53 protein-coding genes and 1 tRNA gene (2 of these 54 cut by a window edge) are annotated in these 56,911 nt (G+C 66.1%); 37 read left to right on the forward strand and 17 right to left on the reverse strand.

The genetic code is table 11. From position 1 onward, the window contains the following. A protein-coding gene (locus DL238_RS08010) for an amidohydrolase (RefSeq protein WP_115492835.1) crosses the window boundary here: on the reverse strand, positions 1-1,237 show its 5' portion. It extends 431 nt beyond the left edge of the window; 1,237 of the gene's 1,668 nt are visible here — the first part of the coding sequence; its start codon is at positions 1,235-1,237; its stop codon lies off the left edge, out of view. Between the two features lie 178 nt (positions 1,238-1,415). Between DL238_RS08010 and DL238_RS08015 the strand changes: the two genes are divergently transcribed. The 7 genes from DL238_RS08015 (at position 1,416) to DL238_RS08045 (ending at position 12,389) form a co-directional block, all read left to right on the forward strand. Continuing rightward, positions 1,416-2,654, forward strand: a complete 1,239-nt coding sequence (locus tag DL238_RS08015) for a threonine ammonia-lyase (RefSeq protein WP_115491776.1) — start codon at positions 1,416-1,418, stop codon at positions 2,652-2,654. A gap of 156 nt (positions 2,655-2,810) precedes the next feature. Beyond that, positions 2,811-3,638, forward strand: a complete 828-nt coding sequence (locus tag DL238_RS08020) for an arginyltransferase (protein ID WP_115491777.1) — start codon at positions 2,811-2,813, stop codon at positions 3,636-3,638. Then, entirely contained in the window at positions 3,610-5,817 is a 2,208-nt protein-coding gene (locus DL238_RS08025) for an autotransporter assembly complex protein TamA (protein ID WP_234031013.1), read from the forward strand. The genes DL238_RS08020 and DL238_RS08025 overlap by 29 nt, the downstream gene beginning before the upstream one ends. Next, entirely contained in the window at positions 5,817-10,022 is a 4,206-nt protein-coding gene (locus DL238_RS08030) for a translocation/assembly module TamB domain-containing protein (protein ID WP_234031014.1), read from the forward strand. Before DL238_RS08025 ends, DL238_RS08030 begins: the two co-directional genes overlap by 1 nt. A 156-nt stretch (positions 10,023-10,178) precedes the next feature. Next, positions 10,179-11,432, forward strand: coding sequence for a glycosyltransferase (locus tag DL238_RS08035; protein ID WP_115491778.1), 1,254 nt, complete (start codon positions 10,179-10,181; stop codon positions 11,430-11,432). Positions 11,433-11,535: 103 nt separating this feature from the next. After that, on the forward strand, positions 11,536-11,748 hold the full coding sequence (locus DL238_RS08040) for a helix-turn-helix transcriptional regulator (protein ID WP_115491779.1): 213 nt from the start codon (positions 11,536-11,538) through the stop codon (positions 11,746-11,748). Continuing rightward, positions 11,745-12,389 carry a hypothetical protein gene (locus DL238_RS08045; RefSeq protein WP_115491780.1) on the forward strand — a complete coding sequence of 215 codons (645 nt, stop codon included), beginning with the start codon at positions 11,745-11,747 and terminating at the stop codon, positions 12,387-12,389. Before DL238_RS08040 ends, DL238_RS08045 begins: the two co-directional genes overlap by 4 nt. A gap of 75 nt (positions 12,390-12,464) precedes the next feature. On the opposite strand, the gene glnA is transcribed toward DL238_RS08045, so the two are convergent. The 5 genes from glnA to DL238_RS08070 form a co-directional block, all read right to left on the reverse strand. Continuing rightward, positions 12,465-13,874, reverse strand: coding sequence for a type I glutamate--ammonia ligase (glnA, locus tag DL238_RS08050; protein ID WP_115491781.1), 1,410 nt, complete (start codon positions 13,872-13,874; stop codon positions 12,465-12,467). Between the two features lie 54 nt (positions 13,875-13,928). Further along, positions 13,929-14,267 (reverse strand): P-II family nitrogen regulator, encoded by a 339-nt coding sequence (locus DL238_RS08055; RefSeq protein ID WP_115491782.1) that lies wholly within the window; start codon positions 14,265-14,267, stop codon positions 13,929-13,931. Positions 14,268-14,400: 133 nt separating this feature from the next. After that, the gene (argC, locus tag DL238_RS08060; RefSeq protein WP_115491783.1) at positions 14,401-15,333 is read right to left on the reverse strand and encodes an N-acetyl-gamma-glutamyl-phosphate reductase; all 933 of its coding nucleotides are present in this window, start codon (positions 15,331-15,333) and stop codon (positions 14,401-14,403) included. Positions 15,334-15,346: 13 nt separating this feature from the next. After that, a complete protein-coding gene (locus DL238_RS08065; protein ID WP_115491784.1) occupies positions 15,347-15,685 on the reverse strand; it encodes a hypothetical protein in 339 nt (112 codons plus the stop codon). 99 nt (positions 15,686-15,784) lie between these two features. Then, positions 15,785-17,206, reverse strand: a complete 1,422-nt coding sequence (locus DL238_RS08070; protein ID WP_115491785.1) for a leucyl aminopeptidase family protein — start codon at positions 17,204-17,206, stop codon at positions 15,785-15,787. A 71-nt stretch (positions 17,207-17,277) separates the two neighbouring features. On the opposite strand from DL238_RS08070, the gene DL238_RS08075 reads away from it, so the two are divergent. Then, positions 17,278-18,102 (forward strand): DUF4163 domain-containing protein, encoded by an 825-nt coding sequence (locus DL238_RS08075; protein ID WP_115491786.1) that lies wholly within the window; start codon positions 17,278-17,280, stop codon positions 18,100-18,102. Between the two features lie 38 nt (positions 18,103-18,140). Continuing rightward, on the forward strand, positions 18,141-18,974 hold the full coding sequence (gene map / locus DL238_RS08080) for a type I methionyl aminopeptidase (protein ID WP_115491787.1): 834 nt from the start codon (positions 18,141-18,143) through the stop codon (positions 18,972-18,974). A 99-nt stretch (positions 18,975-19,073) separates the two neighbouring features. On the opposite strand, the gene DL238_RS08085 is transcribed toward map, so the two are convergent. Beyond that, the gene (locus DL238_RS08085) at positions 19,074-19,730 is read right to left on the reverse strand and encodes a heme exporter protein CcmB (RefSeq protein WP_115491788.1); all 657 of its coding nucleotides are present in this window, start codon (positions 19,728-19,730) and stop codon (positions 19,074-19,076) included. Then, entirely contained in the window at positions 19,727-20,305 is a 579-nt protein-coding gene (gene ccmA / locus DL238_RS08090) for a heme ABC exporter ATP-binding protein CcmA (protein ID WP_115491789.1), read from the reverse strand. Before ccmA ends, DL238_RS08085 begins: the two co-directional genes overlap by 4 nt. Positions 20,306-20,370: 65 nt before the next feature. Here ccmA and DL238_RS08095 point away from each other — a divergent pair, with 65 nt between their 5' ends. Then, a complete protein-coding gene (locus DL238_RS08095) occupies positions 20,371-20,658 on the forward strand; it encodes a 4a-hydroxytetrahydrobiopterin dehydratase (protein WP_115491790.1) in 288 nt (95 codons plus the stop codon). Between the two features lie 50 nt (positions 20,659-20,708). Here the strand turns inward: DL238_RS08095 and DL238_RS08100 are convergent, their stop codons facing one another. The 4 genes from DL238_RS08100 to DL238_RS08115 all read right to left on the reverse strand — a co-directional run bounded on the left by DL238_RS08100 (position 20,709) and on the right by DL238_RS08115 (position 25,175). Next, positions 20,709-21,512 carry an SDR family oxidoreductase gene (locus DL238_RS08100; RefSeq protein WP_115491791.1) on the reverse strand — a complete coding sequence of 268 codons (804 nt, stop codon included), beginning with the start codon at positions 21,510-21,512 and terminating at the stop codon, positions 20,709-20,711. A gap of 97 nt (positions 21,513-21,609) precedes the next feature. Beyond that, complete coding sequence (locus DL238_RS08105; RefSeq protein WP_234031015.1) at positions 21,610-23,574, reverse strand: S9 family peptidase; 1,965 nt, start codon at positions 23,572-23,574, stop codon at positions 21,610-21,612. A gap of 317 nt (positions 23,575-23,891) precedes the next feature. Continuing rightward, positions 23,892-24,437, reverse strand: a complete 546-nt coding sequence (locus tag DL238_RS08110) for a hypothetical protein (RefSeq protein ID WP_147291000.1) — start codon at positions 24,435-24,437, stop codon at positions 23,892-23,894. 120 nt (positions 24,438-24,557) lie between these two features. Further along, positions 24,558-25,175, reverse strand: a complete 618-nt coding sequence (locus tag DL238_RS08115) for a DNA-3-methyladenine glycosylase family protein (RefSeq protein WP_115491794.1) — start codon at positions 25,173-25,175, stop codon at positions 24,558-24,560. A 96-nt stretch (positions 25,176-25,271) separates the two neighbouring features. On the opposite strand from DL238_RS08115, the gene DL238_RS08120 reads away from it, so the two are divergent. The 27 genes from DL238_RS08120 to DL238_RS08255 all read left to right on the forward strand — a co-directional run bounded on the left by DL238_RS08120 (position 25,272) and on the right by DL238_RS08255 (position 53,681). After that, positions 25,272-25,589 carry a 2Fe-2S iron-sulfur cluster-binding protein gene (locus DL238_RS08120; protein WP_115491795.1) on the forward strand — a complete coding sequence of 106 codons (318 nt, stop codon included), beginning with the start codon at positions 25,272-25,274 and terminating at the stop codon, positions 25,587-25,589. 84 nt (positions 25,590-25,673) lie between these two features. Next, complete coding sequence (locus tag DL238_RS08125) at positions 25,674-26,684, forward strand: cysteine synthase A (RefSeq protein WP_115491796.1); 1,011 nt, start codon at positions 25,674-25,676, stop codon at positions 26,682-26,684. Between the two features lie 32 nt (positions 26,685-26,716). Next, complete coding sequence (locus DL238_RS08130) at positions 26,717-27,058, forward strand: hypothetical protein (protein ID WP_115491797.1); 342 nt, start codon at positions 26,717-26,719, stop codon at positions 27,056-27,058. A gap of 28 nt (positions 27,059-27,086) precedes the next feature. Then, positions 27,087-27,887, forward strand: coding sequence for a DUF4350 domain-containing protein (locus DL238_RS08135; RefSeq protein WP_115491798.1), 801 nt, complete (start codon positions 27,087-27,089; stop codon positions 27,885-27,887). A gap of 314 nt (positions 27,888-28,201) precedes the next feature. Continuing rightward, positions 28,202-28,699 carry a division/cell wall cluster transcriptional repressor MraZ gene (locus tag DL238_RS08140; protein WP_115491799.1) on the forward strand — a complete coding sequence of 166 codons (498 nt, stop codon included), beginning with the start codon at positions 28,202-28,204 and terminating at the stop codon, positions 28,697-28,699. Further along, positions 28,696-29,649 carry a 16S rRNA (cytosine(1402)-N(4))-methyltransferase RsmH gene (rsmH, locus tag DL238_RS08145; protein ID WP_115491800.1) on the forward strand — a complete coding sequence of 318 codons (954 nt, stop codon included), beginning with the start codon at positions 28,696-28,698 and terminating at the stop codon, positions 29,647-29,649. The genes DL238_RS08140 and rsmH overlap by 4 nt, the downstream gene beginning before the upstream one ends. Continuing rightward, the gene (locus DL238_RS08150) at positions 29,642-30,112 is read left to right on the forward strand and encodes a hypothetical protein (protein WP_115491801.1); all 471 of its coding nucleotides are present in this window, start codon (positions 29,642-29,644) and stop codon (positions 30,110-30,112) included. The genes rsmH and DL238_RS08150 overlap by 8 nt, the downstream gene beginning before the upstream one ends. Continuing rightward, on the forward strand, positions 30,112-31,866 hold the full coding sequence (locus DL238_RS08155) for a peptidoglycan D,D-transpeptidase FtsI family protein (RefSeq protein ID WP_115491802.1): 1,755 nt from the start codon (positions 30,112-30,114) through the stop codon (positions 31,864-31,866). Before DL238_RS08150 ends, DL238_RS08155 begins: the two co-directional genes overlap by 1 nt. Then, positions 31,863-33,344 (forward strand): UDP-N-acetylmuramoyl-L-alanyl-D-glutamate--2,6-diaminopimelate ligase, encoded by a 1,482-nt coding sequence (locus tag DL238_RS08160; RefSeq protein ID WP_115491803.1) that lies wholly within the window; start codon positions 31,863-31,865, stop codon positions 33,342-33,344. Before DL238_RS08155 ends, DL238_RS08160 begins: the two co-directional genes overlap by 4 nt. Further along, on the forward strand, positions 33,341-34,810 hold the full coding sequence (locus tag DL238_RS08165; protein WP_115491804.1) for a UDP-N-acetylmuramoyl-tripeptide--D-alanyl-D-alanine ligase: 1,470 nt from the start codon (positions 33,341-33,343) through the stop codon (positions 34,808-34,810). Before DL238_RS08160 ends, DL238_RS08165 begins: the two co-directional genes overlap by 4 nt. Positions 34,811-34,852: 42 nt before the next feature. Then, a complete protein-coding gene (gene mraY / locus DL238_RS08170; RefSeq protein WP_115491805.1) occupies positions 34,853-35,923 on the forward strand; it encodes a phospho-N-acetylmuramoyl-pentapeptide-transferase in 1,071 nt (356 codons plus the stop codon). Beyond that, positions 35,920-37,227, forward strand: a complete 1,308-nt coding sequence (gene murD / locus DL238_RS08175) for a UDP-N-acetylmuramoyl-L-alanine--D-glutamate ligase (protein WP_115491806.1) — start codon at positions 35,920-35,922, stop codon at positions 37,225-37,227. Before mraY ends, murD begins: the two co-directional genes overlap by 4 nt. Next, positions 37,228-38,466, forward strand: coding sequence for an FtsW/RodA/SpoVE family cell cycle protein (locus DL238_RS08180; protein ID WP_115491807.1), 1,239 nt, complete (start codon positions 37,228-37,230; stop codon positions 38,464-38,466). Then, positions 38,463-39,671, forward strand: coding sequence for an undecaprenyldiphospho-muramoylpentapeptide beta-N-acetylglucosaminyltransferase (gene murG / locus DL238_RS08185; protein ID WP_115491808.1), 1,209 nt, complete (start codon positions 38,463-38,465; stop codon positions 39,669-39,671). Before DL238_RS08180 ends, murG begins: the two co-directional genes overlap by 4 nt. Continuing rightward, the gene (gene murC / locus DL238_RS08190; protein ID WP_115491809.1) at positions 39,668-41,125 is read left to right on the forward strand and encodes a UDP-N-acetylmuramate--L-alanine ligase; all 1,458 of its coding nucleotides are present in this window, start codon (positions 39,668-39,670) and stop codon (positions 41,123-41,125) included. Before murG ends, murC begins: the two co-directional genes overlap by 4 nt. A 29-nt stretch (positions 41,126-41,154) precedes the next feature. Further along, positions 41,155-42,033 (forward strand): UDP-N-acetylmuramate dehydrogenase, encoded by an 879-nt coding sequence (gene murB / locus DL238_RS08195; protein ID WP_181883938.1) that lies wholly within the window; start codon positions 41,155-41,157, stop codon positions 42,031-42,033. Next, the gene (locus DL238_RS08200) at positions 42,030-43,010 is read left to right on the forward strand and encodes a D-alanine--D-alanine ligase (RefSeq protein WP_115491811.1); all 981 of its coding nucleotides are present in this window, start codon (positions 42,030-42,032) and stop codon (positions 43,008-43,010) included. Before murB ends, DL238_RS08200 begins: the two co-directional genes overlap by 4 nt. Further along, the gene (locus DL238_RS08205) at positions 42,988-43,899 is read left to right on the forward strand and encodes a cell division protein FtsQ/DivIB (protein ID WP_115491812.1); all 912 of its coding nucleotides are present in this window, start codon (positions 42,988-42,990) and stop codon (positions 43,897-43,899) included. The genes DL238_RS08200 and DL238_RS08205 overlap by 23 nt, the downstream gene beginning before the upstream one ends. Next, entirely contained in the window at positions 43,899-45,149 is a 1,251-nt protein-coding gene (gene ftsA, locus DL238_RS08210) for a cell division protein FtsA (RefSeq protein WP_115491813.1), read from the forward strand. The genes DL238_RS08205 and ftsA overlap by 1 nt, the downstream gene beginning before the upstream one ends. A gap of 132 nt (positions 45,150-45,281) precedes the next feature. Further along, positions 45,282-46,997, forward strand: coding sequence for a cell division protein FtsZ (gene ftsZ, locus DL238_RS08215; protein WP_115491814.1), 1,716 nt, complete (start codon positions 45,282-45,284; stop codon positions 46,995-46,997). A 72-nt stretch (positions 46,998-47,069) separates the two neighbouring features. Continuing rightward, on the forward strand, positions 47,070-48,755 hold the full coding sequence (locus DL238_RS08220) for a tetratricopeptide repeat protein (RefSeq protein WP_234031016.1): 1,686 nt from the start codon (positions 47,070-47,072) through the stop codon (positions 48,753-48,755). 167 nt (positions 48,756-48,922) lie between these two features. Beyond that, a complete protein-coding gene (locus DL238_RS08225; protein ID WP_115491816.1) occupies positions 48,923-49,429 on the forward strand; it encodes a type III secretion system chaperone family protein in 507 nt (168 codons plus the stop codon). A gap of 140 nt (positions 49,430-49,569) precedes the next feature. Then, positions 49,570-50,310: a Bax inhibitor-1/YccA family protein gene (locus DL238_RS08230; protein WP_115491817.1), complete on the forward strand. Its 741-nt coding sequence runs from the start codon at positions 49,570-49,572 to the stop codon at positions 50,308-50,310. Between the two features lie 169 nt (positions 50,311-50,479). Continuing rightward, positions 50,480-51,445 carry a hypothetical protein gene (locus DL238_RS08240; RefSeq protein ID WP_181883866.1) on the forward strand — a complete coding sequence of 322 codons (966 nt, stop codon included), beginning with the start codon at positions 50,480-50,482 and terminating at the stop codon, positions 51,443-51,445. Between the two features lie 121 nt (positions 51,446-51,566). After that, positions 51,567-51,642, forward strand: a tRNA-Ala gene (locus DL238_RS08245). A gap of 16 nt (positions 51,643-51,658) precedes the next feature. Further along, positions 51,659-52,747, forward strand: a complete 1,089-nt coding sequence (gene obgE, locus DL238_RS08250; RefSeq protein ID WP_115491819.1) for a GTPase ObgE — start codon at positions 51,659-51,661, stop codon at positions 52,745-52,747. A 25-nt stretch (positions 52,748-52,772) separates the two neighbouring features. Continuing rightward, positions 52,773-53,681: an NAD-dependent epimerase/dehydratase family protein gene (locus tag DL238_RS08255; RefSeq protein ID WP_115491820.1), complete on the forward strand. Its 909-nt coding sequence runs from the start codon at positions 52,773-52,775 to the stop codon at positions 53,679-53,681. 26 nt (positions 53,682-53,707) lie between these two features. Here the strand turns inward: DL238_RS08255 and DL238_RS08260 are convergent, their stop codons facing one another. The 5 genes in view from DL238_RS08260 to cobA are tightly spaced (at most 1 nt apart) and all read right to left on the reverse strand, a layout consistent with a single transcriptional unit that may run on beyond the window. Beyond that, positions 53,708-54,457, reverse strand: a complete 750-nt coding sequence (locus DL238_RS08260) for a phosphoadenylyl-sulfate reductase (protein WP_115491821.1) — start codon at positions 54,455-54,457, stop codon at positions 53,708-53,710. A gap of 1 nt (position 54,458) precedes the next feature. Further along, positions 54,459-54,890: a DUF934 domain-containing protein gene (locus DL238_RS08265; protein ID WP_115491822.1), complete on the reverse strand. Its 432-nt coding sequence runs from the start codon at positions 54,888-54,890 to the stop codon at positions 54,459-54,461. Further along, positions 54,883-56,511 carry a nitrite/sulfite reductase gene (locus tag DL238_RS08270; RefSeq protein WP_115491823.1) on the reverse strand — a complete coding sequence of 543 codons (1,629 nt, stop codon included), beginning with the start codon at positions 56,509-56,511 and terminating at the stop codon, positions 54,883-54,885. Before DL238_RS08270 ends, DL238_RS08265 begins: the two co-directional genes overlap by 8 nt. Then, positions 56,511-56,810, reverse strand: coding sequence for a DUF2849 domain-containing protein (locus DL238_RS08275; RefSeq protein WP_115491824.1), 300 nt, complete (start codon positions 56,808-56,810; stop codon positions 56,511-56,513). Before DL238_RS08275 ends, DL238_RS08270 begins: the two co-directional genes overlap by 1 nt. Beyond that, positions 56,807-56,911, reverse strand: the final stretch of a protein-coding gene (gene cobA / locus DL238_RS08280; protein ID WP_115491825.1) for a uroporphyrinogen-III C-methyltransferase. It continues 654 nt past the right edge of the window; 105 of the gene's 759 nt are visible here — the last part of the coding sequence; the start codon falls outside the window, past its right edge; its stop codon occupies positions 56,807-56,809. Before cobA ends, DL238_RS08275 begins: the two co-directional genes overlap by 4 nt.

Here is a 56,911-nt window from a genome sequence, read left to right on the forward strand (position 1 = left end):
GGACCGGCTGGACCGAGGCAATGATCCCGTATTCGCCGAATCGCTCGATATCGGCCGGGTCGATGATCTGCGCATGTTCGATCCGCCAGCGCCGGTCGCCCTTGTAGCTTTCGGACAACTCCTCGATCGCAGAAAGCGCTTCGGCATTGGCGGCATCGCCGATCGCATGCACCGCCACCTGATAATTCTCGAGCGCGGCCCGGCTCATCATGTTGCGCAGCTGCGCGTCGGTCAGCAGGGGCAGACCGGTGTTCTCTGGGTCGTCGGAATAGGGCTGCTTGAGCCATGCGCCGCGCGAGCCGAGCGCGCCGTCGAGGTAGAGCTTCACCCCGTTCAGACGCAGCCGGTCATCGTACAGCCAGGGAGTCGGCCCGGTCCCGCCGATCGCTTCCATCGCCTCGATCCCGGCAGCGTAGGACATGATCCGGATGCGCAGCTGGCCGGTGTCGCCCGCGCGGCGATAGGTCTGCCAGTCCGCCATCGTGGTGCCCATGTCTGCGGCGGCGGTGATCCCCTGCGACAGCAGGGTTTTCTGCGCTTCCTGCAGCGCGAGGTCGAGATCGACGCCGCGCGGTTCGGGCACCACTTTCTGGACAAGCTCGGCCGCCGCATCGACGAAGACGCCGGTCGGCGCGCCGGACGCATCGCGTTCGATGCGTCCTCCGGCGGGGTCTTCGGTCTCCGCGGTAATCCCCGCCATTTCCAGCGCGGTCGTGTTCGCCCAGCTTGCATGTCCGTCGACACGCTCCAGCAGAACGGGCCTGCCTGCGACGGCGCGGTCCAGTTCCTGGGCGGTGGGGAACCGGCCGAGGTCCCATTCCTCCTGATTCCAGCCACGGCCCAGGATCCACGGGCGCCCCGGGTTCTCCCGCGCGAACTGCTCGATCAGCGCGAGCGCCTCCTCGAGCGAGCCCGTCTGCGACAGGTCCAGTGTCAGCGCGCCGAAGCCGATGCCCATCACGTGCAGGTGTGCATCGATCATGCCCGGCACGATGATCTGGCCCTTCATGTCGGAGAGGTAGGTCGGGCGCTCGGGGCGATCGTCACCCTTGTCGAGCACTTCGATGATCGTGCCGTCGTCGTCCACCCACAGGCCGGTGAAACGATCGATGTCGCCGTCCTCGTCGATCCGGATGCCCTGGACGTTATCGATCAGGACGTCGGCACTGGCGGGGACGCTCACCGATGCAGCGCAGATGGCGGCGAGCGACACGCCGAGCTTTGAAAAGAGCTTCATGGAAAAGGTCTGCTTTTGAGGGATGATGTTCGTGCGATTGGATGCAGGCGTACCGCCGATGCGCCAGCCTGCCAATGGGCCCGCCGACATACGCTGGCGGGGCGGAGCGCGCACAACAATTCGTCGGCCGGAACACATTTCATTGCGAGGCCGCATTCGCGACGATAGGCAGCGGCCCATGACAGCTCCGGTTTCCAATCCGCTCGACCAGCTCACCATCGATGACGTCCGCGCCGCGCAGCAGCGTATTGCAGGCTCGGTCGTGCGAACCCCCATGCTGCACTCGCAGACGCTGTCGGGAATTGCCGGGGCGGAAATCTGGCTCAAGTTCGAGAATCTGCAGTTCACCGCTGCCTACAAGGAGCGGGGAGCGCTCAACGCGCTTCTGCTGTTGGATGAAGAGCGGCGCGCGCGCGGCGTCATTGCCGCCTCGGCCGGCAATCACAGCCAGGGGCTTTCCTACCATGGCACACGGCTGGGCGTGCCAGTCACCATCGTCATGCCGCGCACGACGCCCGCGGTGAAAGTGATGCAGACCGAAAGTGTCGGCGGTCAGGTCGAGCTGCACGGCGAAACTTTCGACGATGCCTACGCGCATGCTCGCGCGCTGGAGCAGGAGCGGGGGCTGACCTTCGTGCACCCCTTCGACGATCCCGACGTCGCCGCAGGGGCGGGCACCGTCGCGCTCGAAATGCTGGAGGACCAGCCCGATCTCGACTGCATGGTCGTGCCAATCGGTGGCGGCGGCCTGTTGAGCGGCATGTCGACGGTCGCCAGGGCGCTGAACCCTGACATGCATATCGTCGGGGTCGAGGCCGCGCTCTTCCCTTCGATGCACAACGTGCTGGGTGGAGTGTCGATGGCGATCGGCGGCGATACGCTGGCCGAGGGGATCGCGGTGAAAGAGCCGGGCACCTTCACCCGTGCGATCATCAAGGAGCGGGTCGACGAAATACTGCTGGTCGACGAGCCGCACCTCGAACATGCTGTCGCGCTGCTGCTGCAGATCGAGAAAACCGTGGTCGAAGGCGCGGGTGCGGCAGGGCTCGGCGCGGTGATGGCGAACAAGGAAAAATTCGCGGGCAAGAAGATCGGGCTGCCGCTGTGCGGGGGCAACATCGATTCGCGCCTGCTCGCCACCGTGCTGCTGCGCAATCTGGCTCGTGAGGGACGACTCGCGCGGCTGCGCATCTCGCTTAAGGATCAGCCGGGCTCGCTGCATAAGGTCATCAGCCTGTTCGAGCGGCACAACGTCAATATCATCGAGGTCTATCACCAGCGCGTGTTCACGAAGCTGCCGGCGAAGGGCCTCATCACCGATATCGAGTGCGAGGCGCGCAACAAGAGCCAGGTCGATGCCCTGATCGCGGATATGCGCGGTGCAGGGTACGACGTCCACGCAATCGAGCTTGCCTGATCAAGGGATTCGGTATTGTACGCATGTGCAAAATTAGAACCGGTTAACCTTACTTCGTGGTTAAGACCCTTTCTCGATAGCTCTGCCTGAGGCATACCGCTGCCTAGCCGCCGATCACTCGATTCACATTCGCCCGCAGGAGCGCCAGGCCTAGCCGTGACTGCCCCCGTTCGTTTCCCCCGCTTCTTCGTGACGAGCCCCGCGCCTTGCCCCTATCTTGCGGGAAAGACCGAGCGGAAGGTGTTCACCGAGCTCAAGGGACCGCATTCGGAACAGCTCAACGAAGCGCTTGGGCGGATCGGTTTCCGGCGCAGCCAGACAGTTGCCTATCGGCCCAGCTGCGCCGACTGCCAGGCCTGCGTCTCGGTCCGCGTAGTGGCCAACGAATTCGCCCCGTCGAAGGCGCAGAAGCGGATCCTCAAGCGCAACAGCGATCTCGTGGTGACCGAATGCCGCCCCTGGGCGACCAGCGAACAGTTCGAATTGCTGCGCGATTACCTCTCCAAGCGCCACCCCGAAGGCGGGATGACGCGAATGGACGAAGTTGACTACGCGGATATGGTGGAGCACACGCCTGTTTCGAGCTATGTGCTTGAATACAGGGAACCCACAACCGATGGATCGGTTGGGCGGCTGGTAGGGGCGTGTCTGACCGACCGCCAAGGCGACGGGCTGTCGATGATCTACAGCTTCTATGACGCCGATGATGAGGTACGCTCCGGTCTTGGCAACTACATCATTCTCGATCACATCCGGCGCGCTGCCGACGAAGGCCTCCCTTACGTCTACCTCGGCTACTGGGTCGAAGGATCGCCGCGCATGCAATACAAGATCCGCTACCGACCGCTCGAACGCCTCGGTCCACGCGGATGGCGCCGGCTCAGCACCGAAGAGCAGGATCGCCTCATTCGCGATGCAGTGCGCGGCAATGCCTCTTGCGGTGCCGCCGGCTCGGGTGACAAGGCGCTCGCCGTCAGCCGCTAGGCCGCTTCGTTCTGCCTGCCTTTCCGCAATAGCGCTCGTCCTTGCGGGCCAGTCTGCGGCTGCGCTGGCGCAGGACCGCGATGCCAATGCAGAGCTCGAGGCGCTGATCCCCGACGAAGCGCTGGACGATCCCGAAAGCTGGGCGGCCGACGGCATTCCGCCCGAAGAACCCTCTCCGATCGATGGTCCCGATCCTTTCCCGGCCGATCTGCCCGAGCTCGAACCGGAAAGCCCGCTGTCGGAACTGCCCGGCCTGACCATCGAATGGCCCGCCCCCCTCGAACTGCCCGATGTCGAGCAGGTCGAAGACGACGGATCGGCCGAGTTCAGCGAAGACAATCCGCTCGAATCGGGGCCAATGCTGATCGATCCGGTCGTCGTGGATCTTACCGAACAGTTGGCATTGGCCTTCCCTTCCGAACCGGGTGCGTTTCCACAGCAGGACGAATTCGTCTCGCAGTTCGAAACGCTGTCCTCGATCGAGGCCTACGGCGATACCGAAGCGAATGTCGGCCAGCTCGGCGCGCGCGCGCGCGAAGACCAGGAAATCCTCACCCGCCTGCTCCGCGCCTATGGCTATTACGACGGCGAGATCATTCGTGAGGTCGGCCCCAACCTGATCGACGGGTCGGACACGCGCCCGCAGGTGCGCTTCAACATCCTGCCGGGCGAGCGTTTCCGCTTCGGCGAGATCGACCTGGGCGCGCTCGAGCAGGCGCCCGATTCGCGGGTCCTGCGCCAGTCGTTCGGGCTTTTCCCCGGTGATTTTGTGGACAGTTACGAGATTATTCGCGAGCGCGCGGACCTCGACGTCACGCTCGGCAATACCGGCTTTCCCTTCGCCGAGATCGACGGCCCGGAACTGCTGATCGATCACGCCCGCACGCAAAGCGACCTGACCATGCCGGTGCGCCCGAACGGGCAGTACAATTTCGGTCGCGTCATCTCCGACCTGCCCGATTTCCTGTCGAGCGAGCATCTCGCCTCGATCGCGCGGTTCGAGCCGGGCGACCTCTACAGCCGCGAGCTGGAGCAGGACCTGCGCCGGGCGATCATCGCCACCGGGCTGGTCTCTTCGGTCACGATCACGCCGGTCGAAGCCGAACCGCCGACCGACGGATCGCCGGGTACCGTCGACATGAATGTCGGCCTGACCGAAGCTGAGTTGCGCACGATTGCGGGCGCGATCGGCTACGGCACCGAGGAAGGCTTCCGGATCGCGGCCAGCTGGGAGCATCGCAACCTCTTCCCGCCCGAAGGCGCGCTGCGCGTGCGCGGAATCGCAGGCACGCAGGAGCAGCTGCTCGGCGTCACCTTCCGCAAGAGCAATTTCGGCGGGCGCGACCGAATCCTGACGCTCGACGCCTTCGCCGGCTCGCTCGACAATGCGGCCTTCGCTGCCAACACCGCAGGCTTCATCGGCACCTACGAACGCCCTTCGACGCTTCTGTTCCAGAAGCCGTTCAGCTGGAGCATAGGGCTGGAACTCGTGGCTTCGGACGAGCGCTTGGCCTTCGACAGCGATAACAGCGATCTGATCGACCCAGAACCGCCCGAACGACAGACCTATTTCGTCGCCGCGGTGCCGGGCTTCGCGCAGATCGATACCAGTGACGACCTGCTCAATCCCACCGAGGGCTTCCGCGTCTCGATGCGTGCCTCGCCCGAGGTTTCGCATACCGAAGGCATGCAGAGCTTCTACATCCGCAACCAGGCCGATGCGTCCTATTATCGACAGATCGGCGATGATGGTCCCATTCTGGCGGGCCGGATCCGCTTGGGTTCGATCAACGGAGCGCCGCTCGGCAATATCGCGCCCTCGCGCCGCTTTTTCGCCGGTGGCGGCGGGTCGGTGCGCGGCTACGGCTTCCGCGAGGTTGGCCCGCGTAACGAGGATGGCGATCCGACCGGCGGGCGCTCGCTGCTCGAACTGTCGGCCGAAGCACGCATTCCCACGCCCCTTTTCAACGGTGCGGTGCAGGTGGTGCCGTTCGTGGACGCCGGGTCGGTCAGCACCCAGCAATATCCCGACTTCGAGGACATTCGGATCGGCGCCGGGCTGGGCGTGCGTTACCTCACCGGGTTCGGCCCGCTCAGGCTCGACGTGGCATTTCCGGTCAACCCGCGGCCGAGCGACAGCTTCGTCGCGGTCTATGTCAGCCTTGGGCAGGCCTTCTGATGGTCGATACCCCGATGAGCGAAGATGCCGTGGCCGAGCAGCGGGCAGACGAGGACGCACCGCGCCGCAAGAGCGTGTCGGGCCGGATCGCCAGGTGGGCGATCGGCATCGTCGCCGTGCTGGCGCTGCTGGTCGCGGGTTTCCTGCTCGGCCTCAATACGCCGATCGGCAAGCGCTGGATCGTCGAACAGGTCGCAAATATCGAGCCCGAAACGGGCCTGGGCATCTCGATCGGCCGGATAGAGGGCAATATTTACAGCGACGTCGTTCTGCACGATCTGGCGCTGTCCGATCCGCAGGGCGTTTTCCTCACCGTGCCGCGCGCCGAAGTGGAATGGCATCCGCTCGCGTGGCTGACCAGCGGGCTCGACATCGATTCCATCCGTGCCGAGCGCGGCGAGGTCCTGCGTTTGCCCGAGCTTAATCCGGGCGATCCCGACGCACCCGTGCTGCCGCAGTTCAATATCGACATCGGAGCGTTCGAACTCGTCGACTGGACGCTCGCGCCCGGACTTGCGGGGGACGAGCGGCGGCGCGTCAATCTTTCGGGCAGCGCCGATATCCGGCAGGGCCGCGCGATAGTCCAAGCCGACGGGCGCTTCGGCGAAGGCGATCGGCTGGTGCTCGACCTGACGGCCGAGCCCGATGGCGACATCTTCGATGCCGACGTGCGCATCGATGCGCCCGAGGGCGGGGTGATCACCAGCCTTACCGGTCTCGATGGCGCCTATGCCGCGCGTCTTGCGGGTGAGGGCACGTGGAGCGACTGGGCGGGCAGGCTGCTCGTCAACCGCGACGGAGAACGGGTGGCTGCTTTCGACCTGACGCTGGATGATGGCACCTACGGCATTGTCGGCCAGGCCGATACCTCGCCTTTCCTGACCGGGATTCCGCAGCGCGCGCTGGGGCCGGACACGCGGATCGATGCCTCCGGCACTTTTGCGGACCGGATGATCGACGGTCGGCTCGAACTGTTTGGGCAGGGCATCGGTCTGGTCGCGGAAGGCACCGCCGATCTGGCGGACAACAGCGCCGATGGCATCGAGTTCGTCGCCGATCTGCGCGACCCGCAGCTGTTCGGCGACAGTTTCCGCATCGAAGGCGCACAGGCCTCCGGCACGATCGACGGGGCCTTCCGCGATCTTTCGGTTCCCTTCCGGCTGGTCGCGGATCGTTTCTCCGCCGGGACCACCACGATCACCGGTATCGCGCAAGAGGGTACGGTCACCTACGACGGCAGCCGCTGGGTGATTCCCGTGGACGCAAGCGTCGGCCGGATCGCGACCGGCAACGAGCTGGCCGACCCGCGGCTGGTCAACGGTACTGTTAACGGCCAGCTGGTTTATACTGGGCGCGAATTGCTCTCCGATTCCCTCCGGATAAATTTCCCCGACGCGAGCGCGCAATTGTCGCTGCGCGGCGATATCGCAAACAACCGCTGGCAGGTGCGCGGCCCGGCCGCGGTCAACGGGCTGCTGTTCGAGCAGGTCGGGCGCGTCAACGCGGGCGGCACGATCGACTTCGTTTTCGACGGAGCCTGGCGCCTTTCCGCCGATGTGCGCGGCCAGATCCCGCGCGTCACCAATGACACGCTCGCCAATCTCGCGGGTCCGCTGATCGATTTTTCGGGCGGCGTGTCGCTCGCGCAGAACGCGCCGATCGATTTCCGCCAAGTGCGGATCGATTCGCGCAAGCTCACCATGGTGATCGACGGGCAGGTGGCGCCGGGCACCACGCGGGTCGCCGGACGCGGGCGGCAGGCGGACTACGGCCCATTCACGGTCGAGGCGTCGCTGACCGATGCGGGGCCCGAAGCAGTCCTTGTCTTCGCCAGTCCGCTGCCTGCGGCGGGCCTGCGCGACGTGCGCGTTGCCATCAGTCCGATCGAAGAAGGCTTCGGGATCGAGACCGAAGGCGAGTCGATGCTGGGTGCCTTCGACGGTGAACTCGGCCTCTACTCCCCTGCGGGTGGTCCCACGCGTCTTGCGATCCAGCGTCTGACCGTCGCCGAGACCGAGCTGACCGGAGAGATCACGCTGCTCGATGGCGCGGCCGCCGGGCAGATCGCATTGGCCGGTGGCGGTCTCGACGGAACGATCGAACTCAGCTCTCGCGAGGGTGGCCAGGCTTTCGATGTCACGCTCGCGGCAAGGAATGCGCAATTCGGCGGGCCCAACGCGCTCTCGATCGCGATTGCCGATATCGATGCCAGCGGCCTTATCGTCGACGGGAACTCGACCATTCGGGGCGAGGCCGACGGGCAGGGCATCCGCTATGGCTCGCTCTTCATCGGGCGCCTGACCGCCGATGCCGAGCTGGTGAACGGCCGGGGGAGCGTCAACGGCGCGATCGCCGGGCGGCGCGGGCGTGGCTTTGCCTTGCAGCTTGCCGCGGATATCGCGCCGGAGCGGATTGCGGTGGCGGCGCGGGGCAACCTTGCGGGGCGCGATGTCTCGATGCCGCGTCGCGCCGTCCTGACTACGGGCGAGGATGGCGGCTGGAACCTGCAGCGCACGCAGGTCAATTTCGGCGATGGCTATCTGATCGCAGAAGGCCAGCTGGGCGGCGGGGAGACGCGGGTCGCTCTCGATGTCGAACAGATACCGCTCTCGGTCGCCGATATCGTCCTCGGCGATGCCGGGCTGGGCGGTACCATCTCCGGCGCGATCACCTATGCCGCGCCCGAAGGCGGCCTGCCGACGGGCGAAGCGCGCGTGCGGGTGGATGGCTTCACCCGCTCGGGCGTGATCCTCGCGTCGCGACCGATCGACCTCTCGCTTGTCGCGCGGCTCGATCCCGACAGGTTGCAGGCGCGTGCGGTGCTGGAGGACAACGGGTCCGAAGGCGGACGCGTCCAGGCGCTCATCTCGGGACTGCCTCGCAGTGGCGGTCTCGCCGAAAGATTGCAGAGCGGCGATCTCGTGGCGCAGTTGCGCTATCGCGGCCCCGCGCAATCGCTCTGGCGCCTCGCGGCGATCGACCTTCTGGACTTCTCCGGACCGGTCGCAGTCGCCGCCGACGTGCGCGGAACGCTCGCCAACCCGAGCGTGCGCGGCTCACTTTCGAGCGACGACCTGCGTGTGCAAAGCTCGATTTCGGGCACCGATATCCGCGACGCGACCGTTCGCGGCGATTTCGCCGGGTCGCGCCTGCGCATCAACAGCTTCCAGGGAACGGCACCCAATGGTGGCGCGATCAGTGGCAGCGGGGTGGTCGATCTGTCCAATCTCGGTGCGGGTCGCGGTCCCGAAATCGACATCCGGGCAGCCGCCCGCGAAGCGCAGCTGATCAATGCGCGCGGGCTGAATGCGACGGTCACGGGCCCGCTGCGGATCGTATCCAACGGCTCCGGCGGCACCATCGCGGGCCGCCTGCTGGTCGAGCGGGCCAGCTGGAGGCTCGGCAACGGCGCGGAAACCGTGGAGATTCCCAACATTCCCACGCGCGAGATCAATCTGCCCCGCGATCGTTTCCAGCCGCAAGAACCGGGGGCGCCCTGGCGCTTCCTGATCGATGCGCGTGCGCCGAGCCGGGTCGATGTCGACGGGCTCGGCCTCGACAGCGAATGGAGCGCGGATGTGCGCGTGCGCGGCACAACGGAGGAGATGCGGATCGGAGGCGAGGCAAACCTGATCCGGGGCGATTACACCTTCGCGGGCGCGCGTTTCGAAGTCACCCGCGGCCGGATCGAATTCGACCAGAGCCGTGCGATCGACCCTCGCCTCGATATCGAGGCACAGACCGACAGCGAGGGGATCGAGGTTACGGTGAACATTACCGGCAACGCGCTCGAGCCCGAAATCAGGTTCAGCTCGATCCCCGCCTTGCCCGACGAGGAAATCCTCTCGCGGCTCCTGTTTGGCGGTTCGATCACCAGCCTCTCTGCCACCGATGCGGTGCAACTCGGTGCAGCGGTCGCCTCGCTGCGCGGCGGTGGCGGACTCGATCCGATCAACCAGTTGCGCAGTGCGATTGGGCTCGACCGGCTACGGATCGTCTCCGCCGATCCGGTCCTCGATCGCGGTACCTCGATTGCGCTGGGCAAGAATATCGGGCGGCGCTTCTATGTCGAACTGATCACGGACGGGCAGGGCTATAGCGCGACCGATGCCGAGTTCCGCATCACGAGCTGGCTCTCGCTGCTGGCGACCGTGTCCACCGTCGGGCGCAACAGCGTGTCTATCGAGGCGAGCCGGGACTACTGATGTCGCGATAGCTGGCGCAAGCATGCAACGCCCAAGTTGCGCGAAGGCAACACAAATCTCGGTGTGGAGCAAATGAGGCGGCTGATGCATGGACGAAACGCATGGCAGCCACCATCTGCCGCTCCGATAAATGGATAAACGGCATTTGGCGGACCTATGGCCTCGACGACAGATCAGTTGCTGGTGTGCGATCTCACCCAGAGTTATTCCCCGAAGGGCGGGGGCGGGATCAGCACCTACCTGAAGGAAAAGCAGCGCTTCATACGTGACAACACCAATCACCGCCTGCTCCAGATCGTGCCGGGGCCCGAGACGAAGATCGTCGAGGATGGACGTCTGATCTGGTGCGAGATCGCGGCGGGCGGGATCGAGAACAGCCCCAATTACCGCTTCATCACCAAGACCGGACCGGTGCGCGAAGTGCTCGAGCGGTATCGGCCTGACATCATCGAATCGCTTTGCCCGTGGGTGCTTCCCTGGACCGCGATCAACCACCGCCGCCATTACCCCGAAACCGCGCTGGTTGCGGGATACCGTACGGACTTTCCCGAGGCACAGGTCCATCGCGTCGCGGTGAAGCTGTTCGGTCGCCATCTCGCGCGTTTCTGGCGGTGGCAGGCCTGCTGCTACGGCGAGATCACCTATCGCGAATTCGACAGGGTCTATGTGCTGGGCGAAGACAGCATCCCAACGCTGACGCGGATGAAGGTGCACGATGTCGATCGGCTGAAGCTGGGTGTGCACGCCGACCTCTTCAGCCCCGACAAGGCCGATCCGGGCTTTCGGGCGGAGATGGGGCTGGACCATACCAAGGGGCCGCTGCTGATCTACGCCGGACGGATCGATTACGAGAAAGGTGCGGACCAGCTGATCGAGATGTTCCGCAAGCTGCCGGCCGAACTCGATGCCGCGCTGGTGATGCTGGGCGATGGCAAGCTGACGCCTGAACTGAAGGAAGCGGCAAAGGGCATGGCTGTCGCGTTCCCGGGCTTCCTCAAAGGGCGGACCGAAATGGCGCGCGCGCTTGCCTCGTCCGATGTCTACGTGTCGGCCATGCCGAGCGAGACCTTCGGGATTTCGATCATCGAAGCGCAGGCTTGCGGGCTGCCGGTGATCGGGGTGGACAGCGGCGCGATGCCGAGCCGCGTGTCGCCGAGCAACGGCGTGCTCGTGCCCGTCGGCAATACCGATGCGATGGCGCAGGCGGTGCAGAATATCTGGCCCGCGCGCGCAGAGGCCATGGGACGCGAGGCGCGTGCGGTGGTGGAGCGCGAATATAGCTGGGACGCGACCTTCACCCATCTGTTCGACACGATCTATCCTAAGGCGCTCGACGCGGCCGAGGCACGTGTGCGCCGCGGTCCGCTGGGCTTCCGCCCGGTCCACAAGTTCCTCAACGGCACCGCCTGACGCGCAGGTTTGGGGGTGACAAGAGCTCTTGACTGACAAGAGCTCTTGACTGTAAAGAGCTCTTGTCAGCGCCCATGATGGGCGCTGCCGGGGGAATGGGCCGGTGAAGAACCGTGTGAAGCACTACCGCGAAGGCGCGGGCTGGAGCCAGGGCGAGCTTGCCCGGCGGCTCGGCGTGTCTCGCCAGACGATCAACGCGGTCGAAACCGACAAGTACGACCCCTCTCTCCCGCTGGCACTGCGCATGGCAAAGCTGTTCGCCGCCGCCGTGCCGGACCTGTTTATCGACGATTGGACCCCGGAGAAAAATCCATGAGCCCGAGCTTGAAGCAGTTCTCTCCCGATCCTCGCAAGAAGATGCTCGTTTCGGCTCTGTTCGGCGCGCTCGCTGGCTTTTTCGGGATTACATTGCTCTTTCGCTGGACAGATGCTGCCGAGGCTGGCGATTCTTCGTTGATCCTGGCGGGTGTCGGCTTCGCTTATCTGGCAATGGGACTGATGGTCGGCCTCGGCACGCTGATGCCCCGGGCCGGTTCGAAGGTTCTCAATGTTGAGGATAGCGATGAACTGGTGGAGAGTCGGCGGCCATTGCTCGCCAGTTCGCTCGCCAATGTCGTTCTGGGCGCGATGATGATCGTGCTCGCCAATAGTGGCACGGGAGAACCGATCTCCGTGGAAATCGCGGTGGCAAGCGTGCTCGGTGCCTTGGCGATCGCGGGGCTTCTGACCGTGAAAAGCTGGAAATATCAGGACGAGCTGATGCGTCAGGTCAGCCTGGAAGGAGCGAGCGTTGCAGGGGCGCTTGTCCTTGTGACGCTGCTGGTGTGGAGCGCCTTCGCGATGAACGGCATCGGGCCGGCATTCGATGCCAAGCTGGTTGTCGCGCTGGTCATGGCAATGACGCTGGTTGGGGCGTTCGTTGCCACAGGCGCCCGCGGAATGCTCAAGCCCCGCTGAGCCGTCCTGGCGTCAAAAAGGCCGCCGGATATGCTCCGGCGGCCCTCCTGGTGATCCGAAAGGATCGGCGCGGGTTTACGCGCTGTAATACATGTCGAATTCGACCGCCGAGGGGGTCGTTTCCAGCCGCACGACCTCTTCCCACTTCAGTTCGATATAGGCGTCGATCTGGTCCTTGGTGAACACATCGCCCTTCAGCAGGAATTCGTTGTCTTCCTCAAGAGCGATCAGTGCTTCGCGCAAGCTGCCGCACACGGTCGGCACGTCCGCCAGTTCGGCGGGCGGCAGGTCGTAGAGGTTCTTGTCCATCGCTTCGCCGGGGTGGATCTTGTTGGTGATCCCGTCGAGGCCCGCCATCAGCAGCGCCGAATAGGCGAGGTAGGGGTTGGCCATCGCATCGGGGAAGCGGAACTCGACGCGCTTCGCCTTGTCGCCCGCCCCGTAGGGGATGCGGCACGAGGCGGAGCGGTTGCGCGCAGAATATGCCAGCAGCACCGGCGCCTCGAAGCCCGGCACCAGTCGCTTATAGCTGTTGGTGGTCGGGTTGGTGAAGGCGTTCAGGGCCTTGGCGTGCTTGATGACGCCGCCGATGTAATAGAGGCAGTTGTCGGACAGGCCGGCGTAGCCGGTGCCCGCGAATGTCGGCTTGCCGTCCTTCCAGATCGACATGTGGGTGTGCATGCCGCTGCCGTTATCGTCCTTGATCGGCTTGGGCATGAAGGTGGCCGACTTGCCGTACAGATGCGCGACCTGGTGCACGACATACTTGTAGATCTGCATCTGGTCGGCGGTTTCGGTCAGGGTCGAGAAGGTGAGCCCCAGTTCGTGCTGCGCAGCCGCCACCTCGTGGTGGTGCTTGTCGCAGTCGAGGCCCATCTCGATCATGGTCGAAACCATCTCGCCGCGAATGTCGACGGCGCTGTCGACCGGGGCGACGGGGAAGTAGCCGCCCTTGGCACGCGGCCGGTGGGCCATGTTGCCGCTCTCGTATTCCTTGCCCGAGTTGGTAGGCAGTTCGACATCGTCGATCGCGAAGCCCGATCCGGCGTAGCCGTCTTCGAAGCGCACGTCGTCGAACATGAAGAATTCGGCTTCCGGGCCGACATAGACGGTGTCGCCGATACCGGTCGACTTGAGATAGTTCTCCGCCCGCTTGGCGGTGGAGCGGGGATCGCGCGCGTACCAGTCGCCCGTGTTGGGCTCCACGATGTCGCAGAAGATGATCATCATCGGTGTCGCGCTGAACGGATCGATGTAGGTCCGCGACAGATCGGGCCGCAGGATCATGTCGCTTTCGTTGATGACCTTCCACCCGGCGATGGACGATCCATCGAACATCAGGCCGTCTTCCAGTTCATCCTCGCCCAGCACGCTGGCGACCATCGTGAGATGCTGCCACTTGCCCTTGGGATCGGTGAATCGAAGGTCGACCCACTCGATATCGTTTTCCTTGATCTGCTTCAGAGTCTCGCTGGCAGTTGACATGGTGCTCCTTTCGGATGGGACCGGCATGCGATGCCGGGGGAGGGGATGCCCTTGTTAAAGGGCGTCGTCGTCGCGCTCTCCGGTACGGATCCGGAGTGCGTTTTCGATGGATGACACAAAGATCTTGCCGTCGCCGATCCGGCCGGTCTGCGCGGCACCGGAGATCGCTTCGACGACGCGTTCGGCGAGCGCATCGGGCACGACCACTTCGAGTTTCACCTTGGGAAGGAAATCGACGACATACTCGGCGCCGCGATACAGCTCGGTATGGCCCTTCTGCCGGCCGAAGCCCTTGGCTTCGGTCACCGTGATGCCCGAAACGCCCACCTCGTGGAGCGCTTCCTTCACCTCGTCGAGCTTGAAGGGCTTGATGATCGCTTCGATCTTTTTCACCGCGGCTGGTGTCCTCCGAACGCCGATGCCGATGCGAGTCGGCAGCTTGTCACATTGAGCCTAGTGCAATGTTGCACTGCGATAAAGGGGCAAGTTCTTTGCGTAATCCGGGCCGATCGCTGCCGGAATCTGTTCAGCGCAGTCGCAGTGAAGCAGTTTCCGGAAAGCCGGCCATCAGGTTGAGATTCTGGATCGCCGCGCCGCTCGCGCCCTTGCCGAGATTGTCGAGCGTCGCGACCAGGCGCGCGTTCCAGCCGCCGGCGTTTCCGAACACGGCCACCGCCATGCCATCGTCGGGATCGGGATCGCGGTGGATCAGAAGTTCTGCGGGCGTCTCGCCCGAGCGAACGGACACGACGGGCGAGCCTGCGTAGAACGCTTCGAGTTCGTCCCTCAGCGCGTCGGCCGATGGATCGGTCGCCATCGCCCCCAGGTGCAGCGGCACCTCCACCAGCATCCCGCGATAGGCGGGCACGACCGAAGGCGCGAAAAGCACGCCATGGTCGAGCCCGGCATGCTGCTGCATCTCCGGAAGGTGCTTGTGACTGAGGTCGAGCCCGTAGGCGCGAAAGGCGATGTCGGGTTCTTCCTCGAACCGCTCGATCAGGGCCTTGCCGCCGCCCGAATAGCCGCTGACCGCATTGACGGTGAAGGGCCAGTCGGCAGGCAGCAACCCGGCGCGCACCAATGGCGCGACGAGCGCTAGGAAGCCTGTCGGATAGCAGCCCGGATTGCCTACGCGGCTCGCTTCGGCGATCGCGTCGCGGCCGATCAGTTCGGGAAAACCATAGGTCCAGCCATCGGCCACCCGGTGCGCGGAGGATGCATCGACGATCCGCGTCGCGCTTGCCGGGTCGACCAGCGCGACCGCTTCGCGCGCGGCGTCGTCGGGCAGGCACAGGACCGCGAAGGGGTGCTCGTTCAGCGCCTCGCGCCGCGCGGACGCGTCCTTACGCCGCGCGTCATCGAGCACCACTGGCTCGAAATGCGGATGCGCCTCGAGCCGCGCGACGATCTCCAGACCGGTCGTTCCGGCGGCGCCATCGACGAAGACGGGGACGGTCACAGCGCGCCGGCCATCAGGCGAATGCGGACCGCTTGACGTAGCCCGAAGGCCCATCGGGGCCGAGGCATCCCCACACCCAGGTCGTCGTCACGTCGAGCGCCTGGAATTGCGTGCCCGGTTCCAGGGTGACGATCACGTCGTCCTCGGCCTGGGTGGAGCGAACGAGCGCCGCGGGTGCGTCGCCGATGTGCATGTCCGTCGGCACGGCATAGTGTGCGACGAGGAACCGGGGGGCCAGTGCGATATGCGCCAGATCCCGCCGCAGGGGCAGCGTGCCCTTTTCCGGCCAGTCGACCGGGCCGGTCAGGCCGAGCTCGGCCCGCTGTTCGGGAATGGTTTGCGGATCGTTCACTAGGGCTTGTCGACTATCATGCGCTTTTGCGGCGCGCTTACCCTGTGCGCGCCGCGCTAACAACCTCAACACCTATAATCGTCCTTTGCCGGGTCGGACTTATGCGCCGAAACGCGCTCGCAGCATGTGCCAGCTTGCACGCAGACCGTAAGCTTCGCCGCCCTTGGGCCGCCCCGGTTTCGCCGCCGGACGCCAGCCATAGGTATCGAAATGCGCCCAGTCCAACGGCGTACCGTCCTTCGCCTTGCCCACGAACTTGTCGAGGAAAAGCCCCGCGACGCTCGCTCCCGCAAATCCCGTCTTGTGCGCATTGACGCAATCGGCGAGCGGGGATTCGAGCCATTCGACGTAGATCGCCGGCAGCGGGAGGCGCCAGGGCTCGTCGTCGTGCTGTCTGCCTGCTTCGATCAGCGCCTGCGCGGTTTCGTCGCGCCGCGTCATCAGAGCGGGGTAGTCGGGGCCCAACGCCACGCGCGCCGCGCCGGTCAGGGTCGCAAAATCTATGATCAGATCCGGATACTCTTCGCTCGCGCGGTCGAGCGCGTCGGCCAGGATCAGGCGCCCCTCGGCATCGGTGTTGGTGATCTCCACGGTCAGGCCCTTGCGGCTCTTCACGATATCGCCGGGCCGCAGCGAATTGCCCGAGATGGCGTTTTCGACCGCGGGCACGAGCAGGTGAAGGCGCACGGGCAGGGCATGTTCCATCACCAGCTTGGCCAGCGCAATGGCATGCGCGGCGCCGCCCATGTCCTTCTTCATCAGCGCCATCCCGGTGCTCGACTTGATGTCGAGACCTCCGGAATCGAAGCTGACGCCCTTGCCGACGATCGCGAGCACGGGTGTGTCCTTCGTGGCCGCTTTCGGGCTCCACGTCAGGTGGATGATCCGCGGCGCATGCTCGCGCGCCGCCGCGCGACCGACCGCGTGGACGAGGGGGTATTCCTGTTCCAGCTTGTCGCCGCGTGTCACTTCGAGAGAGGCGTTGTGCGCCTTGGCCAGCGTCTCGATCTCGGCCTCGATGCCTGCAGGGCCCATGTCTTCGGGGGGAGTGTCGACCATCCGGCGAACCAGATTGACCGCCTCCGCCTCGGCGATGGCGGGATCGATCGCCTTGGCATTCTTGGTCAGGAGCACGCGCGGACCGGCGGGCTCGGCATCGCTGCGATAGGCTGTGTTCTTGTACTGCGCCGTCTGCCAGCCGTGGAGCGCGGGGCCGGGCTCTCGGTCCGCCAGGCGATAGGTGCCTGCGGGCAGCACTTCGGCGAGCCGCGCGAGGCACCAGCTCGACAGGTTTTCCGGATCGGCGACGCCGCCTACGGCGAACCATGGCGCATCACCGCCAGGGGTCGCGGGGACGATCGCGGTTTCGTACCCCTTGCCGGTGAATCCTTGCCCATCGAGCATCGCGCGCTGCGTGTCGCTGAGCGTTTTTGCCCAGTCGGCAAAGCCGGATTCGTTGACGAGTTGAAGCTCGGTTGCGTTCTGTCCCTTATCGGGCTGTATCAAAGCGGTCTTTGTCATTGTATCGTGCATGGCGATGATGGCGCCTCGGCTCAACCGGATTCGCGCCGCGACAAGGGAATAGATTATTGATGGCCGGAAGTTTCACGAAGCTTCTGCTTGCAACCTGCGTGACGCTTGCCGCGTGTAGCTCGCCCGAAGAGCTCGAGAAACAGGCGGGGGTGGAGGATGACGAGACCTCCGCAACGGCGGGCAGGGGTGACGCAGCGGTCGCGACGCCGACCTCCACGCAAAGCGCCGCGCGCGAGATATCCGAAGAGACGGACCTCTACGCCTTCTCCTTCGCCTATCCCGAAACGCTGGGATCGATCCCGGCGCTCAAGGACCGGCTGGATGAGCAGGCCAATCGCGAGGAAGCGGACCTCCAGCGCGCTGCCCGCGATGCGAGTCGCGAAGCGCGCGAGGAAGGTTTCCCCTATAACCGCTACATGGTCACCATCGAATGGCGGCTGGCGGGCAAGACCGACGACTGGCTGAGCCTGGTGGAAAGGGGCGCGACCTATTTCGGCGGTGCGCACGGCAATTACGGTCTCAGCAGCGTGCTCTGGCACAGCGGTGCGCAGCGCCTGCTCGAACCCATCGTGCTGTTCGAATCGCAGGACGCGCTGACCGAGGCGCTCGGCACGCGGTTCTGCGATGCGCTCGATGCGCAGCGCATGGCGCGCCGCGGGGGCGAGGCGAGCGATAGCGACGACATCTTCGATCGGTGCCCCTCGCTCGAGGAGCTGGAGCTGGTTCTGCTGACGAACGGCAGCAGGTTCGACCGGCTGATGCTCTATGCCGCGCCCTACGTCGCCGGCCCTTATGCCGAGGGCGATTACGAGATAGAACTGAGCGTCGACGATGCGATCCGCGCAGCGGTGAAGCCCCGCTATCGCGATGACTTCGTATCGTAAGCTCGCTTTTTTCGGCTTTCATGCATATCTAGCGCGCCATGACCGAATACCAGACCATCGAAGACTACGATGCCGACGTCTATCGCGACGGCACCATCAAGCTGCACGGCCCGGAAGGGTTCGAGGGCATGCGCAGGGCCGGGCGGCTGGCGGCCGACATCCTCGACCAGATGCCTGAACTCGTCCAGCCCGGGGTGACCACGCAGAGCATTGACGACGCGATCCGCACCATGATGCTGGATGCAGGCGCGGTGCCCGCGACGCTGGGCTATCGCGGCTACACCCATTCGAGCTGCATCTCGGTCAACCATGTGATCTGCCACGGCATCCCAAGCGAGAAGACGCTGAAGGATGGCGATATCGTCAATATCGACGTGACCCCGCTGCTCGACGGCTGGCACGGCGACACCAGCCGCATGTTCTTTGCGGGCGATCCGCCGCTGAAGGCGACGAAGCTGGTCGAGGCGACGCACGAGGCGCTGATGATCGGGATCGAGGCGGCATCGAAGCCGGGCGCACATCTCGGCGATGTCGGCGCGGCGATCGAGGCGCATGCCAAGAAGCACCGCTATGGCGTGGTACGCGAATTCTGCGGCCACGGAGTGGGGCGGCTGTTCCACGACGCGCCCGAAGTCGTCCATGTGGGCGTTGCGGGTACGGGTCCGGAGCTCAAGCCCGGCATGTTCTTCACCATCGAGCCGATGCTCAATGCGGGCAAGCCATGGGCGAAGGTGCTGGGCGACGGCTGGACCGCGGTCAGCCGCGACAAGTCGCTCTCCGCCCAGTTCGAACACTCGCTCGGCATTACCGAGGACGGGGTCGAGATCTTCACGCTGAGCGCGAAGGAGCGGCACAAGCCGCCTTATTCGTAATTGTTTCTCGTCACACCGGACTTGATCCGGGGTCGTGCTTTTCTTCTGCTGCGCATCAGCAAGCCTTGCCCCGGATCAAGTCCGGGGTGACGATAGTGTTCAGTCGCGCGCGGCCCGGATAGCCGCCCCAGCGGCAAAGGGCGCGATGGCGCACAGCACCAGGCTGAACGCGGCGGCGAAGAGCGCTCCGGAAATATCCTCGCGCGCCAGATGCCCCGCGCCGAAAATCACCAGTGGCACCGCAATCGGTGCGAGCAGCAGTCCTGCCAGCGCGGTGCCTGCACGCAGGCTCGCGAGCAGCGCGGCGGTGATGAGGCCGATGGCGGCAAGCCCTGGGGTGCCCGCCACCAGGCTGACGAATAGCCGCCAGAAGGTGTCGCCAGTCAAGGACAGCAGCGCGGCAGCGGGCAGGGTGGCGATCAGGATCAGCGGGCCGAAGCTGAGCCAGTGCGCCACCAGCCGCGCGGTCATCGCCACTTCCTCGCTCACACCGCGAAGGCGCAGTTGATCGAACACGCCAGCCTCGCGGTCGGCGGCCACCAGCCGGTCGAGCGGGAGGATGCTGGCGAGCAGCGCCGCGACCCACAGCACCCCGCCGCCGGTACGCGCGAGCAGCGTCGGTTCGGGCCCGACCGCGAAGGGGAACAGCACCGCGACCAGCAGGAAGAAGATCAGCGGCAGGAAGGCCGAACCGCGTGCGCCACCCGGCAGCAGGATTGCGAGATCGCGACGCAGCAGGATCGCGAAGGCTCTCATGCTACGTGCTCCGCCAGATCGAGCACTCGCGCGGGCAGGTCGACCGGCTGGTGCGAGACGAAGACGCACAGGCCGCCGCTGTCGCAATGGCGGGTAACGAGGTCGACCAGCATGCCCTGCGCGGCGCTGTCCAGCCCCGCGAAAGCCTCGTCGAGCAGCCAGATCGGGCGATCGCGGCACAACAGACGCGCGATCACCGCACGTTGCTTCTGCCCGGTCGAGAGATAGCCGACGGGAATGTCGAGCAGCTCACCGATGCCCGTAGCCGCTACAGGGCCGGACGGGTCGGCGCGCCCGTCGAGCCGCTGCCAGAACCCCAGCGCGTCGCCCAGCGTGCGGTCCAAGTCGAGCGCGTGCCTGCCATCGACCAGGCCGACCTCGTCGCTGCGCTCGACTTCGCCCGCGAAGGGCCGTGCGAGCCCTGCGAGGATGCGCAGCAGGCTCGTCTTGCCCACGCCATTGGGCCCGCGCACCTGCAGCATGTCGCCGGGGCCGAGATCGAGCGTCAGCTTGCGGAACAGCAGCCGCTCGCCACGTCTGCAGGCGAGGTCCGTGGCTGAGAGGCGGGCTTGCATGGCTGCGCGGGTTAGGCGAGGGGGCGGCTCACGGCAATGTTTTCAGGCGAAGAAAGGACATCCCCATGGCGGTCGAGAAACTGAGCGAGGAAGAGCGCAAAAGCTGGCTGGATGCGCTCGACGGCTGGGAGATGGCGGAAGGCCGCGACGCGATCGAGCGCACTTTCAAGTTCAAGGATTTCAGCGAGGCCTGGGGCTTCATGAGCCGCGTCGCGCTGATCGCGGAGAAGCACGATCACCATCCCGAATGGTCGAATGTCTACAACACGGTCGAGATTGCGCTGACCACGCACGATGCCGACGGCCTGTCGCACCGCGACGTCAAGATGGCGAAGGCGATCAACGCGCTTTGATCTTCGCGCTCGGGCGGGAGGCGACCGGTTCGCGCTAGCGAACTCTCGAATTAACGCCCGCCCATCGTTCCCGCGCCGCGGCGCACCTGCTTGCGCATCTGGCCGGGCAGCCAGCGGGCGGCGAAGGCGGCGCGCTTGGCGGTCTTGCCGACCAGCGTATGCAGCTTGTCGCCGTGCACCGCGTTCCATGCAGCTTCGCCGACATCGGCGACCGGGGTGATCTCCAGCCCGGCGGCGAGCACGCGGTCGCGGATCGCCTCGTTCGACTGGGAATTGGGCACCTTGTCGATCAGCGGGGTCTCGATGAAGCCGGGCATGATCGAGCGGACCTTGATCCCGTGCTCCGCCCATTCGCCATCGAGGCTTTCGGTGATCGCGCGCACGCCGAACTTGGTCGCGGAATAGACGCTCGCGCCCGCAGTGCCGTAAATGCCCGCCGCGCTCGCGGTGTTGAGCAGGCAGGATCCCGGCGCGCTCTTCTTGAGGTACGGCAGCGCGGCCTGCGCGCCGAACAGAACGCCTTTGAGGTTGATGTCGAGGCAGCGCTCGATCTCTTCGACGCTGGTGTGGTCGAGACTGCCGCCCAGCGGGATGCCTGCGTTGTTGGCGACAACGTCGATCCGCCCCCCGCACGCCATGGAGAAGGCGTCGAGCGCTTCGTCCCATGCCGCACGGTCGCGCACGTCGAAGGTGTGGGCGAAGGTGAAGCCGTTGCCGATAAGGTGCTCGGTCTTGCCCATGCCGTCCGCATCGACATCGCCCAGCCCGACGAACCAGCCGCCCTCGGCAAAGCGCTGTGCAATCGCGCGGCCAATCCCCGATGCGCCGCCGGTAATGAAAATCGCCTTCTTCATGCCATCCCTGATCGCTCGTCCTGTGTCGCTCCAAACGAAAGGAGCCGCCCTCGACTAATGCGAGCGCGGCTCCCTGTCACCTAGCGCGTTTGGCGCATCACTTGACCGCTTCGGACAGGCCCTGGACGAAGTCCGCACCTTCCACGATCTGCGCGGTGGACTGTTCCACCGTGTCGCGGATCGGCTCGGCCCGGCCGCCGAGGCAGGTGGCGAGGAAGTTCTCGGTCACCGCATTGAAGGCGATGTTGTTGGCGGGCTTGGCGAAGCCGTGGCCCTCGTCCGGGTAGAGGACGTAGGTCACCGGGATGCCCTTTTCCTTCATCGCATTCACGATCTGGTCGCTTTCCGCCTGGTTGACGCGCGGATCGTTGGCGCCCTGGCCGATCAGCAGCGGCCGGACGATCTCGTCCGCCTTGTAGAGCGGGCTCGCGTCGATCAGCAACTGCTTGCCTTCGGGCGTGTTGGGGTTGCCCATCCGCTCGTGGAACTGCGATATGATCGGCGCCCAATAGGGCGGAATGGTGGACAGCAGCGTTTCGAGGTTGGAGGGGCCGACGATGTCGACGCCACAGGCGAAGGTTTCGGGCGTGTAGGTCAGGCCGACGAGCGTCGCATAGCCGCCGTAGGAGCCGCCCATGATCGCGACCTTGTCTTCGATGGCGATCCCCTCGTCGATCGCCCAGCGGGTCGCATCGATCAGATCGTCGTGCATGGTCTTGGACCATTGCAGGTTGGACGCGTTGATGAAGTCCTTCCCGAACCCGGTCGAGCCGCGGTAATTGACGCTCATCACCGCATAGCCGCGGTTGGCGAGCCACTGGTGGTAGCCGTTGTAGCCATAGCCGTCCCGCGCCCACGGGCCGCCGTGGACCAGCAGCACCATCGGCACCGCCGCGTCGGGCTTGCCGTCGCCATCGCTGTCGCTGCCCGGTGGCAGGGTGAGATAGGAGGGCAGGGTAAGCCCGTCGCGGCTTTTCAGCTCGAGCGCGTGCATCGGCTGGAGCGGCGCACCTTCGAGCTCGGGCCGAGTGACGTAGAGCTGGGTGAGCGTGCCGGCTTGGCGATCGTACAGGTACGACTTGGCGGGCGCGACGACGGGATCGTTGCCGACGATCCACTTCGTGTCGTCCTCGGTCCGCGAATTGATGCCGAACTCGCCTTCGAGATTATTTTCGAGGAAGCTCAGCGCCTCGCCGATTTCGGGATCGAGCGCGGTCCATTCGTTCTTGAGGTAATTGACCGAATAGGCTTCGATCTCGCCGGTTTCCTGGTCGCGGATCGTGCCGCCGATATCGGCCTTGTCGTTCTCCGCAATCACCCGCTTCTCGCCGGTTTCGACGTCCATCGCGATCAGCGCGGCGGTGTTGCGACCGCGGCTGTCGACCCAGTAGAGCGTCTTGCCGTCGGTGGTGAACCCAGCCGGATTGGTGGTGAGCGAATCCTCGAGGCCAGTGCTGCCGAAGGGCTCCTCCTCGACGTCGTTGTCCGTCACGCGGAAGAAATCCATTCCGCCTTCCGCGTTGGGCCGCAGGGCGAGGCGCACGTCGAGGTTGTCGTCGGCCACGAACCCGGCGTAGCTCTCGTTCTCGATCAGCATGGTCAGCTCGCCCGTGTTGAGGTCGAGCATGTGGACGTCGTGATATTGCGGATTGCGGTTGTTGAGGCCGACGAGGATCTTGTCCTTTATCCTGTCCGATCCACCGACGAGCTGGACGCGCGTGTTCTCGAAATCGGTCAGGGTCGTCTCGGCTCCGGTTTCGACATTGATGCCGTAGAGCAGGAAATTCTCGTCCCCGCCCTTGTCTTGGATGTAGAGCAGGCTCTGGCTGTCGGGGGCCCAGAAATACTGGCGAATCGGGCGGTCGCTGGCCGTGGTCATGACCTTCGCATCGTCGAGGTCGTCCGCAGGAGCCATCCAGACGTTGAGCACGCCGTTCGAGGGCGCGAGCCAGGAAATCCATTTGCCGTCGGGGCTGATCTGGCCTGAGGCCTTGGTCGGATTGCCGAACAGGGCTTCGCGCGGGATCAGGGGTGCCGAAGCGGCGGGGTTGGTTGCGGTCATGCTGGGATCCGTTTGTGCGCCAAGACTAAGTGCGCCAGAATTTTGCGCAATCGAAGGCACGGCGGCTAGCGCGAGCGCGCTTGCGGCGCAACCGAAGGTCAGAATCGAGCGGCTTGCGACTTTACGACGATGGAACATGGAAAACTTCTCCCCGATAGTGAATGCGGTGATGGTAAACCACCCTTGTCACGGTGTAAAGGGACATTGACTGCAACGAGCCCCATGCGCGGGTGAGTGGATAGCGGCCCCAGGGTCGTTCGGCTCTTCGAGATTGCATTCCTTCGGCAGCACGGTCGGCAATCGAGGTCGGTCCAAACCTAGGCAAACCACTCGGGAAAATCGCGGAAACCTTCCAGCCTGTTGTTGTGGAACCGGGCGATGAATGCGGTTTCGGTCCGTTCGTAATATTCGGGGTGCACGAACAGGCCATTGCAACCCTCGTCGTCTGCGGGGAAATATTGCTTCCTCGCCACGGTAAATTCGAAGGCGGCCCGATTATCGACCGTCCGGATAAGGTTGATTTCCTTGACCCTGATCGGTTCTGGATCGAGCTTGCCTCCAGACAGGCGGAACTCTTGAAAGAAGAGGTAGGTGTAGAACACGCCCCATACATTCTTCGAGACCGGATAGTCGGAGTCGACCTCGATATCGCGCGCATCGACCCAATCCGTGACAGCATCCGCCGACAGCGCGGGAGCTTCGTTCATAAACGCGACCAGCTCATGAATTTGCTGTTCGCATTCCTTGCGCCGAAAGGGTTTCGGCTTCACCGTGGGGCGCACGGTGCAGGCTTGTGCCCATGAAGGTGTGACAAGCACTGCGCTCGCCACCCCGATGCCCAGAAGTTCGCGGCGTCCAATCACGGCATTCCCCCCGACCGTGCACTATGCTTCGAGACTGGCAGGCGATTTTCTAGGCTGCAATGGTGTTGTTCGTGATCGGCTCCATGGACGGTGCTCTTTCGCCGGCTTTCGAAGGGCCCGTTACAGCGTAGGTACGTAATATGCGTGCCACGTGAAGACCGCCATCGCGCCGCGATGCGGGCGCCAGTCCTCGGCGATGGCGCGGGTTTCCTTCTCGCTTGGTGCCTCTTCCAGACCGACGATCTTGCCCGTCGCCTTCTGCACGGCGAGATCGCCGGCAGGCCAGATGTCGGGGCGCCCTTCGGCGAACAGCAGGTAGATTTCGGCCGACCAGCGCCCGATGCCCTTGATCCGCGTGAGCTGCGCGATCGCCTCCTCGTCGTCCGCCGGGAGATTGTGCAGGTCGAGCTCGTCCGCCGCCACCAGTTCGCACAGCGAGCGGGCATAGCCCTGTTTCTGGCGCGACAGGCCGCAGGCGCGCAGTGAATCGAAATCCGCATCGACGATGCGATCGGGCGCCATCTCGCTGCCGATCTCTGCCTCGAGCTTGGCCCACACGCTGTCCGCCGCCGCCACGCTGACCTGCTGGCCTACGATCGTACGCAGCAGCGTGCGATGTCCGCGTTCGCGAATGCGCGGCTCTGGATAGCCCGCGATCTCCAGCGCGCGGGCGACGCGCGGATCGTCCTTCGCGACCGCGTCGAGCCCGTCCCTGATCTGCTGTGCACTCAAACCCATCGTGGCTCCTTCGCTTGCCATTGTGAAACGCACCTTTTAGCAGCCTCGTCAATGGTGGGCCGAAGGCGGCTCTTGCGACGCGAAAAAGGATTGCCAATGCCCAAGCTTACGGTGGTGGACCGCAGCGGAACCGAACGCATGATCGAGGTCGGCGACGGCCTGACCGTGATGGAAGCGATCCGCGACAATGGCTTCGACGAACTGCTGGCGCTGTGCGGCGGGTGCTGTTCGTGCGCGACGTGCCACGTCCATGTCGATCCCGCCTTCGCCGACAAGCTGCCCGCGATCAGCGAGGACGAAGACGACCTGCTCGAAAGCAGCGACCACCGCGTCGAAACCTCGCGCCTGTCGTGCCAGATCGAGTTCACCTCCGATCTCGACGGGCTGAAGGTGCAGATCGCGCCCGAGGACTGATGCACTGCGGCGCAAGATCGCATTGCGCCTCGGATAGTTTATCGCGGTTGCTGGAATGCCTCGCCCGGCGCTAAGCGGGAGGGCATGACACCGCCTGCACCGCTTCCCCGCGCCCTCGACCTCATCGGCAACACTCCGCTCGTCCGGCTCGAAGGGCCGAGCGAGGCGGCGGGCTGCGACATTTACGGCAAGTGCGAATTCGCCAATCCGGGTGGCTCGGTGAAGGATCGCGCGGCGCTGTGGATCATCCGCGATGCCGAGGCGCGCGGCGCGCTGAAGCCCGGCGGCACGGTGGTGGAAGGCACGGCGGGCAATACGGGGATCGGGATCGCACTGGTGGCCAATGCCCTCGGCTACAAGACCGTGATCGTCATGCCCGACAATCAGAGCCGCGAGAAGATGGATACGCTGCGCGCGCTGGGCGCGGAGCTGGTGCTGGTCCCGCCGACCAAGTTCGCCAATCCGGGGCACTTCGTCCACACCTCGCGCCGGCTGGCGGAAGAGACCGAGGGTGGGGTCTGGGCCAACCAGTTCGACAATTGCGCGAACCGCAAGGCCCATATCGACAGCACCGCGCCCGAATTGTGGGACCAGCTCGAAGGGCGGATCGACGGCTTCACCTGCGCCGCAGGCACAGGCGGGACGATCGCCGGGGTGGGGCTGGGCCTCAAGGAAAGGGACGAAAAGGTGCGCATTTCGCTGACCGACCCTCACGGCGCGGCGCTCTACAATTACTATGCGCATGGTGAATTGCAGGCGGAAGGGTCGTCGGTCGCCGAGGGGATCGGGCAGGGCCGCATCACGGCCAACCTCGATGGGGCACCGATCGACACGCAATTCCGCATCTCGGACGAGGAGGGCCTCGCGTGGGTGGCGCGGCTGCTGAAGGAAGAGGGGCTGTGCCTCGGCCTGTCATCGGGCATCAACATCGCGGGCGCGGTTGCGCTGGGCAAGCAGCTGGTGGCAGACGGACGCGAAAGCCCCAGAGTGGCGACGATCCTGTGCGACAGCGGCTTCCGCTATCTCTCGACGATTTTCAACGCGCAATGGCTGCGCGAGAAGGACCTGCCCGTGTTCGATTGGCTCGCCGATTGACCTGAGGCGCACACGGGCTAGATTCCGTGGCGATGGCGCTCATCCCTCTCCACCCCCGCTCCACGTCGGATGAACCGCGCGGCGAACGGATCGATTCCGAAGTGGCGCAGCGGATGCGCGTGGGGTTCGGAGGAATCCTGGTCGTCATCATCGCGGTGAGCATTGCGCATGTGATCACCACCCGCGCCTTGCAGAACGAGGAAACCGCGGTCCCGCAAGCCGCAGCGACGGTCGAGCCGAGCGCTTCGCCCACCACCAGCGACCCGGTGAGCGATGCGGGCGTCGTCCCCGATCTGCCCGAACAGCCCGAGGCGGAGCCGGTGCCCGAAGGACCGGTGCTGCCCGAAACGGGCGAGGGCGTGCCCCTTGAATAAGCACACGCGGGCCACCGGCTTCGCGGGAATGGCGATTGCCGGCGTGATGGCCGCGCTGCTGATGGCGGGAACGCCCGGGGCGCCCGAGGCGAAAGATACCCGCTTCGGCCTGATGAGTTCGCTGCCGATCTATCGCATGCCGCAGGCCAGCGTGGCCGATGCCCTGGTGGTCGGAGGCGATGCGACCGGTGTGCACTGGCTGCGCCGGGTGGTGGAGGCGAACAACAGTCTCGACCCGGTCGACATGCTCGATCCCGCAGGCCTGGCGCGCCTCGACACGCTGCTGCTGATCCAGCCGCGGGCTCTGACCCCGGCGGAGAATGTCGCGCTGGACGACTGGGTGCGCGCGGGCGGCAAGGTGCTGCTGGTGGCGGACCCGATGCTGGTCAGCGAACCAACCTTCGCGCTGGGCGACCCGCGCAATCCGCAGGCGATCGCGGTGAGCGGGCCGATCCTCGCACGCTGGGGCCTGACGCTCGAAAGCGAGGTCGATGCGCGGCACCGGGCAGACCCAGGGATCGGTGGGGACGATCCGGGGATCGAGCGGGACGGGACGCATCGCCACGCAGACGACGAGATGCTCGATCTCGAAGGGGCCACGATCCCCGTGACCCTGGGCGGGCACTTCGCCCTGCGCGCCCCCGCGGGCGGCGCTCCGGCGGATTGCGAGCTGCGCGAAGCGCGGCTGATCGCGGTTTGCGATATCGGGGAAGGGCGCGCAGTCCTCTTGGCCGATGCGACCATGTTCGAGCGCTCTCCTGCGCCCTCCGATGCGCCCGATGCATTCTGGGCTTTGATGGGGATGGTGCGGGACGAACCGGGCGAATAGAGCTCGAGACGCCGGAAAAGCGACATTTTTGAATGCCAAGCATCGTCCCTCCGACGAGGATGGCTTGTATCCTGCTGTGCGGAATGACATAGGAATCCGCGAAATCTTGGGAAAAAAGCGGGAGAACTGAAGAGATCTCCACAAAGATTCCCAAATTTCCCCTTTAATCCCCACTCATCCCGCTATAAGACGGAAGTCACATCGGACAGGAGTCGACCCGCGCGTGAATGCCACGCGACCCGGGGTGCTTGGTGCACCGCGGCGCGGGGAGGCCTTGTCCTGAGCAATGGAGCTCACAGGGGAAGAGCGAAAACGTGTCGGAGGCGTTTCAGGGATATAGCGGTCAGGCCTTTTCGCTTCGCAGCGAAAAGGGCCGGTTCACGCTGCCGCCCGCCTTCCGCAACGCGGTGAAGCTCTCCACCGAGGACCGCAGGCTCTGCCTGACCAAGCACGACAAGTGGGATTGCCTCGTCGGTTTCGGCACGAAGCGGGTCGAGGATTTCGAGGCGATCCTCGATCGCGAAGAGGAATCGGCCTTCAAGTTCGGACGCGATTTCGACCGCGATACCCGTGCGATCCAGCTCAACAGCTTCGAGACCATGCCGTTCGACGACAGCGGGCGTTTCATCATGCCCGAATTCCTGCGCGACATCGGCGAGATCGACGATGCGCTGTTCTTCCAGGGCGGCGGACGCTTCTTCACGCTCTGGAACCCCGCCAAGCTCTACGAAATGGGCCCCGAGATGGCGATGCCCAAGGCCGCCTGCCGCGCGCTGGAAAAGGACGCGCGCGAGAAGGGGAAGAAGAAGTGAGCGGCCCGTCCCCTCACGTCCCCGTCCTGCTCGACGAAGTGATCGTCGCGCTGAAGCCCGGGCCGGGCGACCTGATCGTCGACGGCACCTTCGGCGCGGGCGGCTATACCCGCGCGCTGCTGGATGCGGGCGCGACCGTGCACGCGTTCGACCGCGATCCCTCCGCGCTCGAGAATGCGCAAGGCTGGGCCGAACTGGCCGAAAGCCCGCCGCGCCTCGTCCTTCACCGCCGGCCCTTCGCCGAAATGGCGGATGCGCTGGGGGAGCAGGGCATCGACCAGGTGCAGGGCATCGTTCTCGACATTGGCGTATCCTCGATGCAGCTCGACCAAGCCGAGCGCGGCTTCTCCTTCGCCGGGGACGGCCCGCTCGACATGCGGATGGACCCCGACCTGCCGAGCGCGGCGGATTTCCTGAACTCCGCCGACGAAGGCGTGATCGCCGACGTGATCTACGAATATGGTGAAGAGCGGCAGTCGCGCCGGATCGCGCGCGCGATTGTCGCTGCGCGCCCGCTGGAGACGACCGGCGAACTCGCGCGGATCGTGCGCAAGGCGACCGGACACAAGCCGCACGACAAGAAGGACCCGGCGACGCGGACCTTCCAGGCGATCCGCATCCATGTGAACGGCGAGCTCGACCAGCTGCTCGAGGCGCTGGGGGCGGCGGAGCGTCTGCTCGCGCCCGGCGGGCGGCTGGTGGTCGTCTCGTTCCACTCTCTCGAAGATCGCATCGTGAAGCGCTTCCTGCGGGACGCTTCCGGTCAGGTTGGCGGCGGCTCCCGCCATCTTCCCCTCAAGGAACTGCCGCCGACCACATTTTCCAAGCCCGACAAGGCGGTCCGCGCGGGCGAGGCGGAGCTGGCGCGCAATCCGCGTGCGCGCTCGGCCATCCTGCGCTCTGCCACCCGCACCGACGAACCCGCGAGAAAGGAACTGGTCCATGGTTAGAGGCAGTCGCCTGCGGCAGATCGGCTGGGCCATCTGCATCGGCATCGTCTTCGGCGGATTCATGCTGCTGACCTTCCGGGTCAACGCGGTGAAGAGCGAGGTCGTGCGGGCCGAGCGCCTGATCGTCGACCTCGAGCGCGAGAAGCTGGCGCTGGAAACCGAATTCGAAACGCGCGCCAACCAGCAGCAGCTGGCGGACTGGAACGCGATCGAGTTCGGCTACGCGCCGCCGCGCGCCGACCAGTTCCTCGAAAGCGAACGCCAGCTGGCGAGCTTCAGCGCGCCGCGCGCGCCCGGCTCGCCCGAGCCGATCCGCTTCGCCCGCGAAATGGAAGCGAGCGATTATCCCGCGCTCGTCTCTCCGCTGGCCAACAGCGACGACGAAGCATCCGACACGGCCGAAGATGCCGATGCGTCCGCACTGAAGTCCGAAGCGCAGCTCGCGCTGGCAAGGCTCGACTGATGGCGAGCGTCGCCATCGATTCCATGGTGGCGGCCGGCCCCTTGCGGGTGGCCAACAAGCGGCTCGAATCGCTGCTGATGGCGCGCATGCGCGCACTATTGCTGATGCCTGCCTTCGGGTTGGTTGCGGTCGTCGCGCTGCTGCGGATCGCCTCTTTCGGCGTGCTCGGCGCGCCCGATACGCCGATGTCGATGGAGCAGCGCCTGCTGCCCCCGCGCGGCGAGATCACCGATCGCAACGGCCTGCCGCTGGCACGCAATTACAATGCCTTCGCGCTGTGGTTCAATCCCAAGGCGATGAAGGACGGCGGCAGCGCGCTGGTCCGCTCGCCGGACGAGGTCGCGCATTCGCTGGCCGAAATCTTCCCCGAGCTGGACGAGGCGGACGTCGCCGCGCGGCTCGCCAGCGGCAAGGCGCAATACCTGCGCCGTCGCCTGCTGCCCGAGGAAGCCAACCGCGTGTTCGACATCGGCGAACCCGCGCTCGAACTGCCGGCGGAGAAGGACCGCTTCTACCCGCAGGGATCGATGGCCGCGCACGTGCTCGGCTACGTCAAGGACGGCGAAGGCCATCTCGGCATGGAAGCCGTGCTGCAGGACGAGCTGACCGATGCCGCCTCGCGCGGGGAGCCGACCGCGATCGCGATCGACCTGCGCGTTCAGGGCGCGCTGGAAGACGAGCTGCGCAAGGGGATGCTGTCGGTCAACGCACGCGGCGCGGCGGGCGTGATCCTCGACGTCGAGAGCGGCGAGATCGTCGCGCTGGCATCGCTGCCCGCCTTCGACCCCAACGACATTACGGCCGAAGACCTGATGGTGAGCGAGGCGCAGGCCAAGCGTGGCGAGACCCCGCGCGTGTTCAACTCCGTGACCAACCAGGTCTACGAACTGGGCTCCACCTTCAAGCCGCTGTCCTTCGCCGCCGCGATCGATGCGGGGATCATTCGCGACCTCAGCCTTCGGTACGACGCAAAGCCGGTGAAAGTCGCGGGCCGTACCCTTTCGGACAGTCACTCGCTCGGAGATACGCTCAATGTGCCCGAAGCGCTGATTCACTCCTCGAACACGGTTACCGCGCGTGTTGCCGACAAGCTCGGCGGCGATCGCCTGCGCGACACGATGCGCGCTCTCGGCCTTGCCGAGCGGCCCTATATGGAGCTGCCCGCGCGCGGTGCGCCGATCTGGCCGGGGGAGAAGTGGTCGCGGATCACGACCATGACGGTCAGCTACGGCCACGGCATCGCGGTCACGCCGCTGCACCTCGCCAGCGCCTATGCCGCGATGGTCAACGGCGGCATCTGGCGCCCTGCGACGCTGCGCAAGGTCGAGCCGGGCACCGAGGTTGCCGGGCGGCGCGTGTTCAAGGAAGACACCAGCGCGCGCATGCGCCAGCTGCTGCGGATGATCACGGTCTACGGCACGGGCAAGAGCGCCAATGCGCCGGGATATCGCGTCGGCGGCAAGACCGGCTCTGCCGAAAAGCCCTCGCACTCCGGCTATCGCGAGCGCCTGCTCGTCTCCACCTTCGCCGCCGCCTTCCCGATGGATCATCCGCGCTATGTCGTGGTCACCATGCTGGATGAGCCCAAGGGCACGACTGCCAGCTCGTTCCAGCGCACCGCCGCGTGGAATGCCGCGCCGATCGTCGGCAAGCTGATCCCGCGGATCGGCCCGATGCTCGACGTGCGGCCCGACCTCAGCCGCGATATCGATATCTCGGATCTGCGCCCGCTGATCCGGAGCGACATCGAATGAAGCTCGACGCACTCCTCCAGGCTGCCGGGCGGACGGAGCGTGAAGGCGGCGCTTCGTCGGTGACGGGCTTCGCGATCGATCACCGCAAGGTCGCGCCGGGTACGGTCTTCGGTGCCTTCCAGGGCAGCGCAGTGAATGGCGAGGATTTCATCGAGGCGGCGATCGCGGCGGGCGCGATCGCCATCGTTGCGCGTCCCGAGGCGAAGATCGACGGCGCGCTGCATATTGCGGATGACACTCCGCGCCGCGCTTTCGCGAAGCTTGCCGCGCGCTATTTCACCCCGGCGCCCGAAACCATCGTCGCGGTCACTGGCACCAACGGCAAGACCTCCACGGTCGAGATGACCCGCCAGCTCTGGCGCATGCTGGGCGAGCGGGCGGCGAGCATCGGCACGCTGGGCGTGACCACGCCCGACGAGAGCGTGTCGACCGGGCTGACCACGCCCGACATCGTGACCTTCCACTCGAACCTCGCCGGGCTGGCGCGCGAAGGCGTGACGCACATCGCCTACGAGGCATCGAGCCACGGGCTAGACCAGTATCGCAACGAAGGCGCGCGCGTGATCGCCGGCGCCTTCACCAATTTCAGCCGCGACCACCTCGATTACCATGAAAGCATGGAGGCCTATTTCGAGGCCAAGATGCGGCTGTTCGACGCGGTCGTGGCGGATGACGGCACGGCGGTGATCTGGGCCGACGGCAGCGAGTGGTCCGCCAGGGCGCGCCAGCATGCGGAAAAGCGCGGGCTGTCGATTTTTACCGCCGGCCCGCAAGGCGAGGATATTCGCCTGATCGCGCAGGAGCCGTCGCAGTTGGGGCAGGCGATGGAGATCGCCCGCGGTGGCGAACGGCGCACGGTCCGGTTGCCGCTGATCGGGGCCTATCAGGCTGCCAATGCCCTGACCGCCGCTTCGCTGGCGCTGGTCACAGGGGCGGACGAGCCGCGCCTGTGGGATGCGCTCGGCCGGTTGCAGCCGGTGCGCGGTCGGCTGGAGCGCGCGGTCATCACGCCCTCGGGCGCGCCGGTCTATGTCGATTACGCCCACACGCCCGATGCACTTGAAGCCGCGATTTCGGCGCTGCGTCCGCATGTGAGCGGGCAGCTGGTGTGCGTCTTCGGCGCGGGCGGCGATCGCGACACCGGCAAGCGTGAAGGGATGGGCGAGGTCGCCTCGCGGCTCGCCGATGCGGTGATCGTGACCGACGACAATCCGCGCGGCGAGGACCCGGCGGCCATTCGCAGCGAGATCATGCAGGGTGCGGGCGACAACACCCGCGAAGTGGCCGGGCGGCGCGAAGCCATCGCCGAAGCCATCCACAATATCGAGCGGGACGACATCGTCCTGATTGCCGGCAAGGGCCACGAGGAGGGTCAGATCATCGGTTCGGGAGACAATATGCGGGTATTGCCGTTCAACGATGTGCAGGTCGCGCGCGAGGAAGCGGCGCAAAGCGCTCAGACGGAGACGGGCGCATGAGCGTGGTCGCTTTCGCCCATCCGAGCCTTCGCGCATGGCTGCCTGCACCGCGCGACGCGCTGTCGCTGGCTCTGTGGAACGCAGCCGAGATCGCCGAGGCGACCGGCGGTGTCGCCTCGGGCGAATTCCAGTGCGCAGGTGTCGAGATGGATAGCCGCGACGTGCGCCCGGGCGATCTCTTCATCGCATTGAAGGGCGAGGCGATGGATGGCCATCGCTTCATCGACAAGGCCTTTGCCGCAGGTGCTGCGGCCGCCATCGTCGACCGGCCGATCGACTGGCCGCATGTGCTGGTGGAAGATACGACCGCCGCACTCCACGCGCTGGCCGCTGCGGCGCGCACCCGTTCGCCGGGCAAACGCATCGCGGTGACTGGTTCGGTCGGCAAGACGGGGGTGAAGGAAGCGATCTTCACCGCGCTCGACCGTTCCAGCCGGGGCCAGGCGCACCGCTCGGTCCGCAGCTACAACAACCATGTCGGCGTGCCGCTCAGCCTCGCGCGGATGGGCTCGCGGGCGAAGTATGGCGTGTTCGAGATGGGGATGAACCACGCGGGCGAAATCGCCCCGCTGGTCGACCATGTCCGGCCCGATGTCGCCGTCATCACCACCATCGCGCCCGCGCATATCGAGAACCTGGGCACTATCGAGGCGATTGCCGACGAGAAGGCGCAGATCTTCGTCGGACTGGAACCGGGCGGCGCGGCGGTGATCCCCGCCGACATTCCGCAGTTCGAGCAATTGCGCGCCCATGCCGAGGCTGCGGGCGCGGATGTGTTCTCCTTCGGGCGCGGGAGCCACGCGCGGGTCCGCCTGCTCGATGCAATCCCCGCTGCCAATGGCGGCGCTTCGCTCGTCACCGCGCAGATCGACGATACGCGCCTGTGCTATTCGGTCGCCGAGCCGGGCGAGCACTGGATCGACAATTCGCTGGCCGTCATGGCGACCGTCTATGCCGTCGGCGGAGACCTCGGCGCGGCGGGCATCGCGCTGGGCGAGATGGGCGGACTGAAAGGGCGTGGCGCGCGCCACACGATCACCGCCGCCGGTGGCCGTGCGACGCTGATCGACGAAAGCTACAACGCCAATCCCGCCTCGATGCGCGCCACGCTGGCGCAGCTTGGCCAGACCCCCGCCAGCCGCCGGATCGTGGTGCTGGGCGCGATGGGCGAGCTGGGCGAGTTCAGCGCGCGCTTCCACGAACAGCTGGCCGAACCGGTCGAGGCGGCGCAGGTCGATTTCGCGGTCCTCGTGGGCGAGGGGATGGAACCTCTCGTGCGCAAGCTGGGGACGGCGGGCATCAACGGGCTTGGCAATCCGGTGCCCTTCGCCCATTGCGCAGACCCTGCCGAAGCGATTGCCGCACTCGAGGAATTCGGCCTCAACGCGGGCGATGCGATCCTTGTGAAGGGTTCGAACTTCGTGGGTCTTGGCCGCCTGGTCGATCACTTCGTCAGTCGTGGCTGATGGGTCAGCCGAGGTTGAGCAAGGGATCGGGACCGGCACGAAATGTTCTATTTGATTGCGGAATGGCTTGAATTCGAAGGGATTTTCAATCTCTTCCGCTACCAGACGTTTCGTGCGGGTGCGGCCATTCTCACCGCCCTGTTCATCGGCCTGCTGATCGGTCCGAAGCTGATCGCGCTGCTGCGGGTGCGGCAGGGCAAGGGCCAGCCGATCCGCGAGGACGGGCCCAAGACCCACCTCGCCAAGGTCGGCACGCCGACGATGGGCGGGCTGATGATCCTCGTCGCGATGGTGCTCAGCCTGCTGCTGTGGATGGACATGTCCAGCCCCTTCGTATGGGCCTGCCTCGCCGTGACCATCGGGTTCGGCGCGATCGGCTTCATGGACGATTACGACAAGGTCACGAAGAACAGCCATGCGGGCGTATCGGGCAAGGTACGCCTCGCGCTCGAATTCCTCGTCGCCGGGATCGCGGCCTATATCATCGTCAGCCAGATCAACACGTGGCTCTACGTGCCCTTCGTGTCCAACCAGGCGATCCCGCTCGGGCCGTTCTACTACGTCTTCGCTGCCGTGGTGATCGTGGGGGCGGGCAACGCGGTGAACCTGACCGACGGGCTCGACGGGCTGGCGATCATGCCCGTGGTGATCGCGGCGGGCACCTTCGCGATCATCGCCTATCTCGCCGGCCGCGCGGATTTCAGCGAATATCTGGGCATTCCCTATATCGAGGGCGCGGGCGAGCTGGCGATCTTCTGCGCCTGCATCATGGGGGCGGGCCTCGCCTTCCTGTGGTTCAACGCGCCGCCCGCGAACGTCTTCATGGGCGACACCGGTTCGCTGGCTCTCGGCGGAGCGCTGGGCGCGATCGCGGTCGCCAGCCACCATGAAATCGTGCTCGCCATCGTCGGCGGGCTGTTCGTGTTCGAGGCGCTCTCCGTCATCATCCAGGTCTTCTGGTTCAAGCGCACGGGCAAGCGCATATTCCGCATGGCGCCCGTCCACCACCATTTCGAACAGCTCGGCTGGAGCGAGACGAAGGTCGTGATCCGCTTCTGGATCATCGCCATCGTGCTTGCCATCGTCGGGCTGAGCACGCTGAAGCTGCGGTGATCACGAACCCCGCCTGGAAGGGCCGCAAATATGCGGTCCTCGGCCTCGCGAGGTCGGGGCGGGCGACGGTTAACGCCCTGCTGGCGGCGGGTGCGGACGTTACCGCATGGGACGAGCGCGACGATGCGCGCGCGTTCTTCGAGGGCCGCGTGACGCTGGCCGATCCGGTCGAGGTCGACCTGACCGGCTTCGACGGCGTGGTGGTCTCGCCCGGCGTCCCGCTCAACACCCACCCGATCAAGCCGCATGCCGACAGGTTCGGAGTGCCGGTGATCGGCGATATCGAGCTTTTCGCCCAGGCGCGTGAGACCCTGCCGCCGCACAAGGTCGTCGGTATTACCGGCACCAACGGCAAGAGCACCACCACCGCGCTGGTGCATCACATTCTGAAAGAAGCGGGCGTGCCGACCACGATGGGCGGCAATATCGGTCTCCCGATCCTCGAGCAGGAGCCGCTGCCGGAAGGCGGCGTTTATGTGCTCGAGCTGTCGAGCTACCAGATCGACCTGACCTTCAGCCTCGCTTGCGACGTCGCGGTGCTCCTGAACATCACGCCCGATCATCTCGACCGCTACGACAGCTTCGAAGCCTATGCGGCGAGCAAATCGCGCCTGCTCGCGATGCAGACGCAGGGTCAGAATTCCATTGCCCGGTTCACCGATGCGCGGCTTCTGGGACAGTTCGCGGAAGGCTCGATCGCGAGCATTCTCGAGGATGTGCTGGAGAACCGGGGCTTCGAAGCCGGCGATCGGGACGACTGGCCATCGCTCCAGGGGCCGCACAATCGCGAGAACGCAGCAGCGGCGATCGAGGTTGCGGACATTCTAGGCCTGTCGGAAGGGCAAATTCGCGGGGGTCTGCGCACCTTCCCCGGCCTCCCCCACCGGATGGAGCGGGTCGGCGAGCTTGGCGGCGTGCTCTACGTCAACGACAGCAAGGCGACCAACACCGCCGCTGCCGCGCCCGCGCTGGCGGCGTTCGAGAAGATCCACTGGATCGTCGGCGGAAAGGCCAAGGAGCCCGGCCTTGGCGAAACCGAGCAGCACATGCACCGCGTCACCGCCGCCTACACCATCGGAGAGGCGGGCGATGCCTTTGCCGAAGCGCTGATGCCGCATTGCGCGGTCAGCCGGTGCGGCACGCTCGAAAAAGCGGTGGAGCTTGCCTCGCAGGTCGCGCGCGGCGGCGAGACCGTGCTGCTGAGCCCCGCCTGCGCCAGCTTCGACCAGTTTCGCGATTTCGAGGATCGCGGCGACCAGTTTCGCACACTGGTCCACGCCATCACCTTCCGGGAGGGCATCTGAATGAACATCGCTCCCGCCACCGCCCTGTCTCACGACCTGTCGGCACGCGGCAGCAAGCTGCCGTGGCGTGCGCGCGCCAAGATCTGGTGGCGCGAGCTCGACCACGTCCTCCTCGGCCTGATCGTCATCCTGATGGCGGTCGGTTGCGCCGCGATCTCCGCCGCCTCGCCCGCCGGGGCGGATCGCCTGTCGAGCGACGAGGTGACGCTGCCGCCGCTCTACTTCCTGTGGGCGCACCTGCGCTGGCTCGCACTCGGGATCGCGATGATGCTCGGCCTGTCGATGCTGAACCGCGAGACAGCGCGACGCTTTGCCATCCTGCTTTCGATAGCCATGGTCGCCGCGCTCGTGCTGGTGCCCTTCGTCGGGTACGAGGTGAACGGCGCGCGGCGCTGGCTCAACCTCGGCTTCCGGTTCCAGCCGTCCGAATTCCTCAAGCCCGGCTTCGCGGTGACCCTGGCATGGATCATGAGCTGGCGGCTCAAAGACCCGCAGATGCCGGTCTTCGCCCTCGTCACCGGAGCGCTGGCGATGGTTGTCATCCTGCTGATGACGCAGCCCAATCTCGGCGACGCGATCCTGTTCGCGGGTGTGTGGTTCGTGCTCGTGCTGCTGGGCGGGGTCTCCTTCCGCCACGTCGCGGCGATGATCGCGAGTGGCTTCGTAGGCCTGTGCCTCGCCTACGCGTTCTACGATAATGCCCGTCACCGGATCGATTCCTGGCTGTTCGGCGGGACCGATTTCGACCAGGTCGACCTTGCCCAGCGAACGCTGCTGGCAGGCGGTTGGGACGGGGTCGGCTTCTGGGTCGGCCGGGCGAAGTTCCGCCTGCCCGAAGCGCAGACCGACTACATCTTCTCGGTCGTGGGCGAGGAGTTCGGCCTGCTTGCCTGCGGCGGGATCGTGCTGTTGTTCCTCGCCATCGTGCTGCGGGTGCTGGCGCGCGTGGCGAGCGAGGAGAATTTCTTCGCGCTGCTGGCCGCCGCGGGCCTCACCGCGCAGCTGGGCGGGCAGGCCTTCATCAACATCCTCGTCAACCTGTCGCTGTTCCCGTCGAAAGGCATGACGCTGCCGCTGGTCAGCTATGGCGGCTCGTCCACGATCGCGGTATGCATGGGCTTCGGCCTGCTGCTCGCGCTGACGCGGCGCAACCCGTTCCTGACGCGGGAAACCGCAGGCCTTCGCAAGCCCCTGTTCGAGAAGGACCGGGGTCTCTTCGACAAAGAGAGGAATTCATGAGCGGGGCCAATCGACATTACGTGCTCGCCGCGGGCGGCACCGGCGGCCACATGCTGCCGGCTTTTGCGCTGGCGCACGAGCTGGAGCGGCGCGGCCATCACGTTGCGCTGATCACCGACGAGCGCGGGGCGAACATCCCGGGCAAGCCGGACTTCATGCCCGCGCACATCATGCCCGCGGGGCGCTTCGGTAAGAACCCGATCCGCTGGATCAAGGGCGCGGCCAAGGTGATGGAAGGCCGCCAGATGGCGAAGCAGCTGTTCGAAAGCTTCGAGCCGAGCGCGGTCGTCGGCTTCGGCGGCTATCCGACGCTGCCCGCGCTGCTGGCGGCGCGCAGTGCCAAGGTGCCGAGCATCATTCACGAACAGAACGCGGTGCTGGGCCGGGTCAACCGCCTGCTTGCCCCGCGCGCCGCCGCGATCGCGACGGCCTATCCGCAGATCGCGCGGCTGAAGTCGAGCTGGAACCGCAAGACGCATCTGGTGGGCAACCCCGTGCGCGCCGAAGTGCTGGCTCTGCGCGAGGAACCCTTCCCGACCTTCACCGAAGACAGCCTGCTCAAGGTGCTGGTCACCGGCGGCAGCCAGGGCGCAAGCATTCTGGCGCAGGCGGTGCCCGACGGGCTGGCGATGCTGCCGCCCGCGCTGCGTCAGCGCCTGCAGGTGGTGCAGCAGTGCCGCCCGGAGGATGTGGGCGCGGTGCGCGAACGCTATCGCAACCACGAGATTCCAGCCGAGCTGGCGACCTATTTCGAGAACATGGCCGAGCGGTTGGCCGATGCGCACCTGTTCATCGGGCGCGCCGGGGCCTCGACCATTGCCGAACTGACTGCGGTGGGCCGCCCCGCGATCCTCGTACCGCTGCCGATCGCGACCGACGATCACCAGGCGGCGAACACGCGCGAAATCGTGCAAGCGGGCGGGGCGCGGATGATCCGCCAGAGTTCCTTCACGCCCAAGGAACTGGCGCGGCAGATCCAGGTACTCAGCCAGCGCTCGGGCACGCTCGGCACCGCAGCCCACAAGGCGTGGAATTGCGGTCGCCCCGATGCGGTCAAGGACTTGGCCGACCTCGTCGAAAGCTTCGGCGGGGCTGAGATGATGGACGTCATCCGCGTGGGCAAGAACAACGCACGCGGCGCGTCGCAGGGCATTGCCGTGGGGCAGGGCGCGGCCAAGGACGTCGCGGAAGAGCGACAGGCATGAAGGGCGTCGCCACCGATATCGGAATGATCCACTTCGTCGGCATCGGCGGGATCGGCATGTCCGGCATCGCCGAGGTGATGCACAATCTCGGCTATCAGGTGCAGGGTTCCGACATTGCCGAAAGCCCCGCAGTGGAGCGGCTGAAGAAGCGCGGCATCGAGGTATCGATCGGCCATGCGCGCGAGAATGTGGACGGTGTGGCGGTGGTGGTCACCTCCACCGCGGTCAAGCGGACCAACCCGGAAGTCGAGGCCGCGCTCGAAAACCGCATCCCCGTGGTGCGGCGCGCCGAAATGCTCGCCGAACTGATGCGCCTCAAGTCGACCATCGCGGTGGCGGGCACGCACGGCAAGACGACCACGACCAGCATGATCGCAGGCCTGCTCGACTGCGGTGAGATCGACCCGACCGTCATCAATGGCGGGGTGATCGAACAGTTCGGCTCCAACGCAAGGCTCGGCGATTCCGATTGGATGGTGGTCGAGGCGGACGAGAGCGACGGCAGCTTCCTGCGCCTCGACGGGACGATCGCGGTCGTCACCAATATCGATCCCGAACATCTCGAGCATTACGGCGATTTCGACGGCGTGAAGCGCGCCTTCGTGGAGTTCATCCACAACGTGCCCTTCTACGGCGCGGCGATTTTGTGCGTCGATCACCCGGAAGTGCAGGCAGTGATCGGGCAGGTGCGCGACCGGCGCGTGATCACCTACGGCTTCTCGCTCCAGGCCGATATCTGCGCGGTCAACGTCACGCCCGAGCCGGGCGGCAACCGCTTCGACGTGATCGTGCGCCAGCGCGGGCCGAGGGACCAGGCGCAGGACCGGCGGATCGAGAACGTGTTCCTGCCAATGCCCGGCAGGCACAATGTGCAGAACGCGCTCGCGGCGATCGCGGTCAGCCTCGAAATGAACTGCTCGGACGATGTGATCCGCAACGGTTTCGCCAATTTCGGCGGCGTCCGGCGGCGTTTCACCAAGGTCGGCACGGTTGAGGCCGATGGCGGCGTTGCGACCGTGATCGACGACTACGCCCACCACCCCGTGGAAATCCGCGCGGTGCTCGCCGCGGCGCGCGAAAGCGTGGGCTCGGGGGTCGAGGGCGGGCGCGTAATTGCGGTGATGCAGCCGCACCGCTATACGCGCCTCAACGAGCTGATGGGCGATTTCCAGAGCTGCTTCAACGAGGCGGATCAGGTCTATGTGACGCCGGTCTACGAAGCGGGCGAGGACCCGATCGATGGTGCCGATGCAAGCTCGCTGGTCGAGGGTATCAAGTCGCTCGGCCACCGCCACGCCCAGACGATCGAGGATCGCGAGCACCTCGTGCGCACCCTCGCGCCCGAATTGCAGCCGGGCGACCTCGTCCTGTGCCTGGGCGCGGGCGACATCACCAAGTGGGCGGCGAGGCTGCCCGACGAATTGCAGGCCCAGCGCGAGCAGGTGACCGCGTGAGCGATACGGCCATCCTCTCTCCCGAAACCATGCCCGATGTGCGCGGCAAGCTGACGCAGAATGCGCCGCTGGCCAAGCTCGTCTGGTTCAAGGCGGGCGGAACCGCCGACTGGCTGTTCGAACCCGCCGATGTGGACGACCTGTGTGCGTTTGTAGGCGCTCTAGATACGTCTGTGCCCCTCATGCCGCTGGGCCTCGGATCGAACTTGATCGTGCGCGATGGCGGTGTGCCCGGCGTGACGATCCGCCTCGGCAAGTCCTTCGCGAAGATCGAAAACCGGGGCGACAATACGCTCGATTGCGGTGCGGGCGCGCACGGCGTGCTGATCGCCTCGACCGCGCGCGACAACGGCATTGCGGGGCTCGAGTTCCTGCGCGGTATTCCCGGCACACTGGGCGGCTTCGTCCGCATGAATGGCGGCGCCTACGGGCGCGAGACGGCCGATGTGCTGGTCGATTGCGACGTCGTGCTGCGCGACGGATCGCTGGCGACGCTTCCGGTCGCGGAGCTTGGCTACACCTATCGCCACTCACAGCTGCCCGAGGGCGCGGTGGTGGTCGGTGCAAGGCTCAAGGGCAAGGCGGGCGACCCCGAGGATATCGGCGCGGAGATGGAGCGGATCGCGCAGGCCCGCGAGGATAGCCAACCCGTGCGGACCAAGACCGGCGGCTCGACCTTCAAGAACCCTCCGGACGAGAAGGCGTGGCAGCTGGTCGATGCGGCGGGCTGTCGCGGAATGATGCGCGGCGGTGCGCAGGTTTCCGAAAAGCACACCAATTTCCTCATCAACACCGGCGACGCGACCAGCGCCGATATCGAGCAGCTGGGCGAGGATGTCCGCGCCAAGGTGCGTGAAAACTCGGGCATCGAGCTCGAATGGGAAATCCAGCGGGTGGGACGCAAATGATCCTGTCGAAGAAACTCCACGTCGCGGTCCTGATGGGCGGCTGGGCGAATGAACGGCCCGTCTCGCTGATGAGCGGGGAGGGGGTTGCCAAGGCGCTCGAAGCCCGCGGACATCGCGTTACCCGCATCGATATGGACCGGCAGGTTGCCGCGCGCATTACCGAGGCCGCGCCTGACGTCGTCTTCAATGCGCTCCACGGCGTGCCGGGCGAGGATGGCACGGTGCAGGGGATGCTCGATCTGATGGGCGTGCCTTATACCCACAGCGGCCTCGCCACTTCGGTGATCGCGATCGACAAGGAACTGACCAAGCAGGCGCTCGTCCCGCGCGGCATCCCGATGCCCGGCGGGCGGATCGTGAAGAGCGCCGATCTGTACGACCGCGATCCGCTGCCGCGTCCCTATGTCCTCAAGCCGGTCAACGAAGGCTCGTCCGTGGGCGTCGCCATCGTCACCGACGAAAGCAACTACGGAAACCCGATCGCGCGCGATGCCAAGGGCCCGTGGCAGGAGTTCAGCGAACTGCTGGCCGAGCCCTATATCCGCGGGCGCGAGCTTACGACGGCGGTGGTCGGCGGCAAGGCGCTGGGCGTAACCGAACTGATCGTCGAGAGCGGCTTCTACGACTTCGAGAACAAGTATACCGATGGGCGCACGCGCCATGTCTGCCCGGCGGAGATTCCGGAAGAGATCGAACAGCTGTGCCTGCGCTACGCGCTCGATGCGCACCGCATTCTCGGCTGCAAGGGCACCAGTCGAACCGATTTCCGCTGGGACGACGAACAGGGCGCCGACGGGCTCTTCGTGCTCGAGACCAACACCCAGCCGGGGATGACCCCGCTCAGCCTCGTGCCCGAGCAGGCCAGGCATGTCGGCATGAGCTACGAGAATCTGGTCGAGACGATTATCGCGGATGCCCTGGGGGCCGATGCTCCCGCCAACACCGGAGGAGACGATGGCGCGCAAGGTCAAGCGTAAGGCACAGGGCGTTCGCCGCGCGGCCAACTCGCGCAGCCGCGCGTCCAAGGCGCGCGCGGCGCAGCGGCAAGGCAAGGGCGCGGTCGACACCGCGCTTTCCGCGCTGCCGATCAGCCAGCGCCAGCTGCAGGGAGGCTTCCTCGCCCTGATCCTGGCAGGCGCGGCGGCGCTTGCGTGGTGGGTCGCGAGCGCGGCGGGCGTGCCCGCGCTGCTCCACCAGCAGATGGCGTCGACCGCAGGCGCCGCCGGCTTCCAGATGCGCACGATCGACCTGACCGGGGTCGAGCGGATGAACCGCCTCAAGATCTACGAAGAGGTGATGGAGCATCGCGGCACCCCGATGCCGCTGCTCGACCTCGCGGCGATCCGCGCGGACCTGACGCAGATGCCGTGGGTCGCCGAAGCGCGCGTCTCGCGCCAGCTGCCCGACAAGCTGGTCATCGATATCGAGGAACGCACCCCGCACGCCGTGCTGGTGAAGCCCGACCGGCTGGTGCTGATCGATCGCGACGGCATCGAGCTCGACCCGATCGGCGAGGATGCGGCCGAAGGCATGCTGCGCATTTCGGGCGCGGGCGCCGCGACCCAGATCGACTCGCTTGATCGCATCATCGCCGCCGCGCCGGCGCTCCAGCCGCAGATCGCGAGCGCGCACCGGATCGGCGAGCGGCGCTGGAACATCGTGTTCAAGACCGGCCAGATCCTCGCGCTGCCACAGGGCGAGGAGGAGGCTGCGGCCGCTTTCATCGATTTTGCCAAGCTCGACGGGCTTTATCGCCTGCTCGGCGGCAAGGCGACCGTCATCGATCTGCGGGTGCCCGACCGCTACGTCCTGCGCGAACCGGGCCGGGCCGATCGCTTCGCGGGCAACGCAGGGAGTGTGGAATAATGGGTACGGCACGCATCGCGCGCGTCTTCGGCGCGGTCAATCTGGGGTCTTTCAGGGTCTCGGCGATGATCATGGGCCTGACCGAAGGGGGCGAGATGATCGTCCTCGGCTCCTCGCACCGCGCCAGCGCGGGCGTGCGCCGCGGCTACGTGACCGACAGCAAGGCGGCGACCCACGCGATCCGCGAAGCGGTCGAGCGGGCGGAGAAGGACGCCGGGACGGGGATCGAGAGCGTGTGGGTCGGATGCGCGGGCGCAGGGCTGGCGAGCCGCATCTCGCGCGTCGAAATCCCGATCCACGGCCGCCGGATCGAGGAAGAGGATGTCGACCACCTGCTGGTGACCGCGCGCGACACGCTGGAGCCCGACGGGCGCATGGTGCTGCATGCGCAGCCCGCGCATTACTCGGTCGACGGGCCGCATGGCGTCGCCAATCCAGTCGGCCTTTATGCGGAGCAGCTGGGCGTCGACGTCCACATCCTGCTCGCCGATGGCGCGCCGATCCGCAACATTATCACCGCTGTGCAGAGCGCGCACCTGACGGTGGAAGGCGTGGTCGCCGCGCCGATCGCTTCGGCCCATGCATCGCTGACGCCCGAGGAGCGCGAGCTGGGCACGGCCCTGATCGAAATCGGCGGCGATGTGACCAACGTGGCGGTGCTTCGCAACGGCATGGTCCAGGCGATGCGCGCCGTTCCGCTCGGCTCGGGCGATATTACCGACGCCATAGCCAGCACGTTCGGCATCCGCCGCCAGCATGCCCAGCGCCTCAAATGCGTGTCCGGATCCGCGCTCGCCAGCCCGTCCGACCACCGCGAGCAGGTGCCGGTCGATCCCGACGGCGATCCGCGTGCCGGATCGATCAACCGGGCGGATCTGGTCGCGGTGGTGACCGAGCAGCTCGGCCGACTGACCGACGAGATCGGCAAATCGCTCAAAGCGATGGACTTCGCAGGGGCCAAGGGCGGTCCCGCAGTGCTGACAGGCGGCGGCGCGGAACTCGCGGGCAGCGCGGAATTCGTGCAGAACGCGCTCGGCCGGCCGGTGCGCATCGGCAAGCCGCAGGTGCTGCGCGGACTGCCGCCGGCGCATGCGACGCCCGGCTTTTCGACGCTGGTGGGCCTGTGTCTCTATGCCGCGAAGGACCCGGTCGACATCCGGACCGTTAAGGCCAAGTATCAGTCGCATACGCGATTGACCGGCATGGGCCTCGTCAACCGCGTTTGGCGCGCAGGCCGCGATTATTTCTGATCCGGGAGCCTGTGCGCCAGGGACCAGTGATGTGGAAAAGATCGGGCATATCGATTAAATATCCCCGAGTTTTCTGCCAAACGAATGTATTGAGAAACCGGCAAGAGAGCGGTTTCACGTAAGGAAGACCCTATGAGTATCAATATCGGCCCCGACCCCTCCGACGATCTGCGCCCCCGGATCACGGTCATCGGCGTAGGCGGAGCGGGCGGCAACGCCATCGCCAACATGATGGAAGCCGATATCGAAGGTGTCGACTTCATCGTCGCCAACACCGATGCCCAGTCGCTCAGCACCTCGCCTGCGGAAAACCGCATCCAGCTCGGCCCGGAAAGCACCGGCGGGCTTGGCGCGGGCGCGCGGCCCGAACTGGGCAAGGCGGCGGCCGAAGAAACGGTCGAGGCGATCGAGGAAGCGCTCGAAGGCGTGAACATGTGCTTCATCGCCGCCGGGATGGGCGGCGGCACGGGCACGGGCGCCGCTCCGGTCATTGCCGAGGCGGCCCGGCGCAAGGGCGTGCTGACCGTGGGCGTGGTGACCAAGCCGTTCCTGTTCGAAGGCACGCGCCGGATGCGCGCCGCCGAAGCGGGAATCGAGGAATTGCAGCGCAACGTCGACACGCTGATCGTCATCCCCAACCAGAACCTGTTCCTGATCGCGAAGCCGGAAACGACCTTCAAGGAAGCCTTCCGCATGGCGGACGAGGTGCTTCAGCAGGGCGTGCGCTCGATCACCGACCTGATGGTGATGCCGGGCCTCATCAACCTCGACTTCGCCGACGTGAAATCGGTGATGGAAGAGATGGGCAAGGCGATGATGGGCACCGGCGAGGCCGAGGGCGACAATCGCGCCCGCGAGGCTGCCGAACAGGCGATCGCCAATCCGCTGCTCGAAGGCGTATCGATGGCGGGCGCCAAGGGCGTCATCATCTCGATCATCGGCGGCGAGGACATGAAGCTGCTCGAAGTCGACGAAGCCGCAAACCACATCCGCGAACTGGTCGACGAGAATGCAAACATCATCTGGGGTTCGGCCTTCAACCCGAACCTCGAAGGCAAGATCCGCGTCTCGGTGGTCGCGACGGGGATAGAGGATGGTTCGGAGAGCCAGCCCGCGATCCCGCGCGCTTCGCTCGAAACCCGCGCGCCCGAACCGCGCCCGGCCAGGCGGCCCGCGCTCGATCTGACCGAAGCCAACGAAGAGTCCTCGCCCGAGCCGCAGCGCGAACCGGTGCGCGATGGCCCGTCGATGCCGCAGTCCTTCGACAGTTCTGCTGCGTCCGACAGCCGCAGGGGCGAAGACACAGGCTCGCAGACCATCGACGATTCTGATCGGGAAGAGGACGGCGACGATGTCGACGATATCGTCGATCCGCTGGCCGGCCTGCGCAATGCCGACGAGGAAGAGCGCAGCTTCGGCGCGTCCGATTCTGCCGATAGCGCTGGCGATGCGCCGTTCTCGCGCCCCTCGGCGAGGGACGAGCAGCCAGCCGAGCAGGGCGACGAAGAATGGGGCGACGACGAGGATACGCTCGATCTCGGTTCCATGCCGCAGGCGGAAGAGCACGACGACGAGAACGAGCTTAAGCTTGGCGAAAATGCCGCCCCCGCCGAGGCGCCGGAGCCGCAGCCCGGTCGTTCGCGCCGTCGCGGTCTGGTGTCCGGCGACGAGGGCGGGCCGAAGAAGCCCGCTCCCCCGCTGCCGCAGGGCGGCGGCGGTGGAACGCTGTTCGAACGCATGGCCAAGCTGTCGCGCAGCGGGGCACCGGACGACGGGGACGATGATGACGACGACGATGGTTCGTCGCTCAATATCCCGCGCTTTCTTGGACGGCAGAACAACCAGTAATCGCGCCGGAGTGCGGCTGCGGACCCCGCAAGGGGCTGTTCAGCCGCGCCGCGCGACACTATCCTGCGAATGATGACGGGACGGTACAAGCTAACGCGCACCGCGATGCCGGTGCTGGTGCTCGCGCTTGCAGGGTTCGCTGCCCCCGCGACGGCGCAATCGGGCGATACCGTGTCGCGGGCGGTGGTGCAGCCGCTGCCGCCCGCCGCGTCCGACGATCTCAACGAAGCGCTGATGCGCCTCGCGCGCGACCGGCGCGATGTCGACGCGCTGATTGCGGCCGGGCTCGCCTCGCTCCAGCTCGGCGATTCCGACGCGGCGATTGGCTTCTTCGGGCGCGCCAGGGAATTGTCCCCCCAGAACCCGCGTATTTCGGAAGGCATGGCCGCCGCCTATGTGCGCGGCGGACGGCCGGTCGAAGCGCTGAAGCTGTTCGAGGAGGCCGAACAGGCCGGGATCAGCAGCGGCTCGCTGTGGGCCGATCGCGGCCTCGCCTATGATCTGGTCGGGCAGAACAGCGCGGCGCAAACGGCCTATCGCCGTGCGCTTTCGCTCGAGGACGACGCCGAGGTGCGGCAGCGACTGGCCTTGAGTCATGCCATCGCGGGCGAGCGCCAGCCGTTCGAGGACACGCTCAAGCCCATGCTCGATGCGCGCGATTTTGCCGCCTACCGTACCCGGGCCTTCGGTCTGGCGGTGCTGGGCGACGCGGACGAGGCGATCGAGATCGCCCGCGCCGTCATGCCGCGCGACCTCGCCGGGCGGCTGGAGCCTTACCTGCGCTTCATGCCGCGGCTGACCAAGTCGCAGCAGGCCGCCGCCGCCAATCTCGGCATCTACCCTTCCGCCGCCCGCATCGGTCGCGACGATCCGCGTATCGCAAGCGCGGCGGGCGGCGTGGCCGGACCGGGCGCTCCCGATACTGGCTTGGAACCGCGTGGAGCACCGCTCGGCGAGGGACCGGCCATACAGGTCGCCCGGCGACCGGTACGCGATCTGAGCGACCCGCTGCGGCGCACGATCCTGCGTGAGCCCGTTGCCCGCGCAGCGATCGCGATTCCGCCCCCCACACCCACACCCACACCCACACCCACACCCACATCCACACCCGCTCCGGCACCGACGCCCGCACCGACGCAAGCGCCTGCCGGTGCGACCGAGGTTCGGATGGCACAAAGCGACGCGGCATCCGCGCCCATCGGGCCGACCGCCTCCGATCCCGTGCCGCTGGCCGCGGCGAATCTCGGCCAGCCCGAATCGCGGGGCGCGGACCCGGTTACTTTCGATCTCGCCGATTCGCGTCCCGCCCAAGCTGCGCCGACGCCAGCTCCGGCAGCATCGCCGCCGTCCGGCGCATCGGCTCCGCTCGACCTTGCCGAGGCCTTTGCCGATTTCGCCGAGCCGACCGCGGTCGCGGTCGCCGGAGAGGACGTGGTCGACATCAGCGCGATCGAGCCCGTGCGCGAAGAGGCTGCGCCCCCGCCGGCGCCCGCGCCGCGGCGTATCTGGCTCCAGATCGGCGTCGGGCAGAATCGCGGACTGCTGCGCAATGACTGGCGGCTCAAATACCGCAAGTTCGACGTGCTGAAGGACAAGGGCCCCTTCGTGACCCCCATGGGGCAGACCAACCGGCTGCTCGCCGGGCCGTTCGACAATCAGGCGCAGGCGCGCGAAGCGCTGAACGCGCTCGCGGCGGAGGATGTCGATTCCTTCATCTGGACCAGCGCCGAAGGCCAGCAGATCGACGAATTGCGCTGATCGGCGCTGCTGGGATCGGGCGTCTATCCCCGGAAAAACGCTTTTCCCACAAGGCGTGAACAGCGTTAATTCTTATGCACCGCTCGCTGGTCGTCCCGGTTTGCGTGCCCCCGGGGCGATGCGTCACAAGGTCATGACTTGATGACGGACGGGTATAGGGATCGCATATGGCAACCGCTCTGAAAGAACCCATCGGCAGCCAGTACGGCGCGCCGATGGACATGCTGGCCGCGCTGTTCGACGCGCGCGGCTGGCCGCTCGACACGCATGCGGAGGAAGAGCTGGGTGGCGAAGTGCAGGGCGCCTGGGTGAAATACCAGGTTCGCGCGGTGCTGCGGCCCGAGGACGGCGTGCTCCAGCTGATCTGCCTGCCCGATATCCGCGTGGGGAAAGAGCAGCTTGCAGCCGCTTACGAATTGCTGGGGCTCGCCAACGAACAGGTCTGGCTCGGCCATTTCGACATCTGGAGCCACGGCCGCGTGCTGGTCTACCGCCATGGTGCGATGCTGTCGGACGACGGGATGCTCAGCCTTGGACAGGCGCAGGCCCTGATCGAGAATGCAGTCGACGAATGCGATCGCTTCTATCCTGCCTTCCAGTTCGTGCTGTGGGGCAACAAGAGCCCGGCGGACGCGCTGGAAGCGGCGCTGATCGACGCGATGGGCGAGGCGTGATCGCCCGCTGTTGCACGGCGTGCACCTGAACGGCCATTAAGTCTAAATCGTCGCCGCAGGCCTTGAATTTCGGGGCGTTTGACGCGATATTCTCCGGTGAACCGGCGCATGACGCAGCCGGCAATTGGAGTGGCTTTGAAATGGCTGATTGGGACGACCGCACACGGCAGGGTTTCGGCTCCGTGCCGCGCGCCGGGGGTGATGTCGCCTCGCGCACGACCTACGACGCGGGTCTGCGCAAGTACATGCTCTCGATTTACAACTACATGACCTCGGGCGTGCTGCTGACCGGCATCGTCGCCCTGCTGACCGCGCAGAGCGGGCTGGCCTACACCTTCGCATCCGGTCCGCTGATGTGGATCGTGGCATTGTCGCCGCTGGCGATCGTCTTCGCGATGAGCTTCGGTGCGCAGAAGTTCAGCCAGGGCACGCTGCAGCTGATGTTCTGGGGCTTCGCCTTCCTGATGGGTCTGTCGCTCTCGACGATCTTCCTCGTCTACACGGGCGGATCGATCGCGGCGACCTTCTTCGCAACGGCCGGTGCCTTCGCGGGTCTGAGCCTGTTCGGCTACACGACCAAGAAGGACCTGTCCGCCTGGGGCAGCTTCCTGATCATGGGCGTGATCGGCATCGTCATCGCGATGGTGATCAACATCTTCCTGCAGTCGGCGGCGCTCGAACTCGCGGTGAGCATCCTCGGCGTGCTGATCTTCGCCGGGCTGACCGCCTACGATACGCAGCGGCTCAAGAACGATTACCAGCGCCTGCGTGGCACCAGCTGGGAAGGCAAGTCGATCATTCTCGGGGCGCTGAGCCTCTACCTCGACTTCATCAACATGTTCCTGTTCCTGCTGCGCTTTATGGGCGCCGCCCGCGAGTAAGCGCACTTCAGGTGACATCACCGAACAGAAAGATGCCCGAGCCGGATTTTCCGTCTCGGGCATTTTCTATTCATATGTAATGCGTTAAGAGTGGGCCGAGCGAATGATGGCCGGCCGCGCGTCCCCCCGGAGCGTGAAAAGGCAATCCGCGATTGGGAGCCTTTCGATTATGTCCGCCGACCTCAAGTCGCCCCTGCGCATCACCATCCTTACCGGTGCGCTTGGCCTGCTGGCCGCCTGCGCTACGCCCGAGCCGCCGCCCCCGCCACCGCCTCCGCCGCCGCCCCCCCCGCCCATTCCGGCGCGGCCCATTCCCCCAATGGGCGCGAGCGCGATCATGACGATCCCGCAGGTCGCGCCCGATGGCGTGCGCCAGACGGTCAATGCTTACATCACCCCTGCACAGACCACGTGGAACGTGCGCTCCGCCCTCAACGTGGCGGCGCTCAACTGCCTGGCGGACGAACACGCGGGCATCCTGCCCAACTACAAGCTCTTCCTCGAGAATTTCGACAAGCCGCTCGACAAGGCGAACGACGCGGTCGAGGCCGAATTCCGCGAGAAATACGGCGACCGCAAGACCGGCCGTGCCGAGCTCGATAGCTACATGACCAAGGTCTACAACTATTTCACCATGCCGCCGGCGAAGGCCGAGTTCTGCGACGCGGCGCTGGAACTGAGCAACGAATCGGTCATGGTCGCCCCTGCCGATCTCGAAAGCTTTTCCGCACGTGCGCTGACCCGCTTCGAGGGCGTGTTCGAGGATTTCTTCCGCTCCTTCGAACGCTACCGCACCAACCTCGCCACGTGGGATCGCCTCTATGGCACGCCCGCGGGTCTCTATCCCAGCTACCAGCCTTCGACGCAGATGGCGGAGGCGGACACCATGCAGGCCGATGACGGCGTGCGCCTGCTTAACGCGCCCGTGGACGCCGCGAACAGCGAGCAATCGGGTGCGGTCACTCTCGGCACGGATCCGGTGCTGAACGTGCCCCAATCGACCCCGGACGTCGCGGTCGAGCCGAGTACGGCCGCAACGTCGCAGGGCAACGGGGTCACGATCGTCCTGCCAGAAACCGCTGCGACGAGCACTCCGGAGGAAATTCAGGGGCCGCCCGAACCCGATCCTTCCTGATCGCGAGGGCGGTAGTGCACAGGTCTTCACCGAAAGGCCTTGCGTCTGCCGCCCGGTTCGTTATTGGGGCGCGCTCTTGCGTAGGGGCGCGTGTCGCCTATCTTCGCCACAACACCTGAACGGGGCCGTAGCTCAGTTGGGAGAGCGCGTCGTTCGCAATGACGAGGTCAGCGGTTCGATCCCGCTCGGCTCCACCAGGTGCTTGGGGTAAAAATGCATTTTCTCGATCAGGCCAAGATTTATCTTAAGTCCGGCGCGGGCGGTCCCGGGGCCGTCAGCTTCCGGCGTGAGAAATATATCGAATATGGCGGACCCGACGGCGGTAATGGCGGCAAGGGGGGCGATATCGTCTTCGAAGCCGTGCCCGGCCTCAATACGCTGATCGATTTCCGCTACTCGCAGCATTTCAAGGCATCGCGCGGCGGCCACGGCATGGGGCGCGATCGCACCGGCAAGGGCGCGGGCGAGCTGGTGGTGAAGGTGCCGGTGGGCACGCAGGTCCTGTCCGAAGACAAGGAAGAGGTGCTCGCCGACTTTACCGAGGTCGGCCAGCGTATCACGCTGCTCGAAGGCGGCATGGGCGGGCGCGGCAACGCGAGCTACAAGACCAGCACCAACCGCGCCCCGCGCCAGCACCAGCCGGGCGAACCGGGCGAGGAAATGTGGGTCTGGCTGCGGCTCAAGCTGCTCGCCGACGTCGGACTCGTCGGCCTGCCCAATGCGGGCAAATCGACCTTCATCAACCAGGTGACCAACGCGCGCGCCAAGGTGGGCGACTACGCCTTCACCACGCTGGTGCCCAAGCTGGGCGTGGTGCGCCACAAGGGCCGCGATTTCGTGCTCGCGGACATTCCCGGCCTGATCGAAGGCGCGGCGGAGGGCGCAGGGATCGGCGACCGCTTCTTGGGCCATATCGAGCGGTGCCGCGTGCTGATCCACCTGATCGACATCGCGGGCGACGATCCGGTCGAGGCCATGCGCACGGTCGAGGGCGAACTGGAAGCTTACGGAGAGGGCCTCGTGGACAAGCCGCGCATCGTGGCGCTCAACAAGCTGGATCTGGCCGATAGCGAACTTGGCGATGCCTTTGCGGATGAGCTCAAGGCGGCGGGCGCGGACGCGGTCTATCCCGTGTCCGGCGTGACCGGGCAGGGCGTGGAGGCGCTGCTCGACGCTGTGCTTGGCTACCTGCCCGAGGTTACCAACCTCGAAAACGAAAGCGGCAGCGGAACCGAGGAAGACGGGGCCGACGGTTCGGAAGACGACGATGGGGAGGGCGAAAGCTCTTGGTCGCCGATCTGATTTCACTGGCTGCGGACGTTTTCGAATGACCCTCGCGCTGACGGGAGGGACCGGGTTCGTCGGGCAGGCGGTGCTCGATCTGCTGGAAGGCAAGGGCGAGCGGGTACGGGTCCTGGCGCGCAAGGTGCCCCAGAGCCGCCGAGGCGTCCGCTGGGTGGAAGGGACGCTCAACGAATCCTTCAAGCTCGCGCATCTGGTCTCCGATGCCGAATGCGTGATCCATATCGCCGGGCTGACCCGCAGTACGAACCCCGACCATTTCGAGATCGTCAACGTCACCGGCACATTGAACGTGGTGGAAGCCGCGGTGCGGGCGGGGGCCAAGCGGCTGGTCTTCGTATCCTCGCTCGCCGCGCGCGAGCCCGATCTGTCCGCCTATGGCCTGTCGAAACGGCGTGCCGAAACCATCGTTGCGGCGAGCGGACTCGACTGGACGATCGTGCGCCCACCCGGCGTCTACGGCCCGCGCGACACCGATTACCTCGAGATGTTCCGCGCCGCGAGGAAAGGCGTCCTTCCGGTCCCGGCCGGTGGGCGCAGTTCGATGATCCACGTGCGCGACCTTGCGCGCCTGCTGCTCGCGCTGCGCGAAGGCGGGGAAGGGATCACGCATGAGATTTTCGAACCCGACGACGGGCGGACCGGCGGCTGGACGCACGGCGATCTGGCGCGGAGCATCGGCTCGGCCGTCGGCACCAAGGTGTATCCCGTGCCGCTGCCCGGTTTCGCGCTGCATGCTGCAGCGATGGCGGACGAGAAGATTCGCGGCCGCAACGCACGCCTCACGCGCGACCGTGCGGGCTATCTCGCGCATAGCGACTGGACGGTCGCGCCCGAGCGCGCGGTGCCCAGGGATATCTGGCAACCCCAGATATTGACCCGCGAGGGCCTGCGCGAAACCGCGCAATGGTATCGCGAAGCGGGGATGCTGTAGCCTGACGGCAGGCTAGAGAAGACAGCCTACAGGAACGGCTCTTCGCCCGGCTTGTGGATGCCGCATTCGACCTTGTCCCAGCCCTTCCACCGGCCCGATCGCGGGTCCTCGCCCGGTGCGACCTTGTGCGTGCAGGGCGCGCACCCGATCGAGGGGAAGCCGCGTGCCACCAGCGGGTGTCGGGGCAGGTCGTGTTCCTCGAAATAGGCCGCGATCCGGTCTGCGTCCCAGTCGATCAGCGGATTGATCTTGAGGCGCCCTGCCGCATCGCTGCTATCGATCTCGAAGCGCGGGAGGTTGGCGCGGGTCGCGCTCTGGAAGGCCTTGCGCCCGGTCAGCGTGGCATCGAAATCGGCCAGCGCGCGGGCGAGCGGCTTCACCTTGCGCAATTCGCAGCAGCCGTCGGGGTCGTAGGACCAGCGCAGGCCGCTTTCGTCGCGCGCGGCGATATCCTCCGGATCAGGATGGAGGTTGACCAGATTGGTCAGGCCGAGCCGTTCCTTCAGCAGATCGCGATAGGCCAGCGTTTCTTCGAAATGCTTGCCCGTCTCGAGGAACAGCACCGGGAAATCCGGATCGACCGACGCGACCAGATGCAGCAGCACCGCGCTTTCCGCCCCGAAGCTGGAGACGAGCGCAATGCGCCCGGCCTTGCCGTCCTCCACCAGCGCCTGCAGCATCTCCTCGGTCTCCATCGCGCGATACTGGCGATTGAGATCGATCGCATCGCTGTCGGTGAAGCGAGGGGCCGTGCTCAGCCGGTCGATGGCGCGCATGTCATTGATGGCGCAGGCTCCAGATCGGCGTGCGCGGATCGGCGGCGGGCTGGTAGACCTCGGGGAAGCGCGCGAAGGCGGCTTCGGCCTCCAGCGGGTCGATCGGCGTTTCGGGCGCAAAGGCGTCGAAGCCGCAGCGGCGCATGTAGGCGAGCTGGTCGACCAGCACGTCGCCCACCGCGCGCAATTCGCCCGTGAAGCCCGCCTCGCGCAGGATCCGCGCGGCGGAATAGCCGCGACCGTCGGTAAAGGCGGGGAACGCGATGTCGACGCGGGCCAGCCGGTCCAGATGCGGCAGCAGCTCGCGCGCATCGCCGCCGGGCTCGATCCGGACCGCGACCGCATTGGTCTGCTCGGCAAAGGCGTCGAGCGTCACTGCGGGTTCCATGCAAGGCTCGTCGTCGCGGAGCCTGATCTGTGCGTCCTCAGCCATAAAGCGCCTCCTTGAACGGGGCCATGCCGATCCGGCGGTAGGTATCGAGGAAGCGTTCGCCCTCGGTGCGTTCGCGCAGGTAGACGTCGGCGGCAGTTTCGACCGCATCGACGATGCCGTGCTCGTCGAAGCCCGGGCCGGTGATCTTGGCGAGGCTGACGTCCTCCGCCTCGCTCCCGCCGAGCAGCAGCTGGTAGTTCTCGGTGCCTTTCCTATCGACGCCGAGGATGCCGATGTGCCCTGCGTGGTGATGCCCGCAGGCGTTGATGCAGCCCGAGATTTTCAGCTTCAGCTCGCCCAGAGCGGCTTCCTTGCCGTTGGCGGCGAAGCGCTCCGAAATGCGCTGCGCGATGGGGATCGAGCGGGCATTGGCGAGGCTGCAATAGTCGAGGCCGGGGCAGGCGATGATATCGCCCATGAGGTCGGCGTTGGGCGTACCCATGCCCGCCTCGTTCAATGCCTGCCACAATGCGTAGAGATCGGCCTTGCCGACGTGCGGCAGGACGACGTTCTGCGTGTGCATGACGCGCAGTTCGTCGAAGGAGTACTTCTCCGCCAGATCGGCCAGCACGCGCATCTGCGCATCGGTTGCGTCGCCGGGAATGCCGCCCACAGGCTTGAGGCTGACGATGGCGGAGGCGTAGCCCGGCACCTTGTGCGCGTGCGTATTGTGGTCGAGCCAGACCGCGAAATCGGGGTCCGAGCGATCGGGCTCGGCGTCGCTCGCGTCGAAGGCGGGATCGGCGAAGTACCCCTTGATCCGCTCCAGCTCGGCCAAGGGCGGCTCCACACCCTGATCGAGCAGGTGCGCGAATTCCTCCTCGACCTGGCGGGTATATTCCTCCGCGCCGAGTTCGTGGACGAGGATCTTGATCCGCGCCTTGTACTTGTTGTCGCGCCGGCCGTAGCGGTTGTAGACGCGCAGGCAGGCCTCGGAATAGGTCACCAGCTGGTCGAGCGGCACGAAATCGCGGATCAGCGGTGCGATCATCGGGGTGCGGCCCATGCCGCCGCCGACATAGAACCGCGCGCCCAGTTCGCCGTCCCGCTCCACGATACGGATGCCGATATCGTGCAGCCGCATCGCCGCGCGATCCTGCTCGCTCGCGATCACGCAGATCTTGAACTTGCGCGGCAGGTACGAAAACTCGGGGTGGAAGCTGGACCATTGGCGCAGCAGCTCGGCATAGGGGCGCGGGTCCGCCACCTCGTCCGCCGCAGCGCCCGCGAAATGGTCCGAGCTGATGTTGCGGATGCAGTTGCCGCTGGTCTGAATCGCATGCATTTCTACCGTCGCCAGATCGGCGAGGATGTCGGCGGCGTCTTCCAGCTTGATCCAGTTGTACTGGATGTTCTGCCGCGTGGTGAAGTGGCCGTAGCCGCGGTCGTACTTCTCGGCGATGTCCGCCAGCATGCGCATCTGTCCGCCGTTAAGCGTGCCGTAGGGGATCGCGACGCGCAGCATGTAGGCGTGCAGCTGGAGATAGAGGCCGTTCATCAGCCGCAGCGGCTTGAACTGGTCCTCGGTCAGCTTGCCGGCCAGCCGCCGTTCGCACTGGTCGCGAAACTCGGCGACGCGGGCATCGACCATCGCCTGGTCGTATTGGTCGTAGGCGTACATCAGATTACCTTTTCGACGGCGCCGGGGTCGTCGGGCTTGAGGGTAAGGTCGGGCCGCACCGTGGGGCCGAGAGCGCGGACGCGCTCCTTGATATGGGCGGGGCGAGGGGCGCCGTCGGGGCCGGGCTCGGCAGCGACCACGTAGGGCACGTTGACGCGGCGCGCGGCTTCCTCGCGCGTGGCGATGGCCTCTGCCCCCTCGCCCGCGTCGACCGCATCCTCGATCCGGATCGACCAGTCGCTGCCCGTCCACCAGACGACCGCGCCGGTCTTGAGGTCGTTGCCAGAGATCAGCTTCATTGCGCCGCCTCCCGCGCCATCACGGCCAGCTGGGCATCGGTGCGCGCGGTGACCTCGCCAATCACGATCAGCGCTGGCGAGACCACATGCTCCTCCTCGAC

The sequence above is a fragment of the Alteriqipengyuania lutimaris genome, from assembly GCF_003363135.1.
Lineage (GTDB): Bacteria > Pseudomonadota > Alphaproteobacteria > Sphingomonadales > Sphingomonadaceae > Alteriqipengyuania > Alteriqipengyuania lutimaris.

What these genes read in the sequence shown, in the direction of transcription:
- DL238_RS08205 (WP_115491812.1), top strand. Translation starts at nt 42,988, where the DNA reads ATGGCGCGCAAGGTCAAGCGTAAGGCACAGGGCGTTCGCCGCGCGGCC.
- DL238_RS08240 (WP_181883866.1), top strand. Translation starts at nt 50,480, where the DNA reads ATGTCCGCCGACCTCAAGTCGCCCCTGCGCATCACCATCCTTACCGGT.
- murG (WP_115491808.1), top strand. Translation starts at nt 38,463, where the DNA reads ATGAGCGGGGCCAATCGACATTACGTGCTCGCCGCGGGCGGCACCGGC.
- DL238_RS08255 (WP_115491820.1), top strand. Translation starts at nt 52,773, where the DNA reads ATGACCCTCGCGCTGACGGGAGGGACCGGGTTCGTCGGGCAGGCGGTG.
- DL238_RS08230 (WP_115491817.1), top strand. Translation starts at nt 49,570, where the DNA reads ATGGCTGATTGGGACGACCGCACACGGCAGGGTTTCGGCTCCGTGCCG.
- DL238_RS08075 (WP_115491786.1), top strand. Translation starts at nt 17,278, where the DNA reads ATGGCCGGAAGTTTCACGAAGCTTCTGCTTGCAACCTGCGTGACGCTT.
- DL238_RS08260 (WP_115491821.1), bottom strand. Translation starts at nt 54,457, where the DNA reads ATGCGCGCCATCGACCGGCTGAGCACGGCCCCTCGCTTCACCGACAGC.
- glnA (WP_115491781.1), bottom strand. Translation starts at nt 13,874, where the DNA reads ATGTCAACTGCCAGCGAGACTCTGAAGCAGATCAAGGAAAACGATATC.
- DL238_RS08045 (WP_115491780.1), top strand. Translation starts at nt 11,745, where the DNA reads ATGAGCCCGAGCTTGAAGCAGTTCTCTCCCGATCCTCGCAAGAAGATG.
- DL238_RS08030 (WP_234031014.1), top strand. Translation starts at nt 5,817, where the DNA reads ATGGTCGATACCCCGATGAGCGAAGATGCCGTGGCCGAGCAGCGGGCA.
- DL238_RS08015 (WP_115491776.1), top strand. Translation starts at nt 1,416, where the DNA reads ATGACAGCTCCGGTTTCCAATCCGCTCGACCAGCTCACCATCGATGAC.
- DL238_RS08155 (WP_115491802.1), top strand. Translation starts at nt 30,112, where the DNA reads ATGGCGAGCGTCGCCATCGATTCCATGGTGGCGGCCGGCCCCTTGCGG.
- DL238_RS08100 (WP_115491791.1), bottom strand. Translation starts at nt 21,512, where the DNA reads ATGAAGAAGGCGATTTTCATTACCGGCGGCGCATCGGGGATTGGCCGC.
- DL238_RS08105 (WP_234031015.1), bottom strand. Translation starts at nt 23,574, where the DNA reads ATGACCGCAACCAACCCCGCCGCTTCGGCACCCCTGATCCCGCGCGAA.
- ccmA (WP_115491789.1), bottom strand. Translation starts at nt 20,305, where the DNA reads ATGCAAGCCCGCCTCTCAGCCACGGACCTCGCCTGCAGACGTGGCGAG.
- DL238_RS08130 (WP_115491797.1), top strand. Translation starts at nt 26,717, where the DNA reads ATGGCGCTCATCCCTCTCCACCCCCGCTCCACGTCGGATGAACCGCGC.
- DL238_RS08135 (WP_115491798.1), top strand. Translation starts at nt 27,087, where the DNA reads ATGGCGATTGCCGGCGTGATGGCCGCGCTGCTGATGGCGGGAACGCCC.
- ftsA (WP_115491813.1), top strand. Translation starts at nt 43,899, where the DNA reads ATGGGTACGGCACGCATCGCGCGCGTCTTCGGCGCGGTCAATCTGGGG.
- murC (WP_115491809.1), top strand. Translation starts at nt 39,668, where the DNA reads ATGAAGGGCGTCGCCACCGATATCGGAATGATCCACTTCGTCGGCATC.
- DL238_RS08150 (WP_115491801.1), top strand. Translation starts at nt 29,642, where the DNA reads ATGGTTAGAGGCAGTCGCCTGCGGCAGATCGGCTGGGCCATCTGCATC.
- DL238_RS08095 (WP_115491790.1), top strand. Translation starts at nt 20,371, where the DNA reads ATGGCGGTCGAGAAACTGAGCGAGGAAGAGCGCAAAAGCTGGCTGGAT.
- DL238_RS08070 (WP_115491785.1), bottom strand. Translation starts at nt 17,206, where the DNA reads ATGACAAAGACCGCTTTGATACAGCCCGATAAGGGACAGAACGCAACC.
- DL238_RS08125 (WP_115491796.1), top strand. Translation starts at nt 25,674, where the DNA reads ATGACACCGCCTGCACCGCTTCCCCGCGCCCTCGACCTCATCGGCAAC.
- murB (WP_181883938.1), top strand. Translation starts at nt 41,155, where the DNA reads ATGCCCGATGTGCGCGGCAAGCTGACGCAGAATGCGCCGCTGGCCAAG.
- DL238_RS08180 (WP_115491807.1), top strand. Translation starts at nt 37,228, where the DNA reads ATGAACATCGCTCCCGCCACCGCCCTGTCTCACGACCTGTCGGCACGC.
- DL238_RS08270 (WP_115491823.1), bottom strand. Translation starts at nt 56,511, where the DNA reads ATGTACGCCTACGACCAATACGACCAGGCGATGGTCGATGCCCGCGTC.
- mraY (WP_115491805.1), top strand. Translation starts at nt 34,853, where the DNA reads ATGTTCTATTTGATTGCGGAATGGCTTGAATTCGAAGGGATTTTCAAT.
- DL238_RS08085 (WP_115491788.1), bottom strand. Translation starts at nt 19,730, where the DNA reads ATGAGAGCCTTCGCGATCCTGCTGCGTCGCGATCTCGCAATCCTGCTG.
- obgE (WP_115491819.1), top strand. Translation starts at nt 51,659, where the DNA reads ATGCATTTTCTCGATCAGGCCAAGATTTATCTTAAGTCCGGCGCGGGC.
- ftsZ (WP_115491814.1), top strand. Translation starts at nt 45,282, where the DNA reads ATGAGTATCAATATCGGCCCCGACCCCTCCGACGATCTGCGCCCCCGG.
- DL238_RS08120 (WP_115491795.1), top strand. Translation starts at nt 25,272, where the DNA reads ATGCCCAAGCTTACGGTGGTGGACCGCAGCGGAACCGAACGCATGATC.
- DL238_RS08200 (WP_115491811.1), top strand. Translation starts at nt 42,030, where the DNA reads ATGATCCTGTCGAAGAAACTCCACGTCGCGGTCCTGATGGGCGGCTGG.
- DL238_RS08275 (WP_115491824.1), bottom strand. Translation starts at nt 56,810, where the DNA reads ATGAAGCTGATCTCTGGCAACGACCTCAAGACCGGCGCGGTCGTCTGG.
- DL238_RS08115 (WP_115491794.1), bottom strand. Translation starts at nt 25,175, where the DNA reads ATGGGTTTGAGTGCACAGCAGATCAGGGACGGGCTCGACGCGGTCGCG.
- DL238_RS08225 (WP_115491816.1), top strand. Translation starts at nt 48,923, where the DNA reads ATGGCAACCGCTCTGAAAGAACCCATCGGCAGCCAGTACGGCGCGCCG.
- DL238_RS08165 (WP_115491804.1), top strand. Translation starts at nt 33,341, where the DNA reads ATGAGCGTGGTCGCTTTCGCCCATCCGAGCCTTCGCGCATGGCTGCCT.
- DL238_RS08160 (WP_115491803.1), top strand. Translation starts at nt 31,863, where the DNA reads ATGAAGCTCGACGCACTCCTCCAGGCTGCCGGGCGGACGGAGCGTGAA.
- DL238_RS08265 (WP_115491822.1), bottom strand. Translation starts at nt 54,890, where the DNA reads ATGGCTGAGGACGCACAGATCAGGCTCCGCGACGACGAGCCTTGCATG.
- map (WP_115491787.1), top strand. Translation starts at nt 18,141, where the DNA reads ATGACCGAATACCAGACCATCGAAGACTACGATGCCGACGTCTATCGC.
- DL238_RS08035 (WP_115491778.1), top strand. Translation starts at nt 10,179, where the DNA reads ATGGCCTCGACGACAGATCAGTTGCTGGTGTGCGATCTCACCCAGAGT.
- DL238_RS08220 (WP_234031016.1), top strand. Translation starts at nt 47,070, where the DNA reads ATGACGGGACGGTACAAGCTAACGCGCACCGCGATGCCGGTGCTGGTG.